The 57671-nt window shown below is 62.7% G+C and carries 38 protein-coding genes, 1 tRNA gene and 2 pseudogenes (2 of these 41 running past the window's edge); 22 read left to right on the top strand and 19 right to left on the bottom strand.

Going from position 1 to position 57671, the window contains the following annotated elements:
• On the bottom strand, positions 1-1976 hold the 5' portion of the coding sequence (locus DEA8626_RS11695) for an extracellular solute-binding protein (protein ID WP_108853228.1). 892 nt of this gene lie to the left of the window's left edge; the window shows 1976 of its 2868 coding nt (coding positions 1-1976); its start codon is at positions 1974-1976; the stop codon falls past the left edge of the window.
• A gap of 626 nt (positions 1977-2602) precedes the next feature.
• Here DEA8626_RS11695 and DEA8626_RS11685 point away from each other — a divergent pair.
• A complete protein-coding gene (locus tag DEA8626_RS11685; protein ID WP_108853226.1) occupies positions 2603-5881 on the top strand; it encodes a glycosyltransferase family 2 protein in 3279 nt (1092 codons plus the stop codon).
• Positions 5874-10691, top strand: a complete 4818-nt coding sequence (locus tag DEA8626_RS11680; RefSeq protein WP_108853225.1) for a glycosyltransferase — start codon at positions 5874-5876, stop codon at positions 10689-10691. The genes DEA8626_RS11685 and DEA8626_RS11680 overlap by 8 nt, the downstream gene beginning before the upstream one ends.
• Positions 10692-11531: 840 nt before the next feature.
• Here DEA8626_RS11680 and DEA8626_RS11675 read toward each other — a convergent pair.
• A complete protein-coding gene (locus DEA8626_RS11675; protein WP_108853224.1) occupies positions 11532-12299 on the bottom strand; it encodes an IclR family transcriptional regulator in 768 nt (255 codons plus the stop codon).
• Between the two features lie 111 nt (positions 12300-12410).
• Between DEA8626_RS11675 and DEA8626_RS11670 the strand changes: the two genes are divergently transcribed.
• The 7 genes from DEA8626_RS11670 to DEA8626_RS11640 all read left to right on the top strand — a co-directional run bounded on the left by DEA8626_RS11670 (position 12411) and on the right by DEA8626_RS11640 (position 21547).
• The gene (locus DEA8626_RS11670; protein WP_108853223.1) at positions 12411-14012 is read left to right on the top strand and encodes a GMC family oxidoreductase; all 1602 of its coding nucleotides are present in this window, start codon (positions 12411-12413) and stop codon (positions 14010-14012) included.
• Positions 14013-14176: 164 nt separating this feature from the next.
• Positions 14177-15271 (top strand): TRAP transporter substrate-binding protein, encoded by a 1095-nt coding sequence (locus tag DEA8626_RS11665; protein ID WP_108853222.1) that lies wholly within the window; start codon positions 14177-14179, stop codon positions 15269-15271.
• 75 nt (positions 15272-15346) lie between these two features.
• Positions 15347-17659, top strand: coding sequence for a TRAP transporter large permease subunit (locus tag DEA8626_RS11660; protein ID WP_108853221.1), 2313 nt, complete (start codon positions 15347-15349; stop codon positions 17657-17659).
• 3 nt (positions 17660-17662) lie between these two features.
• Entirely contained in the window at positions 17663-18712 is a 1050-nt protein-coding gene (locus DEA8626_RS11655) for a DUF475 domain-containing protein (RefSeq protein ID WP_108853220.1), read from the top strand.
• Between the two features lie 69 nt (positions 18713-18781).
• Positions 18782-20089: a histidinol dehydrogenase gene (gene hisD, locus DEA8626_RS11650; protein ID WP_108853219.1), complete on the top strand. Its 1308-nt coding sequence runs from the start codon at positions 18782-18784 to the stop codon at positions 20087-20089.
• 39 nt (positions 20090-20128) lie between these two features.
• Positions 20129-21109 (top strand): zinc-dependent alcohol dehydrogenase, encoded by a 981-nt coding sequence (locus DEA8626_RS11645; RefSeq protein WP_108853218.1) that lies wholly within the window; start codon positions 20129-20131, stop codon positions 21107-21109.
• Positions 21110-21136: 27 nt separating this feature from the next.
• The gene (locus DEA8626_RS11640) at positions 21137-21547 is read left to right on the top strand and encodes a universal stress protein (RefSeq protein WP_108853217.1); all 411 of its coding nucleotides are present in this window, start codon (positions 21137-21139) and stop codon (positions 21545-21547) included.
• 723 nt (positions 21548-22270) lie between these two features.
• Here DEA8626_RS11640 and DEA8626_RS11625 read toward each other — a convergent pair.
• Positions 22271-22579 carry an efflux RND transporter permease subunit gene (locus DEA8626_RS11625; protein WP_108853214.1) on the bottom strand — a complete coding sequence of 103 codons (309 nt, stop codon included), beginning with the start codon at positions 22577-22579 and terminating at the stop codon, positions 22271-22273.
• A gap of 312 nt (positions 22580-22891) precedes the next feature.
• Between DEA8626_RS11625 and DEA8626_RS11620 the strand changes: the two genes are divergently transcribed.
• The 3 genes from DEA8626_RS11620 (at position 22892) to DEA8626_RS11610 (ending at position 28497) form a co-directional block, all read left to right on the top strand.
• Positions 22892-25585, top strand: a complete 2694-nt coding sequence (locus DEA8626_RS11620) for a cation-translocating P-type ATPase (RefSeq protein ID WP_108853213.1) — start codon at positions 22892-22894, stop codon at positions 25583-25585.
• Positions 25586-25677: 92 nt separating this feature from the next.
• A complete protein-coding gene (locus tag DEA8626_RS11615) occupies positions 25678-26865 on the top strand; it encodes a site-2 protease family protein (protein ID WP_245890833.1) in 1188 nt (395 codons plus the stop codon).
• Positions 26866-26940: 75 nt separating this feature from the next.
• On the top strand, positions 26941-28497 hold the full coding sequence (locus DEA8626_RS11610) for a PAS domain S-box protein (protein WP_108853211.1): 1557 nt from the start codon (positions 26941-26943) through the stop codon (positions 28495-28497).
• Here DEA8626_RS11610 and DEA8626_RS11605 read toward each other — a convergent pair.
• Positions 28471-29217: a response regulator gene (locus DEA8626_RS11605; RefSeq protein WP_108853210.1), complete on the bottom strand. Its 747-nt coding sequence runs from the start codon at positions 29215-29217 to the stop codon at positions 28471-28473. The genes DEA8626_RS11610 and DEA8626_RS11605 overlap by 27 nt on opposite strands.
• Positions 29218-29362: 145 nt before the next feature.
• Between DEA8626_RS11605 and DEA8626_RS11600 the strand changes: the two genes are divergently transcribed.
• Positions 29363-30097, top strand: coding sequence for a helix-turn-helix domain-containing protein (locus DEA8626_RS11600; protein WP_108853209.1), 735 nt, complete (start codon positions 29363-29365; stop codon positions 30095-30097).
• A 64-nt stretch (positions 30098-30161) separates the two neighbouring features.
• On the opposite strand, the gene DEA8626_RS11595 is transcribed toward DEA8626_RS11600, so the two are convergent.
• Positions 30162-30404: an acyl carrier protein gene (locus tag DEA8626_RS11595; protein ID WP_108853208.1), complete on the bottom strand. Its 243-nt coding sequence runs from the start codon at positions 30402-30404 to the stop codon at positions 30162-30164.
• A gap of 94 nt (positions 30405-30498) precedes the next feature.
• Complete coding sequence (gene acsA, locus DEA8626_RS11590) at positions 30499-32244, bottom strand: acetate--CoA ligase (protein WP_108853207.1); 1746 nt, start codon at positions 32242-32244, stop codon at positions 30499-30501.
• A gap of 183 nt (positions 32245-32427) precedes the next feature.
• Between acsA and DEA8626_RS11585 the strand changes: the two genes are divergently transcribed.
• On the top strand, positions 32428-33405 hold the full coding sequence (locus tag DEA8626_RS11585) for a ribose-phosphate diphosphokinase (RefSeq protein ID WP_108853205.1): 978 nt from the start codon (positions 32428-32430) through the stop codon (positions 33403-33405).
• Here DEA8626_RS11585 and DEA8626_RS11580 read toward each other — a convergent pair.
• Positions 33320-34489: a hypothetical protein gene (locus DEA8626_RS11580; RefSeq protein ID WP_181366419.1), complete on the bottom strand. Its 1170-nt coding sequence runs from the start codon at positions 34487-34489 to the stop codon at positions 33320-33322. The two genes, DEA8626_RS11585 and DEA8626_RS11580, sit on opposite strands and share 86 nt — an antisense overlap.
• 52 nt (positions 34490-34541) lie before the next feature.
• Between DEA8626_RS11580 and DEA8626_RS11575 the strand changes: the two genes are divergently transcribed.
• Entirely contained in the window at positions 34542-35630 is a 1089-nt protein-coding gene (locus DEA8626_RS11575) for a polyheme membrane-associated cytochrome C (RefSeq protein ID WP_219929188.1), read from the top strand.
• Between the two features lie 78 nt (positions 35631-35708).
• Here the strand turns inward: DEA8626_RS11575 and DEA8626_RS11570 are convergent, their stop codons facing one another.
• The 8 genes from DEA8626_RS11570 to DEA8626_RS11535 all read right to left on the bottom strand — a co-directional run bounded on the left by DEA8626_RS11570 (position 35709) and on the right by DEA8626_RS11535 (position 42922).
• Positions 35709-36194, bottom strand: a complete 486-nt coding sequence (locus tag DEA8626_RS11570) for an Hsp20/alpha crystallin family protein (RefSeq protein ID WP_108853201.1) — start codon at positions 36192-36194, stop codon at positions 35709-35711.
• A gap of 592 nt (positions 36195-36786) precedes the next feature.
• Positions 36787-37752: a hypothetical protein gene (locus DEA8626_RS11565; protein WP_108853199.1), complete on the bottom strand. Its 966-nt coding sequence runs from the start codon at positions 37750-37752 to the stop codon at positions 36787-36789.
• Positions 37753-37763: 11 nt separating this feature from the next.
• Entirely contained in the window at positions 37764-39194 is a 1431-nt protein-coding gene (locus DEA8626_RS11560; protein ID WP_108853196.1) for an MBOAT family O-acyltransferase, read from the bottom strand.
• A 36-nt stretch (positions 39195-39230) separates the two neighbouring features.
• Positions 39231-39794 (bottom strand): hypothetical protein, encoded by a 564-nt coding sequence (locus DEA8626_RS11555; protein ID WP_146188865.1) that lies wholly within the window; start codon positions 39792-39794, stop codon positions 39231-39233.
• A gap of 22 nt (positions 39795-39816) precedes the next feature.
• Positions 39817-40371, bottom strand: coding sequence for a hypothetical protein (locus tag DEA8626_RS11550; RefSeq protein ID WP_108853192.1), 555 nt, complete (start codon positions 40369-40371; stop codon positions 39817-39819).
• 6 nt (positions 40372-40377) lie between these two features.
• Positions 40378-40710 (bottom strand): type II toxin-antitoxin system MqsA family antitoxin, encoded by a 333-nt coding sequence (locus DEA8626_RS11545; protein ID WP_219929187.1) that lies wholly within the window; start codon positions 40708-40710, stop codon positions 40378-40380.
• Positions 40694-41665, bottom strand: a complete 972-nt coding sequence (locus tag DEA8626_RS11540) for an alpha-ketoacid dehydrogenase subunit beta (protein ID WP_108853191.1) — start codon at positions 41663-41665, stop codon at positions 40694-40696. The genes DEA8626_RS11545 and DEA8626_RS11540 overlap by 17 nt, the downstream gene beginning before the upstream one ends.
• A 33-nt stretch (positions 41666-41698) precedes the next feature.
• Positions 41699-42922, bottom strand: coding sequence for a thiamine pyrophosphate-dependent dehydrogenase E1 component subunit alpha (locus DEA8626_RS11535; protein ID WP_108853189.1), 1224 nt, complete (start codon positions 42920-42922; stop codon positions 41699-41701).
• A 459-nt stretch (positions 42923-43381) separates the two neighbouring features.
• Between DEA8626_RS11535 and DEA8626_RS21340 the strand changes: the two are divergent.
• The 5 genes and pseudogenes from DEA8626_RS21340 to DEA8626_RS11505 form a co-directional block, all read left to right on the top strand.
• Positions 43382-43766 (top strand): annotated as a pseudogene (locus DEA8626_RS21340) (IS66 family transposase); the annotation flags it as partial.
• Positions 43767-43968: 202 nt separating this feature from the next.
• The gene (locus DEA8626_RS11520) at positions 43969-47397 is read left to right on the top strand and encodes a DUF7901 domain-containing protein (protein ID WP_146188864.1); all 3429 of its coding nucleotides are present in this window, start codon (positions 43969-43971) and stop codon (positions 47395-47397) included.
• A 696-nt stretch (positions 47398-48093) separates the two neighbouring features.
• Complete coding sequence (locus tag DEA8626_RS11515) at positions 48094-48513, top strand: hypothetical protein (RefSeq protein WP_108853181.1); 420 nt, start codon at positions 48094-48096, stop codon at positions 48511-48513.
• Complete coding sequence (locus DEA8626_RS11510) at positions 48510-48719, top strand: cupredoxin domain-containing protein (RefSeq protein WP_181366417.1); 210 nt, start codon at positions 48510-48512, stop codon at positions 48717-48719. Before DEA8626_RS11515 ends, DEA8626_RS11510 begins: the two co-directional genes overlap by 4 nt.
• Positions 48720-48772: 53 nt before the next feature.
• Positions 48773-49941 (top strand): annotated as a pseudogene (locus tag DEA8626_RS11505) (IS3 family transposase).
• 263 nt (positions 49942-50204) lie between these two features.
• Here the strand turns inward: DEA8626_RS11505 and DEA8626_RS11500 are convergent.
• Positions 50205-52082, bottom strand: a complete 1878-nt coding sequence (locus tag DEA8626_RS11500; RefSeq protein ID WP_108853179.1) for a hypothetical protein — start codon at positions 52080-52082, stop codon at positions 50205-50207.
• 399 nt (positions 52083-52481) lie between these two features.
• Here DEA8626_RS11500 and DEA8626_RS11495 point away from each other — a divergent pair.
• A tRNA-Gly gene (locus DEA8626_RS11495) sits at positions 52482-52555 on the top strand.
• A gap of 63 nt (positions 52556-52618) precedes the next feature.
• Here DEA8626_RS11495 and DEA8626_RS11490 read toward each other — a convergent pair.
• From DEA8626_RS11490 to DEA8626_RS11480, 3 genes are all read right to left on the bottom strand, one after another.
• Entirely contained in the window at positions 52619-53617 is a 999-nt protein-coding gene (locus DEA8626_RS11490; RefSeq protein ID WP_181366416.1) for a right-handed parallel beta-helix repeat-containing protein, read from the bottom strand.
• 182 nt (positions 53618-53799) lie between these two features.
• Positions 53800-55344 carry an alanine/glycine:cation symporter family protein gene (locus DEA8626_RS11485; RefSeq protein ID WP_108853175.1) on the bottom strand — a complete coding sequence of 515 codons (1545 nt, stop codon included), beginning with the start codon at positions 55342-55344 and terminating at the stop codon, positions 53800-53802.
• 27 nt (positions 55345-55371) lie between these two features.
• Entirely contained in the window at positions 55372-55806 is a 435-nt protein-coding gene (locus tag DEA8626_RS11480) for a universal stress protein (RefSeq protein ID WP_108853173.1), read from the bottom strand.
• 283 nt (positions 55807-56089) lie between these two features.
• Here DEA8626_RS11480 and DEA8626_RS11475 point away from each other — a divergent pair, with 283 nt between their 5' ends.
• Positions 56090-57671 carry the 5' portion of an ABC transporter transmembrane domain-containing protein gene (locus DEA8626_RS11475; protein WP_108853171.1) on the top strand. It continues 209 nt past the right edge of the window, so the window shows 1582 of its 1791 coding nt (coding positions 1-1582); its start codon is at positions 56090-56092; its stop codon lies beyond the right edge, outside the window.

The following is a 57671-nucleotide window of genomic DNA, read 5'->3' as shown; positions in this document are numbered from 1 at the left end:
ATCAAGGCCGGCGCACCGTAGATCTGGCCGTCGAACGTGTAGTTCTGAAGCGCACCCGGCCGGAATTCGAGCGCCCACCCATCGGTCATCTCAGCCGTCAGATCGCGGGCGAAACCGGCTTGGCGCAGCGCGTCCAGATGACCGCCGCCCCAGGTGTAGAGGATGTCGGGCGGGTCTTCGGAGCCAAGGATCGCCATGAGCCGCCTCTGGTATTCCTGGCCGGGCTGGAAGCTGAGCGCGATGCGGTAGCCCGGATGACCCGCCTCGAATTCATCGGCGACCTCGCGCCAGTAGTTGTGGACATCGTCGTTTCGGCTGATGGCGATGACGCGAATCGTTTCGGGCGCGGCGCCGGGCCCGCGTGCAGCAGTGGCGGCGACACGGTGGAGTGCGTCGCGCATCTCATCAGGCAGATCGCCGAGGAGAACCGGGCGCGCGTTCTGGCGGACCAGCGCCAGCAACGTTTCAAGATCGAGATAGCCCGATGCGGGCAGCTCCTGCGCCGACTGGAAATCGGTGATCGCGCGCCGTGATTGCTGGCCAACATCCCCGTCGATAGGTCCGCCATAGCTGCCCGCCTGCCTCAGGAGCAACTGAACGGCGGCCAGATGCGGCTTGCCGAAGCCGAACTGCGCCTCGACGACCGAAGGTGAGTCCGGAGTGGCGAGTGGCAGCAGCGGCTGGTCCGCCCCCTCCGGCGTTCCGCCAAGCTCCGCGACGGTTTCCGGGCGGGCGGTATCCTCTGTGCCGAAGCCGGAAACGCCGGCCGCTTCTGTCGCACCGTCACCTGCCGAAGCTCCGAAGTTACCGGTCGCCAGTTCGGCGAGAACCGGCGGTGGGTCGGCGGCCTCCAATGCCTCAATCCGCGCTAGGGCCAATGCTTCGAACGGACTGCCGGGAAAGCGCGTTACGAAGGCCCGGAACACGTCGGGATCGTCGCTCCTCCGGATCGACAGCCAGATGAGGCCCTGCTGCGCGAAAGCCTCGTCCTGCGAAAGCTCGGTATCGTCGGTAAGCGAGGCGCGCTGGATGGTTGCTTCCTCCAGTACCTGGTCGCCATCGACATAGCGATCGTAGAATTCAGCGCCTGCGGCCTGCTCGACAGGGTCGTCGAGCGCCCGGATCGTCTCCAGAAGCGCAAGCTCCACCCGCGCGCTCTCGACGATGCCCGCGAGAGCATTGGGGTCCAGCGGATTGAGGTAGACCTCGCGCAGCAGTGCCTCTTCGACCCAGGGAATCTGGGCGCCTTGCGTCAGATCGAGCACGGTTCCGCGCACCTTGCGGAACATGGTGCCAAGCTCGAGCCCGGGGCGATCGATCCACTGGAGAAGAGCAGTCGTGTACGGGCTGTTGCCATCGATGCCGTCATAAGCCACTGCGCCAGGAGCCGCCGCGAACGCGATGATCATGCCCGCGCTTTCCGGATTCCGCACGAATTCGCGCGGCGACGCGGTACCGCTCGTGAGGCCCGGCGCGGTGCCAAGCACGTCGGTGAGCGGGTTGTTGCGGCAGGCATCGAGGATCAGGATCGCGAGCTTCGGTTGGGCGGAGCGGAATGTTTCGTAGAGCTCCGACGTTCGGATCGCCGCTGACTGAAGATCAGATGGTGTAGTGATCCTAGCGTCGATGGGGAGGATGTAATTCTCGCCGGAAATCTGAAGCCCATGGCCCGCGTAGAAGATGAGCGCGATATCGGCGCCTGCGGCTTCCTGCTTGAAGCGGTCGAGATTGGCGCGGATCCCTTCGAGGTCCGCGTTTAGTGACGAAACGACGGTGAATCCTAGTTCTAGCAGCTTGGTCTGGATCGCCGCCGCGTCATTGCGCGGATTGGGAAGCGCGGAGACATATTCATAGTCGCTATTGCCGACGACAAGCGCGACTCTCCCCTCTGCCATGGCAGCGGTAGTCGCCACGACCGCTAGCCACAGCATGACCGCGACTTTCACGAGAAGAGAATCGAGACTGCGGGCTATCATGCGGCTCTCCGCGAGGCCGAAAAGGCAATTGGGTCAACGAAGCAACCCGAAACATGACAAAGAAACTATCCCGGTGGCTGTATCCAGTGCCGCCCGTCAGAGCGGCCATTGCCCCCAGCCTGACGAGAAATAGCTAGACTGAAAACCCCTCGCGTGTAAACCTTGAAGGCAGGATGGGGGGCATGTTCAATGTCGAATAGCACGAAACTCTCCCTGTTGACGCGATCGCTTATGGTCGGTGTTTCTACGGGCACCATGGCAGTGACACAGGTCGGTTGCGCACCTTTATTCCAAACTCACGAGACTCGCACGGCAAACGTCAGCGCTGAGGAGCAGCGGCTTAGCAGCCGGGCGCTTGAATCCCGCTTGCCCGCCGATGTCGAGGCTTTCGTTCGTGCCTATCCCGAGAGCCCCAAAGTCGCACCCCTGTTGAACACACTGCCGCTTTCGACGCTTTGCGCGGTAGGGGAGGACGCCTTGCAGGGCATTCCGGACAGCACATGGGCGAAGGTGTCCAGCGACCGTCGTAATGCGTTGTGCGGGAACCGGAGAGTGGCGAGCCCGGTCCAGAATGTCTCTTCAAGTGACCGAGACAACGATTACTGACCCTGCGCGCATGATGCGGCGTGCGTGACGTGGCGGAGCTACACACAGCGAATGCGGTTCAGGCTCTGCGCCTGTCCAATGACATCGCCGAGATGATTGACACCAAGGCGCTTGAGCGCGCGCTTGGCGTTGGTGGGAGGTGGCGTGCGGGTTCTGATGATGTTCAGCCAGCGGCGGTGCTGGTTTCGGGCGGGCGCGGAACAGATGACCGCCGGCTGTACGATCTCGCGCGCTCGGGCGGGTTTCCGGTGCTGGAGTTGCGGGAGAGTTGGACCGGGCTTGGGCTTTCGCTGGCCGAGCGGGTCATAGCGACGGAATATCGCGGTGATGTCAGGCCGGGCCGTCTCGTCGCCCTCTACGCAGATGTGTTGACCGAAGATACTCTAAGCGCCGCCGCCGCGTCAGTGACCAGTGAGGGTTCCGAGGAAGAGTCTGGTATTGCCGTTCGAGTCGGGCGGAAGACGGAGTTTCTTTCGTGTTTGGACAAACTCGGTGAGGCGAGTGCCAGCGATGTACCTGCAGCAATAGTCGTGACCGACAACGCCGACGAAGTCTGGTTCGCCCTGGCGCGGGGCGCAGAGGTAGTCACGATCGCAGGCGCTGGGCCGGCAGGGCTCGGCCTGACGCATGATGCGCAGGATCTTGACGAGCTTTCCAGCGCCATTGCGGCGGCCCGGCGTGTCCGTCGAAATCGGCGCGACCGGACGCGAGCGCTTCTGGCGGTTGAACGGCTCTTCAACGTTTTTCCGCCCGATCCCCGCATCATCGCGGCCGCCGTGTCCGACGCCGCCGACGCCCATGCCGTAAGGGCGAGGCCGCGTGTCAGCGTCATAATCACCGCGCATAACTATGGCCGCTATGTCGCCGATGCGATCCGCAGTGCACAGGCACAAAGCGTTGCACCGGATGAGATCATCGTGGTGGATGATGGCTCGACCGATGATACGGCAGAGGTTCTCGCGAGCTTTGACGGGATCAAGGTCATCAGCCAGCCGAACCGGGGCCAGGCAGCCGCCTTTAACGCCGGTTTCGCAAGCTCGACGGGGGATCTAGTTCTGTTCCTCGATGCCGATGACCGGCTTGGCGCGAAAGCCATCGAAACGCTCGGTCAGGCGGATGTTCGAGAAGCGGGCCGGGTGCAGTTTCTTCTTGAAACAATCGATCGAAAGGGGCGGGCGACGGGCCTGCATCCGGCCTGCTTCCGCGCTGCGGCGGGCGATCTTCGGGGTGCGCTTCTGACTGAGGGCATCTTCGGGTTCATGCCTACGAGCGGGAACGCCTTTCCACGGCACATTCTTGAGGCAATCCTGCCGATGCCCGAGCCAGAATTTCGCATTGCCGCCGATCTTTACCTCGTTCTCGCGGCGGCTTTGCGGGGGTCCGTCGTTCATCTTCCGCAGGTGCTGGGGCAGTATCGAATCCACGGCGCGAATGCCTATTTCCACGCCGAGATGGGCACGCCCTACCTGAAGGCGCGGCGGTCGGCTCAGCGGGGGGCCGCGTGGCGCACCTTGCTGGGGCGGCTCGATCCCATCGCTCGGTCCGATGAGCGGGGAGCATACGAGCGCGCGTTCGAAGGATTGTTGCGGCGGAAGGCCGCGCCCGCCGGGGCAGCGTGCAGCGCCGAGAGGCTGGTTTCGTTAGTGGACGAAGCGTCCGCGCCGATATGGCAAAGCGCGGGCAAGGCGACTTGGCCGCCTTTCGACACGAACGTTTCGCGGTTGTTCACCGTCCCCGAGGCGGGGGCGTCACCGCTAGGCGCCGGCTGGTCGGAGTCCGGTCCGCGCGGCGCGGTGCTGCGCGGCGCGACCGGGCGTCTCGCCTTCACCCTTCCGGCGGTGGCCGGGGACTGGCAGCTTTCGATCGACTACAGGCTTTTGGCGAACGAGGTGCTGTCGGACGTACGCTTCCTGCTGAACGGCCATCTCCTAGACGAGCGCCATCTGCTTACAGATGGCACGATCAGACTGCGCTTGCCGGAGATGCTGATGCCGGTCGCCGGCACAGGACGGCGGGACGTCATCTTTTCTATCGAGGTCGGTGCGACACGGAGAGAGAGTCTGGGATTGCAGGCGCTTCGCCTCGACCTTCTTTTCGGCAGCGGGCAGCCCGCGCCCGCGCTGGAGCCGAACCACTGGCACGGGATCGGCACGGGTCTGCGCGCGTCGCAGTGTCTTGGCCGTGGTTGGGACTGGCCGCGAGTGCGGAGCGTGACGCCGGCCGGAACGTCGGTGCAGCTGGCGTTCACATCGATCGAGCGGCGTGGCTCGATGCTGCTTCTCGGCTGGTCCGCTCCGATCGAGCTGCGGGCGCGGTTGGGGAATGCTCAGCTTCCGGTGTTGCACTGGGAGGGCTCCGCATGTTCCGTGATCGAGCTGGCGCACGACTGTATCCAGCCGGACGGGCGGGTCGAGATTAATCTTATTTTCGCGGAGAGCGGCGTTCCGCCGGAGTTGCGCGCCCTGTGCCTCTCCCCCACGGCCAAGGATGCAGTGCCCTTCGCGATGCCCTGTCCATTCGCGGATCTCTTCGCATCGCCTCGAACGGCTGTCTGCGGTATCCGCGTGACGGCAGAAGGCGGTGTGTTGACCTCACGCTTCGCTTTGCTGACCGTTTTGCTGCCGCCGGTGCCAGGGGGGTCAACGCTTATGATTGATTTGCGGCGGAGCGGTAAGCGTGCCGAGCCACTGGCCCTGACGGTGACTACCGAGGGCGCGCAGCACCGGGCGGTGATCGGAGCATGGGCACGACTCGTCTTGCCCATTGGCCCTCGGGGCGTGGCGGAACCGCTGGAAATAGCACTCGTCGCAGATGCCGACCCAAGCGGTCTTGTGCTGACCTCGGCATTCCTCGACTGCGCCCCGCCGAATCAGGTCGCGGCCGATCCGGCGGACTCGCTGCCGGGCGGCGTGGCCCGGCCAGAGCTGCCGTACGCCTGGCAGGCAACGGATGAAGCGGTGCATTGGCTTACCACGAGTTCGGGAAATCTGTTGCTTGCTGGACTTCCGGCCGAAACCTCCGCGCTGCGCGCGCGCACGCTGACTTTGGGTCCGCCATTCGATCAGAGGCTGGCTCTTTCGCTGATCGACAAGCGCGGCCAGCGCCTTTCATCAGCAACGACCGAAGGGGAGGGGACGAGCGTCGTCGATCTGCCTGTGCCCGCGGCATTCAGCGCGCCGTTGCGGCTAGAGGTGATGACCAGTCAACTCGTATCAGGCGATCTCTTGGGCGCAGAGAGCCCGCAGGTTCTGGGCGGCGCGGTTATCTCGGTGACCCCGGTGGAGGGGGCTGATGCGTGATGCGATGCAGCACGGATCTCCGTCAGCCGGGTGCGTCGCTGCGTCGGGCGTCTTGCGGGCGGAGTTCGAACGATACCGCCGGCTGGGAGATCCTACTGTCAGCGTGGTTATCACCTGCCACAATTATGGCCATTTCCTTGCCGACTGCATCGAGAGTGTTCTCGCCCAGACTCGCAGGGCTGAGCAGGTCCTGATCGTCGACGACGGCTCGACCGATCACAGCCCGGGCGTTGCCGAGCATTATCGCGATAGCATCGACTACATCCGCACCGAGAACCGTGGGCAGGGAGCCGCGTTCAACCGTGGATTTGCAGCCGCCACCGGCGATCTGATCCTGTTTCTCGACGCGGACGACCTTTTGAAACCCGAGGCGCTCGAAACCGCGATTTATCATTGGCACGACGATCTTACGGTTCTGACATTCGGTCTAGAGAAGATCGACGATGCGGGTCGTAGTCTCGGCCTGCATGATGCGTCGCTAGCGGCGCGGGCCGGGGACAATCGGCCTGACCTGTTGGCCACCGGAACCTTCGCGTTCCCGCCAACGTCGGGAAACCTTTTTTCCCGGCAAATGCTCGCCCGGGTCATGCCGATGCCGGAAGCGCGCTGGCGCATCAGTGCGGACTGCTTCCTGATCCGCGCCGCCGCCCTTCTCGGTCGAGCGGGACATGTGCCGCGGGTGCTCGGCGAATACCGGGTTCATGGGTCGAACAACTACGCGCGCAGCGCGCCCGGCATTCAGGATCACGCGGTCGAGCGGCAGAATGCCGCAGACATCGCCGATGCTCTTGACGCGCTGGCAACACATGAGGGCGTTTCGGCCGGCACGCCCGAGGAGGCGGAGGATCTGGCCGCAGCGCTCCGGTGGCAGGCCGCGTCGATCCGCACGCGTTCGAGGGGTGCGCGTGTTCTGACCGGCTTTCCCACTCGCAGCTCTTTTCTTGAGCCGCGATGGCCGGCGCATGTTCCGTTTGGCGAGCGGATCGATCTGCTTTCCGAAGTGTCACATCGCGCGGCCATCGTGCAGCAACTCGCCCCGGACGGGCTGGGCGCTGCCTGTCGGCCAAGGGCGCTTTTTTTCGCTGTAGATCCCGCGCGCGAAACGCTGATCGTGCGGGCGGAGCTTCGCCTGCTGGAAGAGATCGAGGAACCGGTCCTCGTGGAGGTCTGGTCGGACGGCACCGCCATCTGGTCCGGGCGGGTGAGCGGCACCGGAGAGATCGCGTTTCCGCTGCAGCGCGATCCGTGGGCGGCCAGGCGGCGCGTGTCCCTAAGGCTCAATGGCGACAACGCGGTCGTATTCGCTGCTTTATCGATTACGCCGGCGGGCGAGCTTGGCGCGGCGCCCCGATTGCCGGAGGGTCGGCTTGCCCGATTGCGATTTGAGGATTGGCCCGGGCTTTCCCCGCTGGAATGGGCCGAGGCCGAAGATCATGTCTTGCTGGCCGGCTCGGAGGGAAAGTTGCGGTTCTCTGCCCACCTCGCCCACGGCGGGCGGTTGCAACTTTCGATCGCAGCGGCGACCGTGCCGGGGTTTCTGCGGATATTGCATAAGGACCGGCCTATCTTCGCGGGCGACGTCACTGGACCAGGCGTCCTGCTGATCGAGATTCCACCTAGTGAGGAAAGGAGCGCGCATGCGCTGAAAGTCGCCTTCTGGCCCGAAGATCATTCGCGCGGGGGCGGGCTCGCGTTGGACGGCATCGGGTTTGCGTCATGGAACGGGGTTGACGGGGCAGAAGACGCGCAGCCGGTAAACCCGTGTGAGATCATCGATTTCAACATCTCGCCCCATGCTGTCCGGCTACTTGCCGGGGGCTGGGTCAAGGGCATAGCAAGCGGGGCGCGGAACGACGCCGCCGAAGCGATGTTGCGTCTTGCTGTTGCGGGTGCGCGTGAGCATTGCCGGCTGAAGCTGTCGCTGTCTCCGCTCTTGCCACCGGTGCCGGGTCGTCGGCATGTGCTGGGCATCAGTATGGGCGGGGCAGTGCTGTCGGCGCTGGTACTGGAGGGGCCAGGCGAGGTGGAATTCGAACTGCCTGCCTTGCCGCCCGACGGTCTTGTCGAACTGGGCTTTCACTCCGTCTTCGTACGCGAGGACGGGGCAGAGGCAGTCGAGCCGGAAACCGCCCCGTTCGAGCTCTCGACGCTTCAGGTCATTGCCAAGCCCGACATTCAGCCAGGACGGCTTCGCTGGGCGCCGCGGCCGAAACGGGTCGTGTTCCGTCAACTCATCGACGATATTTCGGCTGCGCTTGCTGAGATAGACGCAGAAGACGATCCCGATGTGTCAGCCCTGTGCGCGCTCCGCGAGAAGGTGCTCGAGATGTTCTCGCACCACGATCCGGCGGCGCTGATGATGATCGCGGCGAGCCGGAACGGCATTGCCACGCTCGACGCCCTCGGCGCAGCGGGCTCGGCCCTGCGGCCATCCGAGACGGAACGCCGGCTGGAGGAAACAATTGGTGCGCTTGATGCTGGGCAGCCGGGCGTGAGTCTCCGCCAGGCACTTGCCGATCTTGTCACGCGCCCAGCCTATCGCTCGGCTGTCTTCCGCAATCCCGCCGCGCTTCCAGCGCCGCTTTACTGGCGGCCGGACGCCGTCGCCGCCTACATGGCGCGCGCGCCTCTTCTAAACAGCGAGGAGGAACAGGCAAACTATGCGGACTGGCTGCGCGAGGTCTATGACGGCATCTGCGTGGCGCTGGCGACGGAGCAGACGACGAGCGCGATCTTCAAGCTTTGCCATGGCGTTTTATGTGGCCTCCGTTCCGCGCGGGTCATCTTCGGTGCGGGTAACTTGGCACCGCTCATCCGCGCGCGAAGCCGCGCGATCGAGCGCGGGCTGATCGCGTCGGGCGCCGATCTGGCCTACCAGGCGCCGTCGCGGCAGGGCGGGCCAAGAAGGCTTCGTGTGGGTGTTCTTGTCCGCGATATTCGTGCAAATCCCGAAGGTTGGGCGCTTCTTGGCATGTGGGCGGGCGTCGATCGGGCACGGATCGAGCCCCTGCTGATCGCCATGGACCAGACCGCCCAAACGGCGTACCCCGGCGATCGGTTCGAGACGACGTTGGTTCTGTCCGGCCTCACTGTGACCGAGGCAGTGCAGAGGATCCGTGACCTTGATCTCGATCTTCTGATCACCGGTTGCTACGTCTTCGATTGGGAAAAGACGGCGCTCATCCTTGCGCATCGTCTTGCGCGTGTTCAGGTTTGGCACGGCGCGGTCTGCCCGACGACCGGCGGGTTCAGAAGCTTCGACGTCGCGTTGACGCATCGGGCCACCGAGCCGAAGGATGCGCAAGTGCAATACACGGAGACCGTTGCCTGGCTCGGCGGCCCGGTCCAGTGTGCCTACGACCTCCCGGTCGCGCCGCCGGCGGCGGATGTAAGGCGAGACCTAGGGCTGTCCGGCGACGCGGTGATGCTGGTGAGCGGGGCGTTGACTCACAAGATCACCGATACTTTGCTTTCGGCATGGGCCGAAATCCTTGCCCGCGCGCCGAAGGCCGCGCTCGTCCTCTATCCCTTCGCGTCCAACTGGTCGATGGCGTTTGATGAACAGGCGTTCCGCGACCGATGGATCGCTGCGTTGGACCAGAAGGGCGTGGTGGGCGACCGCACCGTCGTGCTGCCGACGCAGACGACCGAACGGGTCCACCAGATCGTCGGCGCGGCGGACGTCTATCTCGACAGCTTTCCCTATACCGGTGCGACCACGGTCTGCGAGGCGTTGTCACAGGGGGTGCCAGTCCTGACCTGTGCAGGCGGTGCGCTTCGGCAGTTGACCGGCGCCTCCTGGGTAAACGCTTATGGCCTGAAAAATCTCGTCGCGCGGTCGCCTCGAAGCTACGTCTCGAAAGCGGTCCGACTGGCGACGGATCCTGATGCGTCGCGTCGGGAACGCGAGACGCTCAGGGCGTTCCTAGACAGTGGCGCGCGGCCGCACTGTGATCCGGAATTCGGGCAGGCTTTGTCGGATGCTCTCTGTGCAATCGCGGAGGTTTGGGGACCTGCAACTCCGCCCTCCGAAACTGCGAGGCAGGCCAGAACCGTCGCGCCCAATGCTGCGGCACGCCGGGTCACCGCGCCGATGGTTCGCTTCGCTATCCTCGCGGAGCCCAGGACAGGCTCGACTCTCCTTTGTAACCTTCTCAACCTAACGCCGGGTGTTCTTTGCCATTTCGAGCTTTTCCACGAAGAGATGATCCAGTTCAGACGGAACACGGTGAAGGAGGTCGAAGCGCTTGCCGAGCGGAATGCCGACCCGGTCGGGTTTCTAAGGCGCGTCTACGCCAAGGCCGATGCCGCAGGCCGTGCGGCGATGGGTTTCAAACATTTCAGCCACCTTTCGTGCGATGTCACTGAGGCGCTGATCCGCGATCCAGATATCCGCCTGATACGGCTCGGGCGTTCGAACCTTCTGGCGCAGTTCTCGTCCGAACGGATTTCGAAAGCGACGGACAAGTGGGCGAGCCTGAAGGGCGAGGCCACCGAACATGTGAGGACGCATTTCGACCCCGCGGAGTTCGAGCGTTGGGAGGCCTATATCCGCAGGAAGGCGCGGGAAGGGACGGAGATGCTTGCCAAGTCGGGGCGCGAGGCGCTCTTTCTCGATTACACGACGATCCTCGATTCCGAAACGCCCGCCCGATTGTCGCGCTTACTGGGTATCCGAATTGCCGAAAGCCGGGAATTCGACATTCAGCGACAAAACCCGGTCAGCATTCTCGATCGATTTACGAACCCGGACGAAGTGAGCCGCTATCTCGCCGACCGCAACCTCTCCCACTGGGCCGAGCGCGGATAAAGGATGTTCTTCCACCGATGACGGGCTCGAAGCTGACAAGACTCAGCTGCCATTTGGGCAGGGCGTCCGTGTCGAGAAAAAGCGAATGCTTCCTTTCCCAAGGCTGATTGGTATCCAGTCCCAACCGGTATCGAACGCGACTCCCTCTCGCATTCCGTGCAGAACTCATCCCGCGTTTCCCGTCTATCAAGGCGCGCGGCAGGTGCCACCGCGCGCCGCGTAGGTACTCGTGCCAGACAATCCAGTAGCTTCGTGTCACCGCGAGATGCGCGAACAGACGAGCGCCCAGCGCATCTACAGCCATGAAGTCATGTAGGATGCCAATACCGACGCCAGCCCGGACCGCCCGCGTAACTCCTCAAGTCCGCTTTCAGCGCCCGTTGCAGCCTTTCAGGGTTTGGCGCAGCATTCTACAAAGGGGCTGAGAGCAGTTATGCGGCGGCGCGGCGTCCGGCCCGCCGCGTCGGTCATTGTGCCCAGTCGTGATCGGCCCAAAGCTGCCACTTATACTAGGGGATTGCGCTGCGGTGTAGTTTGCCCACCGCGGACGTTCATGCACTGCGCAGCGTTCGGTCCGGTCGTAGGTTCGGTGAGTGGACGAATCTGCAGTTCGCTGCACATTCCCCCGCTCGATCAATGACTGCAAAGCCTCGGATGCCGCGGCGTGATCTAATTCGCGCCGGGTTTTTCGAAGGCTCCAGAGCAAGGAAGAATCGGAGCCATGGAAAATGGCAAGAGAGCGATTGGAATTCGCACTTGCTTGGGCCCATTCGCCTGACAGGGACACGACGTCCCCGGGGCTGAAACCGGCACTTTCTGCACCGCAAGCCTGCACTGATATCATTCGTCAGTGAACAAAGCCTTGCGCAACTTTGATGCTGCGTCCTGCAGGATGCCCAATTTGGCGATCACTCCGGCGATGCTAAGCCGTTGGGTCGGGCCGTGAAAGGCCAGCGCCGCGACGAACCGACCGGTACAATCAGTGACAGGTACGGCAATTGCGACCATGCCCTGCAGGAACTCCTGTTCGTCGAGCGAGTAGCCGCGCCGCGCGATGTCGGCCAGATCGGCCAACAATTCGTCCGGATCGGTCCGGGTGGCGGGGGTTAGGCGTTCCAGCGTCAGCGCGGATACCAGCGCGCGCCTGGCCTTGGGCGCAAGGCTTGCCAGAAAGCATTTGCCGCTAGCGGTGCAGTGAAACGGAACATGGGTGCCGATGGGCAGCTGGATCTGGAACGCCCAGTCGGTTTCGACGCGGTCGAGATAGCTCATACCGTCGGCTTCGGGCACGACGAAATTCACTGTCTCGCGCACCTGCCGGGCCACGTCGAGCAGGATCTGCCGCCGGGCGATGTGATGACGCGAGTTATACAGCAGCCCCGCGCCCAAATCACGCAGCCGCCGGGCCGCATGGTAGCGTTTCGAGTTTTCCTGCCGCGCAAGAAATCCGTCGCGCTCCAGCGTGGCGCAGAGCCGGTGAACCGTCTGTTTCGGCAAGCCGAGGCTTTCGCTGATTTCGGTCGCCGTCATCGCCCGGTCGCTTCTGACCAGGGTCTCGAGGATCAGAAGCGTTCTGAGGTTGGTGGGAATGCGCGTGCTCTTGTCCAATGTTTCCGCCGATCCGTCGAAAAGTGCGTTGTGTTAGGCACGAATCACTGTAGCGTGCAAAAAGAGCCGAAATCGAGATAAAAAGTCTCAATTTTTGCTTTTTTGGGGGATATGGAGTTTGATTTTGTCATAATTGGCGCCGGGTCCGCCGGATGCGCGCTTGCCAGCCGGCTGTCCGAGGACGGCCGGTACACCGTAGCGTTGCTCGAGGCCGGACCGCCGGACATGAACCCGTGGATCCACATTCCGGTCGGCTATTTCCGGATGATGGGGAACCCCAGGTCGGACTGGCGCTATCGCACCGAGCCCGACGACGGGATTGCCGGGCGCTCGATTGCGTGGCCGCGTGGGCGGGTACTCGGCGGATCAAGCTCCATCAACGGGCTATTGTACGTGCGCGGGCAGCCGCAGGATTACGACGGCTGGGCGCAGATGGGCTGTACCGGCTGGTCGTGGGACGGCGTTCTGCCTTATTTCAAACGGTCGGAAACCTGGAAGGGGCCGAACGGGACCGAGCTGCGCGGAACGGACGGGCCGCTATCGGTGCAGACCTCGCGCCTGAAGCGCGAGATCGTTGACCGCTGGGTCGATGCCGCTGAAGCAGCGGGTTATCGGCGTACCGAGGATTACAACGACTACGATCAAGAGGGTGTGGGCTATTTCCAGCTAACGATGAATGGCGGGCGGCGCTGTTCGTCGGCGGTGGCCTATCTGAAGCCAGCGAAGCGTCGCGCGAACCTGGAAATCCTGACCGATGCGCAGACCGAGAAGGTGCTGATCGAGGATCGCCGCGCTGTCGGCGTGCAGGCAACGATCAAGGGCGAGACCACCGATATCCGCGCCAGGGCCGAGGTCATTCTGTGCGCCGGTGCCATCGGGTCGCCGCAGATCCTGATGCTTTCGGGCGTGGGTGACCCCTACGATATCCGTCCGCACGGGATCGAGCTAAGGGCCGAGTTGCCGGGTGTAGGAAAAAACCTGCAGGATCATCTGCAGGCGCGGCCCGTCTACAAGACTGATCTCAGCACGATCAATGTCGAGACCGACAACATCTTCAAACAGGCGCTGATCGCAATTCAATACGCGCTGACCCAGCGCGGGCCGATGACCATGGCGGCAAGCCTCGGGACGGCCTTCCTCAAGACCGAGCCACATCTTGAGACGCCGGATATCCAGTTCCACATCCAACCCTTCAGCGCCGACAGCCCGGGCGAGGGCGTACATCCCTTTTCAGCCTTTACTGCGTCGGTGCTCCAGCTTCGCCCCGAAAGCACCGGGCATCTGACGCTGACCTCCGCCGATCCGGCCGCGCATCCGGCGATTCACCCGAACTATCTAGCGACCGACACCGACTGCCGCACCATCGTCAGGGGCATCCAGCTGGCACGGAAGATCGCGCAACACGAGCCACTGAAATCACATATTACGGAAGAATACGCGCCAGGCGTCGACATCGCTTTCGACGACGAAGAAGCGACGCTTGACTGGGCGCGGCGGACGGCGGTGACGATCTATCACCCAACGGGCACCTGCAAAATGGGCACCGACCCGACTTCCGTGGTCGATCCGCGCTTGCGGGTTCGGGGCATCGAGCGGCTGCGTGTCGCCGATGCCTCGATCATGCCCCGGATCGTCAGCGGCAACACAAATGCCCCGGCAATCATGATCGGGGAAAAAGCCAGCGATCTCATAAGGGAGGACGCGCGCGAATGAGGGAGCAGGATGTGCGCGGATGAGAGAAAAGACTGGCAACACAGTCAACGGTGCGGAACGAGGGACTCCTTACCAACAGACTGAGGCGAATTCGCCGGGGGCAGCGCCTTCGTCCTTCGGCGGGCAAAATGAAACAGAGGGCAATGACTTAAGGGAGGAGATACATGTTCAATCTCAAAACCGTAGCGATGGGGACTGCGGCTCTGGCGCTGATGGCTTCGGCGGCGTTGGCCGAGACCGTGATCCGTGTGCAGTCGGTGATCCCGGCGCAAGCGGACGAAGTCCACATGCTGCAGGAATTCGCCAACGACGTCGCCGAACTGACTGATGGCGAGGTCAAGTTCGAAATTCTGCCGGCGGGTGCCGTCGTCGGCGTTCAGGAAACGCTCGACGCGGTCGACAGCGGCCTGATCGAAGGCGGCTTTGCTTGGACGCACTACTGGTCGGGCAAGCACCCCGCCGCGATGCTGTTTGGTTCGCCCGTTGCCGGCGCCGGCGTCGGCATCGACAACATCGCGTTCCTGTCGTGGTTCCAATACGGCGGCGGCAAGGAGCTTTACGATCAGCTTTGGGACGAGATGGGCATGAACGTCAAAGGATTCATGTTGCAGCCGGTCGGCCCCGAGGCGCTTGGCTGGTTCAAGGAACCGATCGCATCGATGGATGACTTCCGAAAATACCGCTTCCGCACACCTCCGGGCATCCCGGGCCAGACCTACAAGGATATCGGCGTGGCCTCGGTCGCGATGGGCGGCGGCGATATCCTGCCAGCACTTGAAAAGGGCACCATCGACGCCGCCGAGTGGTGCTGCCCGAAGCCCGACTCGGTCTTCGGCTTTCAGAAGGTGCTGAAGCACTATTACCTGCAGGGCCTGCACCAGGTCGTGGTGAATGCGGACCTCTATATCAACAAAGACGTCTACGACTCGCTGACCCCCTTGCAGCAGAAGGCGATCGAGGTTGCGGCCAACGCGTCGCTGTCCAAGGCCATGTCCTATCGTATCTACGAAAACGGCAAGGCGCTGAAGGACCTGACCGAAAACCACGGCGTGATTCTCCATGACACGCCGGCTGACTACTTCCCGGCCTACATGGCAGCGGCCAAAACAGCGCTGGAGACCAACGCGGCGGACAACGAGTTTTTCGCCAAGGTCTGGCAGAGCCAGAAGGACTTTGCCGATATCGCCGTGCCGTTCTGGGCCGGTGCACAAGCATCGAACGCCGCGCTGGGCAAGGCTCATGCCGACAGCCTGAAGTAAGCCACGAACCTGGAGGTCTCGGCCGTGCCGCCGGGGCCTCTACACCAAGCAAACAAAACTACGGGGACGGGTGGCATGACCGACGAGGTCGTCGCGGAAGAGCTGGATATCACCGACGAGCTGATTGCCGAGCGGCGTGCGGGCGAGCCGGGCGAGACGCCGGACGACATGACGCCATGGATGCGTCCGATCGTGTATTTCGTCGACCGCCTGAACCTCTGGGCGGGTCGGATCATATGCCTGCTGATGGTCCCCCTGATCCTGGTTATCGTCTTCGAGGTTTTTTCGCGCAACATGTTCGCGATCCTCACCCAGAACGGCATGAACGATGTGGCCATCGCCTGGCGCTTCGGCCCGACGCTTTGGGTCTACGACGTCAGCCGCATGTTGGGTGGCGTACTGTTCATGGCGGCGGCAGGCTATGCGCTGATGCGCGGCGTCCATATCCGCGCCGATTTCCTTTATCGCGGCTGGTCGCACAAGACACAGGCGACCGTCGACGCGACGCTGTACCTCGTCTTCTACATCCCGGCGATGCTGTTCTTTGCCTGGGTGTCGTCGGAATACTGGCTCAAGGCTTTCCTGTCGGGCGAGCAGGCGTCGGATTCCACCTGGGCGCCGCTGCTTTGGCCTGCGCGTCTGGCGATGCCGGTCGGCGCCTTCCTGTTGCTGCTGCAGGGCTTTCCGGAGCTGTTTCGCGCGCTGCACCAGATGGGCGAGGATCGCGCGCGCAAGTTCAGACGCATCCTGCCGGTCTATGCCGTGGTTCTGGCGGTCATCACCGTCGGAGTATTCTTCCCCAACGTCATACCGCTGGGCGACATCTGGGACGGCATCTTCGGCGAAGGTCTGAGCTTTTCCAAGCCCACAATCGGGCTGATCATGCTGGCAGTCATGCTGTTCGCCATCTTTGTTGGCTTCCCGATCTCGTTCACGCTGATCTTCCTTGGTTTTGTGTTCGGTACATGGGGTGCCAATTTCAAGCTGGCGACCTTTCTGATGACACTGCAGACCAATTCGGTGATGCTTTCGGATCAGCTAGTCGCGGTGCCACTGTTCATCTTCATGGGTATCGTGATGGAGCAAGCCGGACTGATGGAGCGGCTGTTCCAGGCGGTCCAGATGATGATGAGCCGGACGCGCGGAGCGCTGTTCATCGCGGTGCTGTTCGTCTCGACGATTTTCGCCGCCGCCACTGGCATCGTCGGCGCATCAGTGACGATCTTGGGTATCATGGCCGCGCGCACGATGAACAAGTCCGGCTATAACGTGCGGCTGGCCGCGGGCACGATCACCGCGGGCGGCACGCTGGGCATACTGATCCCGCCGTCGATCATGCTGATCGTGATGGGTCCGGTGCTGGAAGTGCCAGTCACCGATCTTTTCCGCGCCGCGATCATCCCCGGCGTGATGCTGGCCGGGCTCTACCTGCTTTATGCCCTTGGGCGTTGCTGGCTAGATCCCGACATGGGGCCGATCCTAGCACCAGAGGACCAGCCCGAAACCTCGCGGTTCTACCTTCTCGAGGTGGTGCTGGTCATGGCATCGCTGGTCTTCCTGATCTGGCTGATCACGCGTGGGATCACCGTCGGCTACGGTTTCCTGCTGGGCGCGCTTGTCGTGCCGCTGGCCTGGATCGGGGTGATGTACGGCGTCTACAACTGGCTCAACCGTACCCGACCGGGCGGATTCTACTTCGCCCCGCTGTGGTACGAGTTCTTCATGGGCCTGGTGCCGCCGACGGTGCTGATCGCCTTCGCGCTCGGCTCGATCCTGGCGGGCTGGGCGACACCTGCCGAGGCGTCCGCCTGCGGCGCGTTCGGCGCGGTGCTTTTGTCGCTCCTCTACCGCAAGTTCACCTTCCCCGGTCTTTACGACGCGTTGATCAAGAGCCTTGAGATCACGGTGCTGATCATGTTCCTGGTCGCGGCTTCGAATTTCTTTGGCGCCGTGTTTTCGAACCTGGGGACGCCGAAGATGCTGACCGAGCTGCTTCTTAGCCTCGATATGTCGCCGGTGCTTGTGCTGATGCTGATCATGGCGCTGATCTTCCTCTTGGGTTGGCCGCTGGAATGGGTGCCTATCGTCCTGATTATCGTACCGATCCTCATTCCAACGGTGACGTCGCTGGACCTGGGTTTCGAGAACCAGCAAGACATGCTGATCTGGTTCGCCATCCTCGTGGCGGTGAACCTGCAAACCGCATGGCTCAGTCCGCCCGTGGCGCTATCGGCCTACTTCCTGAAGGGTGTCGTGCCCGAATGGGACCTCAAGGACATCTATCTCGGGATGATGCAGTTCATGGTCATTCAGGTCATCGGGTTGATCCTGATTTTCATGTTCCCGCAGATCGCGCTTTGGCTGCCGAACCTCGTCGGTGGATTGTAGCGCATGGCTCAGCCCCGTAGTGCCATCGGCTATCTGAAATGGCCGCTAGTCGTGACTGCCATCGGTCTTGTGCTGTCCGCCTGGCTGGGCTGGGCGACCGAGCAGACGCTAAACGGTGTCCTGAGCTTTCTACTGGTCGGTTCGGTGCTTGCCGCGCTGGAGATATCGCTTTCTTTCGACAACGCCATAGTCAACGCCAACAAGCTGGACGAGATGACGCCGGTCTGGCGTCAGCGATTCCTGACCTGGGGCATCCTGATCGCCGTCTTCGGGATGCGGATCGTCTTTCCGCTGGCCATCGTGGCCATCTTCGCCTGGGTTAATCCATTCGAGGCGATGCTCCTGGCGCTGGCCGAGCCCGACGAGTACTCGCGAATCATCGGCCATGCCCATGGGCCGATCGCAGCTTTCGGCGGTACCTTTCTGATGATGGTCGCGCTGAAGTTCTTCGTTGACGAGGACAAGTCCATCGACTGGATCGAGGGCCTTGAACGCCGGCTGCGCAAATGCGGCTCAGTACGCGGATTCGAGATCGCCTTCGTGCTGGTGATTGTGGTGATAGTCTCGCAATCGCTGGCCGAACATCAGCGCTCGTCGTTCTTGTTATCGGCGGTGATGGGGCTGCTGGCGTTCACCATGGTCGACGGACTGGGCACCTATCTCGACCACTCGGCCAGCGCGGCAAGCCAGATCGGCGCGCGCGGCGGGTTGGGGGCGTTCTTGTACCTAGAGGTACTGGATGCAAGCTTTTCGTTCGACGGGGTGATAGGGGCCTTCGCGCTGACCACGAACATCCTCTTGATCGCCATCGGACTTGGCGTCGGGGCGATGTATGTGCGCTCGATGACGATCATGCTGGTCGAGAAGGGCACGCTGCATCAGTTCCGCTATCTCGAACATGGTGCCTTTTATTCGATTTTCGCGCTGGCGGTTATCATGTTCATGCAGTCGCTGATGCATATTCCCGAAACGCTTACTGGCCTGATCGGCGTCGCGCTGATCGGCTTTGCCCTGATTTCGTCCATTCGCCACAACAAACGAGAGAAGATTTGAGATGCCAAGGACTGCCGTCTTAGTCTGCCTATCCGCCCTGTCCCGATACCTGACATCGGGGAAGGCGGCATGAGCCGCAGGTACCTGAAAAAGGCCGCGCTGACGTCGAAATCCGACGCAGCGGAGGTCCATGCGACGGTGAAGAACATCCTCGCGGACATTGAAGCCGGTGGCGATGACAGAGCGCGGGAATTTGCTCTGGAGTTTGACCGGTATGATCGCAACATCATTCTGACGCCGGACGAGATCGAGGCCGCCTCCAGCCACGTACCGGAAAAGCTGAAAGACGATATCCGCTTTTCGCATGACAATGTGCGTCGCTTCGCGAGTACGCAAAAAGGCACCGTATCCGACAAGACCCTGGAAATCGTGCCCGGCGTGATCGCGGGCCAAAGGGCAATTCCCGTGAATGCCGCAGGCTGCTACGTCCCGGGCGGGCGCTACAGCCACATTGCCAGCGCCATCATGACGGTCACGACGGCCAAGGTCGCGGGCGTGCGCCATATCACCGCCTGCTCGCCGCCCCGGCCCGATGTAGGCATCGCGCCGGCCATCGTCTACGCCGCTCATATCTGCGGAGCTGACAAGATCATGGCGATGGGCGGTGTGCAGGGGGTCGCTGCAATGGCCTTCGGTCTGTTCGGCTTGCCCAAGGCGAACATCCTGGTAGGTCCCGGCAACCAGTTCGTGGCCGAGGCCAAGCGCATCCTTTTCGGCCGCGTCGGCATCGACATGATCGCGGGGCCGACCGACAGCCTGATCCTCGCCGACAAAACCGCCGACCCGCACCTGGTTGCTACAGACTTGGTGAGCCAGGCCGAGCACGGCTACAACTCGCCGGTCTGGCTGGTGACCGACCACCGTCCGCTGGCCGAAGATGTCCTGGCGCGCGTGCCGGCGCTGATCGACGATCTCCCCAAGGTGAACCGCGACAATGCCGCCGCGGCGTGGCGGGACTATGCCGAGGTTATCCTTTGTGTCGACCGCGAGGATATGGCCGCCTGTTCTGACGAATACGCGCCCGAACATCTGACGGTGCAAGCCAATAACCTCGATTGGTGGCTGGATCGGCTGACCTGCTACGGTTCACTGTTTCTCGGCGAAGAAACGACGGTGTCCTATGGCGACAAGGCAACCGGTACTAATCATGTGCTGCCGACCTCGGGCGCGGCGCGCTACACTGGAGGTCTAAGCGTGCACAAGTTCATGAAGATAGTGACCTGGCAGCGGGCATCGCGCGAAGGCTCGCGCCCCATCGCCGAAGCAACGGCGCGGATATCGCGGCTCGAAGGGATGGAGGGTCACGCAAGGGCAGCGGACGCCCGGCTTGCCAAGTTCTTCCCGGGCGAGAAGTTCGACCTGAAGGCCGATGGGTAGATTCGGAAACCATACCGCCCGAACGCAGCGGGTCGCGACATGAAGGCGCTGGTCTATGAAGGCGCCCGGTCAATGGTCCTGCGCGACGTGCCAAATCCCAGTCCAAGCCTGGGCGATCACCTGATCCGCGTCGAGGCGGTGGGCATTTGCGGGTCCGACATGCATGCCTATCTGGGTCATGACGAACGCCGGCCCGCACCGCTGATCCTGGGCCACGAGGCGGCGGGCGTGATTGTCGGCGGCCCTCGAGATGGCGACTGTGTGACGGTCAACCCGTTGGTGACCTGCGGCACGTGCGCGGCCTGTACGGCGGGGCGTGAGAATCTGTGCCCGGACCGACAGATCATCTCGATGCCCCCGCGCGAAGGCGCATTCGCGCAGTTCGTGACCATTCCCGAGCGCAATCTCGTCGGCGTTCCGGAGGGCGTGCCGCTGCGCATGGCCGCTCTGGCCGAACCTCTGGCGGTGGGCTGGCATGCCGCAAGACTGGCACTGGCAACGCTGCATCCAGGCATGGAGCGCCGTGCGCTGATCCTCGGTGGCGGGGCAATCGGTCTGGCAACGTCCCTGAGCCTGGAGGCGATGGGCTGTCCGCAGATCACGATTTCCGAGCCTGCCGCGTCGCGGCGCGCCTATCTGCAGGACCGTTGCGGGCAGCACGTCACGAATGCGCCCACGGGTCACTGGCCGCTGTTGGTCGATGCAGTGGGCTACGCGACCACCCGGTCCGCTGCCTCAGCGCATGTGGCACCTGGCGGCGTGTTAATGCATGTGGGACTTGGCGACAACGAGGGTGGTCTTGATGTCCGAAGAATGACCCTGCAGGAGATCACCTTCGTCGGAACCTACGCATACAGCGCACAGGATTTCCGCGATACGGCGCAGGCGATCTTCGACGGCCGCCTTGGACCGCTCGACTGGACCGAAACCCGTGCGCTGGAGGAGGGGGCCGATGCCTTTGCGGACCTTCTAGCCCATAAGGTCGCCGCGCCGAAGATCGTGCTGACCCCATGGAACTGACCGTGAAGAACCTCGTTGGAGACCCGCATGTACCATAAGATTCTCGTCGCCATGGCGCTCGACCACGGCGTATCGCCGCAGACTTTGGCCATTGCACGAGCCCTGCGCGCTCCTGGCGGCGAGATCATCGCGCTTCACGTGCTTGAGGAACCCCCCGGTTCGTCCAATGCCGAGCTGTGGGAGGCGCTGCAAGAGGAAATCCACGACCGGGCGCGTGATCTGATGAAGGCAAAAATGGTTGGCGTCAACGATGCAACCGCCAAACTGGTGCGCGGCCACATCCACACCACGATCGTTGAATATGCCGAGAAAAATGGCATCGATTGTATCGTGATGGGCTCGCACAAGCCGGGTCTGACCGACTACCTCATCGGCTCGACTGCGGCGCGGGTCGTACGGCACGCCCCCTGCGCGGTTCATGTTCACAGAACCTCGTAACGGTAGCGCCGATTGCCTCTTTGAAAGCCCCCAGGCCAATGGACTCAACATCAGGACTACCGACGACCTTGTCGCCAACGGCATCTTGTTCGTGACCACATTGCCGTACAGGCAGTTGGCAGGCGTCATCGACGAGGTCGACCGGCGAAGAGCCAACCTGTACCGGTCGCAAGACCTCGCGGGCCAAGGTGGCCGAGGCCTGCGGCGCGACAGCGTAGTCGAGTGAAAAGCCGAGGACACCGGGCGCGTGCTGCGATATGCGCTGGATGGGGCAAGATGACCGTGATCGTCTGCAAATGCGAAAGGGCATCGCCAAACATCCGTTAGTCATCATCGATCCGGCGGTGATCCGCGACCGGTGCATGAAGGCGGTTCACGATTAGGGTGGTCGATCCCTCCGGCAGCGACACCAACTTCTCGGCCGTCCGCGCATGAAGCCTAGCGCACGACCGGGGCTGCGGTGCGATACGGTCGATCCTGCTGAGCAGGTTCCGGACAGCGGAAACAATCCAGTGTCCGCCGCGCTTCGTGAGCATCCCACGGGCCTTGAGGTGGGAGACGGTTGTGCGCAGGTTTGTGTCGCCGGTGTCCCGGCGTGTTGTGATCACCGGCGTCAGTTTCCTTGCGAAACTAGGTGTTCAATCCCTGGCCTTTCGCGGGCCCGCATCTATAACGCGCCGACAAATCTTCAGCGACGATGCGATGGCCTTATCGAAAAACAGCTTATTCGCACCTTGACGCTGTTGTGACCTGACCGATGTGTTTCATCCTCGGCGTGACATCAGGCAGCCATTCGGTAAAGGTGTGCGAATGCCCGCTTCGCCTCGCACTGCGTGAATTCCGTTGATGCCAGGTGTCGAGCGCGCGGCGAATGTCTCCCTCGACGGTCGCGCTGCCCTCGGGGAGGGCGAGGACGGCCTTCGCCACCTTCTGGGCCACCGCGTCCGCCGCCTCGACAGAGGAGCCCTCCGGCAAATCGAGGGTAACCGATAGTTCGGACTTGTTGTCGAAGGGCAGAAGCTTGACCGTCATGTGCTTGGTTTAGAATGCCAGCGGGCTAAAGCGTTTCAACCTGCAACTGGATTGTCAGCTCTGTCGCCGCGCTGCCGCCGGATGTTGACTTCTATAAGGTTCGGGAGAACGTCCCCGGACCGGTCTACCCCGCTTCTTTGACTCGCATCAATGTGGCGTTGAAGCGCGTGGGGCTAATGTGCGCGTGGCGTAGACCCGAGGAGACGAAGCAGAACGGCGGGGTGGGTGCCGACGTGGCCGCCAGACCGGGGCGCAACTGCGTCAGCCTACGCGAGTACCGACCATCAGGCATGCTGTACCAGGGAAAAAATAATGCCAGAGTTGGCGATCGAAAGGCCTTTCGCATTGTCGTCGGAGGACGTGGCCGCTGCGCTAGGCTGCCTGCCGTCCGAAGGCCTTTCGTCCCAAGAAGTGCTTCGAAGGCGGAAGCTTCATGGGCCGAACAGCCTGCGCATGCGCAAGGCCAAAAGCCCGCTCACGATTCTGCTGCACCAGTTCAAAAGCATCATCGTATGGCTGCTGGCCGCGGCGGCGACGCTGGCCTTCCTGTTGGGCGACTTGCCGGAAAGCGCGGCCATTGTCGTCGTTCTCATCCTTAACGGAGGGATCGGCTTTTTCACCGAGCTGCGAGCCGCCCGCTCGATGGAGTCCCTCCTGCGGATCGCTGAGGTCCGCACGGTGGTGCGGCGGGACGGCAAGATCCGACGGATCAACGCCCGCGACGTCGTACCCGGAGACATCGTGGTCCTGGACGCCGGGGACATTGTAACCGCCGACCTGAGACTCGTGGAGGCCTCGAGGATGTTGGCCGATGAATCCGTGCTGACCGGCGAATCCACGCCGGTCGAGAAATCGACTGAGACAAAAGCCGCAGAAGCGGAGATCGGAGACCGTTCGAACATGGTCTTCCGCGGGACCGCCATCACGCAGGGGGCGGGCGCGGGAATCGCGGTGGCCACCGGAATGGCGACGGAGGTTGGCCGGATCAGTGAAATGGCGCAAAGCGCCGAGGGCGAGATGTCGCCTTTGGAAAAGCGACTCGACCGGTTGGGCTACCGGTTGGTCTGGCTGACGCTGGGGCTTGCCGCGCTGACGATCCTGGCAGGCGTGGTTCGCGGACATACGGTCGGCGCGATGATTCAGACCGGCATCGCGCTGGCGGTCGCAGCAGTCCCGGAAGGTCTGCCGGTCGTAGCGACTTTGTGCTTGGCGCGCGGGATGTGGCGTATGGCGGCGCGAAACGCCATCATTACCCGCCTGTCGTCTGTTGAGACGCTGGGGGCGACGACCCTCATCCTCACCGACAAGACAGGGACGTTGACCGAAAACGACATGGCCGTCGCTCGCTATCTGCTGGCCGGCGGCAGCGTGCCCATCGAGCCCGGGGCGATGTCGGTTGCGGAGGACGACTGCTTAATTGCAGCGGTGCGGATCGGAGCGCTTTGCAACAGCGCCGATCCGGGCGACGGAGCGGAGAAAGAGCGAAGGGGCGATCCGATGGAGATAGCTCTGCTTTCTGTCGCCGACGCCACGGGTCAGCCGTGGCGGTCCCTGCAGGAATGCTACCCCCGGGTCGCGGACCATGCATTCGACCCCGCCCTGAAGATGATGGCGACCGTACATGAAGACGGCGAGCAATATCTGTACGCGGTCAAGGGAGCCCCGGAATCTGTAATCGAGGTATGCGAGACGGCGCTTCACGCCGATGGACCGCACGCGCTCGACCCCGTGCAGCGCAAGGAATGGTTGAGGCGGCAATCCGAGGCTGCGAACGACGGATTGAGGCTAATTGCGCTGGCGATGAAGCAGACGGGAACTCCGAATGACGCCCCTTATTCGGGGCTCACGCTTGTGGCGCTCGTCTGCCTTCTCGATCCGCTTCGCGAAGATGTGCCGGCGGCGGTCCGCGCGAGCCTCGATGCGGGCGTGCATATCGTCATGCTGACGGGCGATCACTCTGCAACCGCAGCCGCGATTGCACGCGACGCGGGATTGGGGCGAGGCGCGCTCAGGGTGATCGAAGGCAGAGAGTTGCGCGGTCTTTCGCATGAGACCGAGGACGACTCGCTTCGCGAGCGCATTCTGTCCGCAGACGTCTTCGCGCGAGTCGCGCCGGAGACCAAGCTGATCCTGGTTCGGCTCTTTCAAGACTCGGGCCACGTCGTCGCGATGACGGGGGACGGCGTGAACGACGCGCCGGCGCTTAAGAAAGCCGATATCGGTATCGCCATGGGCCAGCGTGGCACGCAAGTCGCTCAGGAAGCCGCCGAAATGGTTCTGCGGGACGACGCTTTCGCGACGATCATCGCGGCGATGCGTCAAGGGCGCGTCATCTTCGACAGCATCCGTAAGTTCGTCGTTTACCTCATGTCCTGCAACGTCAGCGAGGTTCTGGTCGTCGGAATTGCCGTCTCGGGCGGGTTGCCTCCGCCGCTGCTGCCGTTGCAAATCCTGTTTCTCAACCTTGTTACAGACGTGTTTCCGGCCTTCGCGCTTGGTCTTGGCCGTGGCGATGACGGCATCATGAAGCGGCCCCCTCGAGCGCCGAAGGAGCCGATTGTCGGGCAGCCCGAATGGCTGTCAATCGGGCTGTTGGGCGGCATCATCACGGTCGCTACTTTGGCGGCTTTCGGATTGGCCTTGTTCTGGCTGCAACTCCCCGCCGGCAAAGCCGTCACCGTAGCCTTCGTGACCTTGGCGCTCGCACAGCTTTGGAACGTTTTCAACGTCCGTTCGACGCAGGGCGGCGTCTTTGTCAACGACGTTACGAGCAACGTTTATGTCTGGGCGGCGCTAGCCCTCTGCGTAGGGCTCATCGGGGGCGCGCTTTGGGTGCCGAGTCTGGCGGAGCTTCTCGACCTACCCCATCCTGGGGGCTCCGGGTTGACGCTCGCGGTCGCCGCAAGCTTCGGCCCGCTCATCGCCGGACAGATTCTGATGCTTCTCCGCGTGTATCCACGGCGTAAGGTGGGCGAAAGGGCACAGCGCACGGCTGACAAAGCGTAATTGCGGCGGGTGCAGCCGACGCGGGCCCGGCCATTTGATCCGCGTCAATTCGGCCACCGCCGACCGGAATAATATTCGCTCAGGCGAAGCAGATGCGAGACGCTCCGATGTTCTCAAGAGCGGTGCGATTGGTCGATATCCTCGGATTTCAGATCAAAGTGGATCCGAGTTGGCTTCTGATTGCCGCTTTGGTCGTCTGGACTCTGTCGTCGGGCTACTTTCCTCAACAGGTTCCGGACCTTGGTCGAGGCGATTATCTCGCGCTGGGTATCGTTTCGATGCTGGCGCTCTTTGCCGGTCTGATCCTGCACGAGCTCGCCCACTCGCTCGTCGCGCGCCGGTTCGGGCTCGGAGTGGGAGGCATCACGCTGTTCATCTTCGGAGGGGTAGCAGAGCTCGACGAGGAGCCGTCGAGTCCGCAATCGGAATTCTGGATCGCGATCGCGGGACCGATCATGAGCTTCGCGATCGCAGGGGCGGCGTGGCTCGGGCTTCAGGCGATGCAGGGTGCCGAGCTTTCCGCCGCGTTTCAGGCGGTCTTGCGGTATCTCGCGCTGGTCAACTTCGTACTGGCGGTCCTCAATCTGATGCCGGCCTTCCCGCTCGACGGCGGCAGGGTGCTGCGGGCTGCGCTCTGGCGCGCGTCCGGCGACCTGATCCAGGCGACCCGCCGAGCCAGCGCCACATCTGCGCTTTTCGCCTACGCCCTGATCGCGTTCGGATTTGTCTCGCTCTTCTCGGGGGCGACCATCGGCGGCATTTGGCAGGTGCTGATCGGACTGTTTCTGCTCTCTGCGGCGCATGGCACCTATCAGCAGGTCCTGATCAAGTCCTCCTTGTCCGGCAAGACGGTTCGGGCGCTGATGACCGACCGTGTCCATGTCGCAGGCCCCGACGACACGCTTGCCCATGTCGTGGATACGATCATGCTGCGCCATGCGGTGAGTTTCGTCCCCGTCGCCGAGGGTGATCACCTGCTCGGTTACATCGATGCGGCGCTGCTTCAGAAGATCGACCGGGAGAACTGGGAGAGCACGCATGTCTCGGACATCTACATCGCCGCGAGCGAGGGAAACACGGTGTCGCCCGCCCTGCCGACAGAGACGCTGATGCGCAGAATGTCCATGCAGGAACGACGCAAGTTCCTGGTGGCGGAGAACAGTCGTCTGCTGGGCGTCATCACGCTCGCCGACCTTCTCGCCTACCTGAGCGTATTGCAGGAACTCAGGCCGGTCCGAAGTTCCGGAGGCGCTGGGCCGATCAGGCGCCCGGCCGCCTGAGAAGGCGACGCATGATTGACGCTGGGGCGCCGCTGCGCAACAGTGGCCCCGGGCCTGTTTCAGCAACGAATTCATATGCCTCAGACGGATCCGAGCACAAAACTGCTCGCCACGCTTCTCGATGCGGCCGTCGATGCCGTCATCATCGCGGATGCAGAGGGCCGGATGATCCGCGTCAACCAGGCCGCCTGCGCGCTCTTCGGCTACGAGCGGGACGAGATGGCGGGTGCGAAGCTCGATATGCTCATGCCCGACACCTATGCGATCCGTCACAGCGATGCGGTCAGGCACCATATCAAGACGGGCGAGACGCGGATCATCGGCAAGGGGCGAGACCTGGAGGGGCTTCGCAAGGACGGCAGCATCTTTCCGCTTCACCTGTCGGTGGGGCGAAGCACGATCGATGGCGAACCTATGTTCGTCGGCATCATGCACGATCTAACACGCAGAAAGGCGATGGAGGAAGCGCTGGTGGTCGCCCAGCGGATGGAGGCGCTTGGCCAGCTCACCGGCGGTGTCGCCCACGATTTCAACAACCTTCTCACGGTAATCGTCGGCAATCTAGAGTTGCTCGAAGCATCGCTTGAGGAGGAGCGCGACAGGTCGCTGATTCACGAGGCCCTCGGTGCCGCGGAGCTCGGGTCTTCGCTCATCGGAAAGCTCCTCGCCCTCGGCCGACGCAGCCACCTTAAGCCGGAGCGACTGGACGTGAACGAAGCGGTGCGCTCGACGCTCAGCATCCTCGGCCGCACGCTTGGCCCAAATATCCGCGTCAGCACGTCCCTGGCAGAGGATATATGGATCGTCGAAGCCGACGACGCGCAATTGCAAACCGCACTGATCAATCTTGCGATCAACGCCCAGGACGCGATGCTGGAAGGCGGCAATATCGTCATCCGAACCAGCAATGTCATGATCGACGATAACTTCGTGGCGCACGAGATCGATCTGGCGCGGGGCAACTACGTCCGCATCTCGGTGACGGACAACGGTTCCGGCATGACCGCCGACGTCGTCAGGCGGGCGTTCGAGCCCTTCTTTACGACGAAAGCCGCAGCCAAGGGAACCGGCCTGGGCCTGTCCATGGTTTACGGATTCGCGCGCCAGTCCGGCGGCCATGCGACGCTCTACAGCGAGGCGGGCCTTGGCACGACGGCCAGCCTATATTTTCCCGCCGTAGGCGGATCTTCGAAGGGGTCCGGTTCGCCGGAAGGCGCACAAGGCGATGTCGCTGTCGAACCGGGATCGGGCGAGACCATCCTTGTCGTAGAGGATGATGCCGCGATTCGGCGGCTGTCCGTCGCGCGGCTCGAGGCGATGGGCTACCGCGTGGTCGAGGCAGCGAATGCTGACGAGGCGTTGGCGGTGCTCGTCCGCCATCCGGAAACCGCCGCGCTCTTTGCGGATATCGTGATGCCCGGCGAAATGAACGGCATCGACCTGGCGCGACGGGTGCGGACAGAGCACCCGGAAATCGCGATACTTCTTACGTCGGGCTTTTCAGGCGACCTCATCCATCCGCAGAACGGCTTCACGACGAGTTTTCAGCTTCTGAACAAGCCGTACCGGCAAAGCGAGCTTGCAAACCGGCTGCGCATCCTGCTGTCAGGCCGTGCTGACCTGACGGGGTGAGACCGTCACGTCAGGCGTAAAGATGTAGCCTACGCCCCGCACCGTCTTAATGATCTTCGGATCGCCGGGCTCGCTCTCGATCTTCTTGCGCAGGCGCGCAACCTGGTTGTCGATAGTGCGGTCGAGCGGCGACCAGCCGGGTCCGTTCAGAATGTCCATGATCTGCTCGCGTGACAGCACCCGGCGGGGATGTTCCATGAACACCTTGAGAAGCTTGAAATCCCCGCTGGTGAGTTCAATCGTGTTTCCTTCGCGGTTTTCTAGCTCGAGCTTGTCCGGTATGGCGCGGAAGCCGGCGAACGAGAATTCGCGCACCGCCATTGGCGCGGCGGGTTTCGCTGGCCCCGGCGTTTCCTTGGAACGTCTAAGCACACTGCGGACGCGGGCCAGCACCTCGCGGATGTGGAACGGCTTGGCGATGTAGTCGTCCGCTCCGATCTCGAGCCCGACGACCCGGTCGATCAGATCGCCCTTAGCGGTGATCATGATGATCGGCACGTCCGAGGCCTTACGAATCTGGTGAGCGATGTCGAGGCCGTTCTCGTCCTCGAGGTTCAGATCAAGCGTGATGAGGCTGACAGGAACCCGGTCCAGCGTCGTCTGAACCTCCGTTGCCCTTGCGGCCTCATGCACTTGGAAGCCGTCTGATTCGAGACAGCGCCGCAGAACTTTGCGCACGCCTTCATCGTCATCAACCACGAGAATATTCGTCTCGGTCACAAGCTGCCCCCAGAAATTTGTGCCGCGCCATTCATACTAAACGGAAAATAGTTGTCCGCGCCCGGAGATTAAATGCCGCGGCAAAGATGCGGAACCGATACAAATTGATACACAGTCGCCGATACCACCGATACAAACGCGCGTGATGCTGCTCGGGCCGACAATGGGGGCCGTCATGTATGCAGCAGTCTCACAAGATCTTCGCTCAGCCCGAACAGCGCTTCGAAACAGCCACCCAAAGCCAAATGGGCACGTGCACCGCCTGAACAGGCAACTCGCACCGGGGCAGCATATTTTCTTCGAGTCCGACCCCGCAAGATTTGTTTACAAGGTGCGTTCCGGCGTTCTTCGTCTGACGCGGACCCAGCGGGACGGGCGGCGGCAAGTCATCGCGTTCGGATTTCCCGGAGATATCGTTGGGCTGCCCTGCGCCGGCCGCCACACGACCGAATGCGACGCTATCACTTCTGCCGAGGTGTCGGCCCGGCGCTGCGATCCTCTCGATCATCCAGAGAGCGACCCGAAGCTGCATTCGCTCCTCGTGACGGCCGCGCTGGACGAAATCCGGTTCCTGCAGGACCACTTCCTGATCTTCGGCCGCAGGCGGGCGAGCGAGAAAGTGGCTGCATTTCTCATCCTGCTTCTCGACCGCGTCGGAGAAGCTGCCGACGACCGCCATTTAGTCCGCTTGCCGATGAACCGCTCGGATATCGCGGACTACGTGGGGCTGACACCGGAAACCGTTAGCCGGTCGATCACGCAGCTGCGCGCCGAGAAAATGATAAAGCTCGACGATCCAAACACGATCATCGTGCGCGACCCCGATCGGCTTCGCGCGCTGGCAGAAGGCGCGCAGGAGCTTGTCGCGGATTGGTCATGACCGGCCTCGCCAAGTGCCGCGGCGCCTAGGACCCAATGCCCGCAACATCGCCGGCCGGACCCAGCTAAGAGGCCTCGCGGAGATAAGCGACCAGGTCATCGAAGCTCCGCATCTTCGGGTAGTCCGCCTCAGGCATCGGCATCGACAGCGCCTTGCCGAGCGCAGTTACCAGATTGAGGAAATCAAGCGAGTCGATGTCGCATTCCTCGCGCAAGTCGCCCTTTCGGTCGATATCGTCGACGTCAACATCTGGAGCGATGCGGGCGAGTTCCCTGCGCACAAGGTCTTCAATCTTTTCCGATGTCATGGTGCCTCCGGATTCTGCAAATCGAGAACTGTGGCGCGCAGCAATGGCGCGCCACGATCGCCTTCACTCACGCGACGATTGAAGAACGCAACGGTCATTTCTCGTCGCTTTCGAGCGTGGAGATATCGCCCTCGGGCAGCCCCAACTCACGGGCCTTGAGAAGTCGCCGCATGATCTTTCCAGATCGCGTCTTCGGCAGATTTTGGCGGAACACGATCTCTTTCGGCGCGACTGCAGGACCAAGCCGCTTTCGGGCGTGGCCGAGAAGCACGCGCTCCAGCTCTTCGTCGGGCTCGTAGCCCTTGTGCAGCGTCACATAGGCTTTGACGATCTCGCCTGCCGTCTCGTCGGGGATGCCGATCACGCCGACCTCGGCCACGGCATCATGCTCGATCAGCGCGCTTTCGACCTCGAAGGGTCCGATCAGGTGGCCGGCGCTCTTAATCACGTCATCGGCGCGGCCGACGAACCAGTAATAGCCGTCCTTGTCGCGCATCGCGAGATCACCCGACAAGTACCAGCCGTCGCGGAAGCATTTTTTGTAGCGCGCCTCCTCGTGCAGGTAGGTTCGCATCATCGACGGCCATCCGGGGCGCAGCGCCAATTCGCCGATCGCCTGCGGCTTGGTGAGTTCCCTTACGCCCGCATCCGTCACCTCGACGATCCCCGCCTCGATCCCAGGCAGTGGCTTGCCCATCGAACCGGGCTTCACGTCCATCGCGGCGTAGTTGGCGATCATGATGCCGCCGGTTTCGGTTTGCCACCAGTTGTCGTGGAAGGGCATCCCGAAGACCTCATGCCCCCACAGCACGGCTTCGGGGTTCAGGGGCTCGCCAACGCTCGCCATGAACCGGAGCTTGGGAAATTTGCGCCCGCCTATGAGATCGGCACCGGCGCGCATTAGCATGCGGATCGCGGTAGGCGCGGTGTACCAGACTGTGACGCCTTCGTCGGCGAGGATGCCGTACCAACGATCCGGGTCGAACTCCGCCTCGTCGACGATCATCGTCGAGCCAATGACGAGCGGCGCGATGATGCCGTAGGAAGTGCCAGTCACCCAGCCGGGATCTGCGGTGCACCAGTAGATGTCCTCGGGCCTGAGGTCGAGCGCGAGGCGGGCAGTGACGCGATGCGCGACGACCGCTTCGTGAACGTGTCTGGCACCTTTCGGCAGACCGGTTGTTCCTGAAGTGAAGTGCAGGAGCGACGGGTCTTCCGGCCGTGTCCTCGTCGTCGCGAACTCTTCACTGGCGGCCTCCATCATCGGAGCGAGCGCGGCGCATCCCTCTGCCTCGCCGTCGATCAACAGAACGTGCTCCAAGTCCGGAAGCCGGTCGCGAATAGGTTTGACCTTACGCCGGTAAAGAGCGGCGGACGTCACTAGCACTTTCGCCGAGCCGATCTCCATGCGGGCCTGGATAGGTTCCGGCCCGAACGCAGCGAACATCGGACAGAAGACGGAACCGGCCTTGAGCGTGCCGAGCGCCGCGAAATAGAGCTCGGGCTCGCGCCCGAGAAGCGAATAGACCGTCTCGCCCCGCTTCACGCCGAGCAAGCCGAGCACGTTCGCGAAGCGGTTGGCGGATCTAGCAAGAGAGTCGTAGCTGAAGTTCCGCCGTTGGCCGTCGCGGCCGATCCAACGGAGCGCAATTCGGTCGCCGCGCCCCCGCGCGATCTGCGCATCGAGAGCCTCTTGCGCGATGTTCAGCCCGCCGCCCGGCAAGCCCGCGAGCGCTGCGCGCTCCTGGTCCCAGGAAAACTGCGCACAGGCGGCGGCATAGTCGGGCATGTTGGCCCTTCCGGCCGCTCCCTTGACCTTGCGCAGCATTTCCTCGGTCATCGGTTCACTCCTCCCCTTAAGGTCGGCCGTCCGCCTTCATGGATGTTCCCCTCAAAAGCTACCTACCCACGCCGCTGGCACGTTGATCAAAATCAAAACCGCATGGCATCGACGTGACCTGGATCAGCGACAGCAGCGGGGCGATCGGTCAAGATCGCGCTGTGAAATCGATGGGAACCCTTCATGCTCTTGTTCGCAATGGAAGCGAGCCGCGACTTCGGCCAAGCGGTGGCAGGTCATCTCGGGACAAACCTTGACCCGCACGAAGAGCGGGCATTCGAGGATGGCGAGCACAAGAGCCGGCCGCTCGTGAACGTGCGAGGGCGAGATGCCTACGTGATCCAGGGCCTCCACGGCGATGCGGAGCAGAACACGAACGACAAGCTTGTCCGGCTTCTGATGTTCCTCGCCACTCTCAAGGACGATGGCGCGGCGCGGGTGACGGCGGTCATCCCGTACCTGGCCTATGCGCGGAAGGATCGCCAGACCAAGGCGCGAGATCCGGTCGCGACCCGTACGCTCGCCCGGCTGATCGAGTCGGTAGGAACGGACTCGGTCATGACGCTCGACGTCCACAACCTCGCCGCCTTCCAGAACGCGTTCCGCTGCTGCAACTGGCACCTCGACACGCGTTCGCTGTTCGCACGGCATGTGATCCCGCAGCTTGGCAGCGCGGAGCTGTCCGTGGTGTCGCCCGACGCGGGCGGTGTGAAGCGGGCGCAGCTGTTCCGGGAGATGCTCGAAGGGCTCCTCGGCCGACCGGTCCGCGCGGCCTTCATGGAAAAGCGGCGCAGCGCAGGCGTCGTCAGCGGCTCTCACCTCGTGGGAGACGCCGAGGGCAGGACGGCGATCGTGGTCGACGACATGATCGCGTCGGGCGGCACGATGGTGAGGGCCGCGCAGGCTCTGAAGGAACGCGGTGCCGAGCAGGTGATCGCGTTCGCCGCGCATGGACTGTTCACGAAGGGCGCGGAGCAGGCGCTGGAAGACGCCGCAATCGACCGGTGGATCGTAACGGACACGGTGCCCAGGCGGAGTATCGATCCCGTGCTCTTCGACCGGCGCGTGGAAGTGGTCAGCGCGGCCCCGCTTTTCGCCGAGGCGATCCGGCGGCTCCATCATGACGGTTCGCTCGTGGAGCTCCTGTCGTTTCCAGGATAGCGGCGGCCCTCTCGGCCTCGACCAGGTACCGCCGCGCCAGAGGCCGCCACTTTGCGGGCGTGCGCGGGGTCGGGTCGAGAAGATGGGCCAGCGCCTGCCGCGCGCGCAGCGTGGCACGATGCGCGGTGTAGAACGCGCTGAGTCGCGCATCGGGTCGATCATCCATTCGCTTCGTCGCCTCGCGAAAGAGAAGCTTGCCGACCCAGTCTTCGTCAATAGTCGCGCATTCCATTGCCAACGTTGCGTACTCCTCGAACGGGTCGAGCAGCCGGAGTCCCCGCGCGGCTTCGAGACAGTCAATAATCAGGACAGGAGGGCCAAGCCAGACATGCTCGGGCCGGAGGTCACCATGTCCTTCGACAACGCGCCTGTCGGTGAGTCGGGTCAGCAGCAGACCAGGCTCCATTGCCAGAACGGACGCCAACAGTGCGGTCAAGCGTTCAAACCGAGACGCCTCGTCTGCGAACGATTTCTTAGGCAGGAAGGAGCGCGTCTCCTCCAGATCAGACTGGAAGCGCGAAAGGTATTCATTGGACGACGGCACCTCAGGGGGCAGCGACTGATGGAACCGGGTGAGCCGTCGGGCAATGGCGATGATGTCCGCCTCGGTGACCGCGCCGTTCGCCAAGGCGCGGTCGAGAAAGCGCGCGTCCGGCAGACGGCGCATCCGTACGAGCCATTCGACGGTTTCGCCCTCACCGTCGAGCGAGAGCACGCCACCGAGAGCACGCTTCAACTGCGAAAGGCCGAGATAGACGTCCGGGGCGAGGCGGCGATTGAGACGCAGCTCTTCCGAACAGGCATGCCGCCGTAAATCGGTGGTCGAGAAATCGAATATGCGCCGCCGAATGGGCTTCTTCATCTTGTAGGCCCGGTCGGCCGTCAGAAACACCCAGGCCATGCTCGTCTCTCTGCGCTCCACGGGTGCGTTGGGCCCCAGCGCACGCTCGACCGCGTCGATCTTGGCGGCGGAGGAAGGCGGATTGGAAGGCGCCGCGCAGCTGGTGTTCATACGGTTATTCTTCCTGCAGGGCGGTAAAGAGGCATTGATCCTTATCAACAGAATGCCAAAGCGATCCGGCATGATTAACACTGATCCGGCTGTAGCAGTCCGGGAACGTGGGAGGCTGGGAATTATGATCAGTAGGACTATCGGACTTTTGCTGACTGTTCCGTCCTTTTGGCTCCTCTCCGGCAAGACGGCGTGGGCTCAGGATACGCAGGTTCCACTCGCAGACATCGTTGAGTCCTGGCTTGGTTCGCCGCATGCTGACCAGGAATCGCAATCCTTCCAGCATTGGAACGAAGACGGCGCCGTCGCGCAGGAATGCGCGGCCTGCCATTCCAGCAGCGGGCTGCGCGACTTTCTCGGCGCAGACGGAACCGAGCCCGGTATCGTGGATCGCCCGGCCCTGATCGGGTCGACCGTCGATTGCGCAGCGTGCCACAACCTCACTGCGACGTCGCTCGACGAAGTCGTTTTTCCGAGCGGCGCGGTCGTCGAGAGGCTCGGTAGCTCCGCCATTTGCATGGTGTGCCATCAGGGCCGCCAGTCATCGTCCAGCGTCGAGGCGGCGGTCGCAGGGCTCGAGCCGGACTCGGTTTCGCCTGACCTCGGCTTCATCAACATCCACTATCGCGCGGCGGCGGCGAGCCTTATGGGCGCGGTGGCGCATGGCGCCTACGAATATCCGGGCAAGATCTATGCGGGCCGGTTTGCGCATGTCGCAGGCTTCGACAGCTGCGCGAACTGCCATGATGCGCATACGCTCGAAGTTAGCACTACCGTTTGCGCGAGTTGCCACAACACACAAGACCTTTGGGCGATCCGAACGCGCCCGGATGATGTGGATGCAGACGGTGACGCTTCCGAAGGGGTGGCCGCAGAGATGGCAACGCTGCACGATGCGCTGGGCCGGGCGCTCCTCGCCTACGCCGCCGAGGTCACCGGCGCGCCGATAATCTATGCCCCCGATAACTATCCCTATTTCTTCGCCGATCTGAATGCCAACGGCTTGCCGGACGGAGAGGAGCTCGCCTATCCAAATCGCTATCAGCACTGGACGCCGCGCCTTCTGCAGGCGGCATACAACTACCAGTTCGTCGCGAAGGATCCGGGCATCTACGCTCACAATCCGGCTTACGCGCAGCAGATACTCATCGATAGTCTCGACAGCCTTGGCGAGGCGGTCGAACTAGAGACGCAAGTATGGACGCGGCCCTGACATACCAGCGTGGCAGATGTTCAGGCATAGACGCAGCTGGATCTCTCAGCTGCGTTCTTCCTTCAGTGCGCTTGGTGTTCAGCCCTTGCCGATACTGACTTTGCGGGTCTTCGTGACCGCGCCCTCGGGCTTCGCTATCTTCAGCGTGAGCACGCCGTCTCTAAACGATGCCTGAACTTTGCCGTCATCCGGCGCGAAGCCAAGCGACACAGACCGGCTGAAGCGGCCATAGCGGCGTTCGACGAGATGGTAGTTCTCCTCCCTTTCCTCGTGATCACTTGACTTCTCGCCCTTGATAGTGAGGACGTCGTCGGTGATCGAAACGTCGAGGTCCTGTTCGGCAACGCCCGGCACCTCGGCGGTGATGACGACCTCCTTCTCGGTCTCGGCAACGTCGAGTGCGGGCATCACTGCATCCTCCGCCCGCCCCCAGAGGTCGCGGGCGGACATCGGAAGGCCGCTGCTGAACCGGTCGAACACGCGGTCGATTTCGTCATGCAGCGATCTGAAGAATGGTGTGGTCGTAGAGGACTCCGTTCGGGAAGGAAGACGGTTCTGTCTCATGATCACTCTCCTGAATTGAGGATGCGGAACTCCCCTAAAGGGAGCGGGGCGAATCTAGTTCAGCAAGGGTCGGTGGTCGCTGATCCGGATCAGCTAATTGGTGGCGCCGTCGCCTCGGGGAATCAGGGGATATGATCCGCGAAGCACGACCCGGCGAGACCGACAACGGCGGCGAGCGCGCCTGGTTGTTTGAGCGGACGCAAGGCGCCCGGTACAATCTGCGGTCCCAAGTGCGGAACCCGTCCAGCGAAGCGCACCGCCGATGCCGCTGGCAAGCAGAGATATGTCGAACACAGTCGAACGGCTGAGCGCCTTGTCCTCGGTCAGAAGATCGAACAGCAATGTCGCGAAGCCGGCCCTCTGCAGTTCCCTCGCCATGTAGTTGCTGCACGGACTGAACCTGCTGCTCAGCTACAATGCGCAAAGGCGATGAGCGCACTGGCGTCTTTCGGCCGGCCAAGCACACAATCCAGACTGAACGGATCGACCAAACCTGGAATTAAATCTTTATGGTCAAAGCGTTGGTGCACATCCTCCTCGATAGCCAATCCCCCAGTGGAATGCTTAGACCGAAGTCGACAGGCCCATGCCATCAGCCACCCGCGGCGAGGATTGGCCTGAGGAACTCGTCGTAGAGACGGTCGACGCCTTCGCGATTAAGGTGATCCGTATCGAAATAATAGACCGGATCGTCGAGTATTGCGCTGAAGTCGTGAATCGGTATGCCGAGTGGTGCAAGGCGTGCGCGGAGGGCGGTGTCGAAGGTGGCCTCATCGGGGAGAGCATCGCGAAAGGCCCGAGGCACCGGCATCTTGACGACGGTGACGCTGAGCCCCGCGGAGCGGGCTCTTGCGAACATCGCCTCGAGAACTTGGAAGTAGCGGACTTGCGTCTCTTCGGAAGGCGGTTCGGGATAGAGATATTCGATCCGCGCGGCGGTGGCGTGGCGTGACGGACGGAAGCGGCGCTCGAAGTTCTCGGCCCCGCGCCAGTCGTCCCTCGGGAACCGGTCCGGCGGATTGATCTTCGAAAACGCCGTGGCGAAATCGAGGACCGCACGCGCCGAGAGGTCGGCGGAGATGGTCAAATCCAGCATGGTGCAGAGGGTGGACAGCCGCAGCGGCGTATTGCGCAGCAGCTTGCGGTCCGCGATACGCTCCTTGTTCCAGCGCGCGGAACGGAACGCGAAGGAATCCGCGACATAGAGGAGGCGCTTCGGGTGCAGGTCCTCCAATGCCTGCCGCAACACGAAGTCGCTGTAATACGGTCCCGCGCCCACCTCCGCGAGGACGATCATCGTCTGCCCCGTATCCTCGTGGAGTTGATCGGGGATGCCGCCGTAGTCCAGCGGCAGGGCATGCGACGCCCCCAGTACAACCCAGTCGACCGGTGCGCCTCGCGCCGCGTAGAGCTTCTGCAGGGCCGTGTCCTCTCCGCGCCGGCCCACGCTGAACTCCGCGACCACCGCAGCGGCGACGTAAAGCGCGATGCAGACTCCCAGGAAGGCGGCGATGCGAGCCCAGGGCAATGTAGGCGGTGTGCGGCTGAGGCTGTCCATGGGTCGGCCTTTCAGAACTGCATGTAGACGAAGACTTCGCTGTCCCATCGGCCGAGGACGATCAGCGCGAAGAGGCAGGCAAGCCAGACGAGCCAGCGCAGCGGGCGCGCCGCGGCGGCGAACTGTTCGGCGATGCGGGGGCGTTCCATCAAAGTCTCGATTACGAGAAGCGCGGCAATCAACGCTGCGAGAAAGCCGTGTTCTGCGGTGAAGGGATAGTTCGGCAGAAGCGCGGGCAACGCCGGCAGATCGTCCCAGATGCGGCCGAGAATCAAGGCGGCATCGCCGAGATCACCGGCTCGGAAAAAGACCCAGCTCACGAGGATCAGGTGGAAGACGACAAGGATCGCCGCGAAGGTATGAAGAGACCCGAGCCAACTGGCGCCGAGGCGCTTGCGGAGCCGCCGGCGCAGGGGGTTCAGGGCGCGCTCGCCCCACAAATAGGCGCCGTTCAGTATCCCCCAGGCCACGAAGCCCCAGCCGATTCCGTAACCGAGCCCTGCGTGCCAGATGCCACTCAGGATGAAGACGACCATGAGCCCGGCATACATGCGCCAGGCCTTCCGCTCGGATCCGACGAGCGGGAAGTAGACGTAGTCGCGAAACCAGTCGGCGAGCGAGATGTGCCACCGCCGCGACCAGAACTCGCCGATCGAATGCGCGAAGTAGGAGCGGCGGAAGTTCTCCGAGAGCCGGATACCGAAGAGTTGCGATGTTCCGCGGGCGATGTCGGTGTAGCCCGAGAAATCGCAGTAGATCTGGAAGGCGAAGAAGTAGCTCGCGATGATGAGTTCGACGGGCACGGCATAGGCGGGGATCGCATAGGTGCGGTCGACGAAGGGCGCGAGGTTATCGGCGACGACCACCTTCTTGACGATTCCCCATAGGATCAACTGGCACCCCAAAGCGAATTGCGGCCAGGTAAGTGGCGATTTTTCGGTCAGCTCGGCGATGAACGGCCCGATCCGCTCGATCGGCCCGGCGAGGATCTTCGGGAACCAGGCCAGATAAAGCACTTCCTGCGCGTCACTTGCCCGCGCCGCCGCCGGATCGCGATAGCGGTCGACAATGAGCGCGATCGCGGTGAAGGCGTAGAAGGAAAAGCCCGCGGGCGAGCTGAGACCGAGCGTGGGCAAGCCGTTGATCTCTGCCGCGATCGGATCGTAGTATTTCAGTAGGCCCATCAGCGCGAGGATCACGAAGGTGCCACCCCAGAGCGCCACACGTCGTGTACCCAGCGCATCTGTCCTGAGCATCCGGCCGGCGATCAGAACGATGACGATAACGATCGCGAGATAGATGAGATTCTGAAGTCCAAAGCTGCCATAGAAGATGACGCTCGCCAGCACGAGCCAGGGCAGGCGCAGCCGGACCGGCAGCAGCCAGAAGACGAGAACCGCGACGGGCAGAAAGAGCAGAAAATCGAGCGTGGTGAACAGCATCGGCGAATGCCCTCCGTCGCCCGTTGACCGCGCTCCTCAGTAGGAGGCGCCGCCGGCGCGCAGTTCGGGTGGAATCTGGTCGATCGGGATCCCGGCGTTGATGACGAGGTAATCCGCGAGCGCTTCCCGCTCGGCCGGGGTGGTCGCGATCTCGACATGGCTCGGCCCATTCATCGTCCGCAGCCACGCCTCGCGAGTCCGCTCCTGCGTCACCACCACCGTGATGATGTGGCAGGACTGGCAGAGGGCGAGCGCCATGTCCCTGCCGTCGCGCGGCAGATCCACACCGCTGGCAAGCGGAGCATTGGCCGCCAGATAGTAGGCGAGCGTGTCGGTCTGCCAGGCGTCGAGCGCCTCGAGCGACGGCGCTTCGGCACCGGCGGCCTCAAGCCGCGCGCGCCACGCCTCGGCGTCGCCGCCTTGCGAGCCGATGCCGCCTTCCAGGTCTGCCGGCATCCCCTCGGCCCGCAGGTTCTCCAGCAGCGTACGGCCACCAACGGGAATGAAGTCGAAGACATCTTCCTGAGCGAGCCCGATCACTGCCGTTCCCAGCAGTGCGGCAATCACCGCCATGAGTTTGTGAAATGCAGGACGTCTCATGCGTTCAGCCCCTCTTCCTGTGTCAGAACCTCAGTTCTGGCGGCACATCCTCGAATTTCAGCGGCATGTTGATCGCCGAGTAATGGGCAAAGGTGTCGCGCTCGACTTCGCTCATCGGGATCTCGGCATGGAACGGCGCCTTGAACGTGCCTTTCCAACTGGTTTCGCCGCGGTCCTGCATGAGGTAGCCCGTAAACAGCGAGTGACAGAATTGGCACTGCGCGATGGCAAGCTCTTTCCCGTCGCGCGGCAAGAGCGCCACATCGCCACGTTCGGCGAGCGCCCCGGCGACATCATCCGTTACGGGGAAGTTGAGCGCAGCATAGCCCGCGAAAGTTTCAACCGCGGCCTGGGAGAGATCGGGATTCTGCTGCCGCGCCCATTCGGCCCATTCCTCGACGCGGGCCTTGCGTGCGGCGGCCTCTGCGAGGCCCGCCGCATCGCCGGGCAGGAGCGCTTCCACGAAGATCGACTTCCCGCCCGGCGGCATGAAGGCGAAGTCATCGCCTTGCGCCAATCCAGAACTCGCGCCGAAACCGGCGAGGATGGCGATACCTATGACGCGATTTCCGTTCACGAGCCCTCAACCTTCGGAGTTGCGCGGCGTGCTGAACTTGAACACGGGCACCACCATCTCGCGCGCCGCGCTGCCTGTGGGGAAACCGCCACCACGCAGCATGTCGAGCCGCATCGCCGTCTCGTCCTCGTAAAACTGCTCGCCGCAATGGGTGCAAACGAGCGCCGGGACATCCTCGACAACGACGAGCCGCTCGCCCGACCAGAGTGCTGTGCGCACGTTATCCAGCGCCAGCCTGCCAGTTCCGCAGGACTCACAGCGGGGCGCTTCGGCGGCGGGCACTTTCGGCTCCGCCGCCTGCGGCTTCGCCCGGCGATCCGCCTCAGCCGACGATGGCACGAGCCGCTCCCGCGATGCCTTCGGCGCTCGGCCGCATCCAGAGGAACATCTCGGGCGAGGCCGGTGGCGGCGCGTCCGGGAAGGCCACCCGCTTGAACCGCGCACCGTCAACGTTCTCGGCGCAGCGTGCGACGACCTCGGCGCCTGGCCCGAGCGTGTAGTAGGACTGGTCCACCGTCAGCAGTCGCTTGGTCTTGGCGACCGAATTGACGAGCGTTTCGGTGTCCATCTCCTTGAGCACGCGCAGGTCGATGACTTCGACACCCATGCCCTCGCCCTTCAGCGTCTCAGCCGCCTCCAGCACGCCCGGCATCCCGCCGCCCGAACTGACGATAGTGAGGTCGCTGCCCTCCATCCGCACCGCGGCTTTGTCGAGCGGCACCTCGTATTGCTCGTCCGGCACCTCTTCGGTCAGGGTCCGCAAGCCCGCCGGATAGAGATAGACGACCGGGTCGGGCGAGCGGAGCGCGGAGACCATCATCCCCTTCGCGTCGTAGGGCGTCGACGGAATGACCGTCCGCACGCCGGGGATGTGCATGTAGAAGCTGTCTTCCTCGTAACAGGAGTGCTGCCCGGCGAAGCCCGGCGTTTGGCCGGTCATCTCGATGATCCAGACAACGGGCATCGAGGCCTTGCCGCCGGTCATGTGGCGAAGTTTGCCAGCGTAGTTCTGGATCAGCTCGAACGGCATCAGAGCGCCCTGATAAGGAATGTAGGTCGCCGAGCGCGACCCGGCGAGGCCCGCGCCCAGCACCATGGCCGCCATCCAGTATTCGTCAATGCCGGCATTGACCACGCGCTTGCGGCCGAACTCCGTCTCCAGGTTGATCACCGGCATGCCGGGGTTGGAGGCCACCGGCGGGGTGAGCTCGAAAATCCAGGTCATCGCCGGATCCTCGCGCATTTCGTGTTGCACGGCCTCAAGGACCGCATACATCCAGCTTTTCTCAGTCATCGTCGTTTCCTTTCATACGCGAAGGCCGTCGGCTCAACCGAACTGGCGTGGCAGAACCGTACCCTCGGCAAAAACGTGCTTGAGACCATCCTCAGGCGTGCAAAGCGGCTGAGCGAGACCCCATTCGAAGGCTGCCGTGATCTCAGTTTTGACCTCGTCCTCGATCTCGGTGGCGCGCGCCTCGTCAACGACACCCCAGTCCACGAGGATATTCCGCGCGATATCCACCGGATCACGCTGCATCCAGGCGCGGACTTCGCGCTCCGGTCGGAACGACGTGATGGCGAGGGGGTCGTAGCCGAACGCGCCGAGTTCGCCTTCCTTGGCGCCGGGGGCGCCCCAATGGTTGTAATAGCGGTAGGTCTTGGCCTCGATGAACCCCGGGCCGCCACCTGCGCGGGCGCGGTCCACCGCCTCCTTCGCAGCATTGTAGACCTGCATCACGTCCTGGCCATCCACCACCCGCGCCGGGATGCCGTAGGCCGTGGCCGCGTCGGCGATGTCCCTGTGGGGGCACGAGTACGTGTAGTGCGCGTACTGGTGATAAAGGTTGTTTTCCAGCACGTAGATGAAGGGCAGATCTAGGAGCTTGGCGTTGTTCAGCGCCGAGTGGAACTGCGGTGTGGCGTAGGTGCCATCGCCGCCGAAGACGACCGAAACCTGGTCAGATCCGCGAGCCCGGAAGGCGAAGGCGGAGCCGGTCGCGGTTACGTGGCCCGGCCCGATCATCCCGTCGGCGCCGACGAAGCCAACCGAGGGGTCGGAAATGTGCATCTCGGCCGCGTAGCCACCGTTCATGCCGGTCGCGCGGAAGTCCATCTCGGCGACCATCGTCGGGATGTCTACACCTTTAGCGATGGCGTGGCCCGAGGGCCGGTGCGTCGAGTAGACGAGGTCGATCTGCTCAAATGGTCCATCGTTGCGCAGAGCCGCGCAAACGCCGGTCGCGACCGCTTCCTGCCCGGCATAGAAGTGGTTGTAGCCCCGGTAGTCGGGGTTGCCGAGCATCTGGTCCGCCTGGGTCCGTTCGTGCCAGCGGATCTTCAGGATCGTCCGGTACATGTCGATCAGCTTGTCATCCGGCAGATCCTTCGCGTGGAACGCGGTGTCGCCGTTTGCAAGGGCGCGCCGCGTCGAGAGCGTCGCCACCGCTCCGCTGAGCGCGGCTAGCTTCAGAAAACCGCGGCGGCTTTCAGATTGAGGTGCCTGCTCTTCCTCGTCAGAACAGAATACGAGGTTCCCGTCATTGTCTGTCATGTCGTCCTCCCAACAGCCAACCTGACGCGGTCGCGTCTGCGATCTATGCGCCATGATCACGCGTGAGGATGGCGCTCCGATGCGGGTGCTGTCATTGACGCGCGTCAGTCGACGGGCGCGAACGTTTCGATACGGCTGAGTGCCGATGTAAGGGTGCTCACAATGCTGGCGGTGGCGCTGACTACGTGGCAGCCTGTAGAGTGGTGCCAGCGCTACGGTCGCGCCGGGTAGATGGTCACGGATTGCCTTCCGTACAAACGTGCAGCGCTGAGCAATCTAAGAATCGACGATCGCCTCATGACCGTCCGGTGATGGCGTGGTCCTCTCGCCGGATAAGGTGCAGCGCTACTGTCCTGGCAGAGACTGGCTCGCAGTCGCCTGATACCTCCGCCACTTGGCCTCGCGAATGCGTTCTCCCGACCCGGCTGCGGCCGGACTCTTCCGTTTTGCAGCGCGACCGGTCGCCCGGGTCCGGGGCTGCTGGCCCATATGCTGGTCAGCAAATATTCCGATCACTTGCCACTCTATCGTCAGATCCAGATCTTCGATCTTGAAGGTCTCGACCTCGATCGCTCTAAACTGGCCGACTGGGCCGGCAAGACCACCGCTCTGCTGGAACCCCTGGCAGATGCCATCGGTCGCCATGCCTCTCCGCCCAGGCGATCTTCGCGGACGATACGCCGGTGCGGATGCTGATGCCAGGCACCGGCATGACTCAGTCGGCGCGTCTTTGGTCCTATGCCCGCGACGAGCGGCCTGGGGCGGCGATGTCCCGCCCGCCGTCTGGTATCGCTTCTCCGGCGACCGCAAGGGCCAGCACCCCAAGCACCATCCCGCTCGCTTCGCTTGGATAAATTGCGCGCGGCCTGATTCAAATCACTGGGTGCGGTGGATTTCGAGGCACTATCGCGCAGTGTTGTAGGCGCCACATACGAGGTAACACTGTGGTCCATCGAACTTTCGTTTCTGCATCGATGGTTCTCGTTTCGCTCTCGGCACTTCATGCTGCCATTCCGGCACACGCGCAGACACCCGAGGGCATAGTCGTGGCGTCTGCTGCGACCATATCGATTTTGGATCATGAGGGCCGCCATCCGATTCATGGCGTTCGTGGTGGAATGCCATCGGACCTTCCCTCTGGAAGCCGACTGGCTGTCGGCGACATAGACGGCGATCTGCGAGATGAGATCGTCCTCGCCGATCCGTCGGGTGCGATCACGATCCGGAACCAATTCGGTGTGGTGACGGCGAGATTTCAGGCTGCGATCACGCCCTCTCTGCAGCCGGTCGGGCCGCTCCTTGAGCCGAATTTCGACCTTGCCACGGCAGACGTCGACGGCAACGGCTCCGACGAAATCGTAGTGGTCGAGAGTCTTTGCCATCCGAGCGAGACGACCGGCTGTACGCAGAGCGCCGCGGTGTCTGTCTACGAGGCATCGGGAACGGAAATCGCCCGATTTCAGGACTCATTCGTTTCGCCAGTATCCTACGATCCAGGCGACGGGCTTGCGTCCGGCGATGTCGATGGGAACGGCGTCGACGAGATCATCATCGCTCACAGTGTAAACGTGAGCCCTGGCGGCGCGAGTGGACCGCAGAGCGCGATTGTCGCTATCTATGCCGCCTCGGGAGTCCGCACTGGCGTGTTCGCCGACACTGCTGCAAGCGCGGTGCCCTTCGATCCCGGCGACGCAGTGGCAGTTGGCGACGTCGATGGCAATGGCCATGAAGAAATCATCATTGCTCACAGCATTAACATCAGTCATGGCGGCGCGAGCGGTTCGCAGAGCGCGGGCATCGGTATCTACACCGTTTCAGGCACCCGGATCGGCTGGTTCGCGGATAGCCCTTCCACGCCGGTCCCCTTCGATCCTGGCGACGGTCTGGCCGTCGGCGACATTGACGGTGGCGGGGCCGCCGAGATTGTCATCGCCCACAGCCTGGCACCGACGGCAAGCGTCCCGAGTGCGAATGTCCAGGTCTACAAGGGCTCGGGCGTCCGTATCGCCGCGTTCTCCCACACTCCATCGGCACGAGTGGTTTTCGATCCCGGAGACAGCATTGCCGTCGGTATTGAAATTGGTGACCGTGACGGCGACAGCCTCCTCGATGCGTGGGAAACACTCGGGATCGACTACGACAGCGACGGCACCGTGGATCTAGATCTTCCCGTACTTGGCGCGTCGGCCGACCACAAAGACATCTTCGTCGAGATGGACGCATTCGATTGCCGCGTGACGGGCAGTGATTGCGGACCGTCCGGCCCGGCTATTCACAACCATATCCCGCCTCTTCCGGCGCGCCGACGCGTAGCGTTGGCCTTCGCGAGCGCGCCCGTCGCCAATCCGGACGGCCGTCCCGGTATTAACCTCCACCTCCAGCTGGATGAGACTCTGCCGCACGCAAATGAATGCGATCTCGACTGTCTCAGCGATACTAAACGCCTGCGTTTCGGTACGTCGGCAGAGCGGGCGAACTCTGCTGCGATCAGTGCCAAGCGTCTGGTCTATCACTACAGTCTTTGGGCCCACAGCCATGATGGAGGCGGTAGTTCGGGCATAGCGGAGCTGAACGGAGACGATTTCATCGTTTCGCTGGGCGACAGCGTTGTGACTTGGCCCCTAGCCGATTACCGGAACTGGGCGACGGGAACGCTGATGCACGAGCTCGGACACAATCTGGGGCTCCGTCACGGTGGAGATGACGCGATCAACTGCAAACCGAACTACCTGTCAGTGATGAATTACGCCTTCCAGCGGGAGGGCTTGCTGCCGACGTCACTTTGGGACTACTCCCGCGCGGCTCTGCCGGCCGCCAAGAACGGCGTTCTTGACGAAGGCGCCTTGGACGAGTCCGTAGGCATCGGCGACGGTCCCCTGCAAACGCGGTTTGCACCGGCGCCCGGTGCGACACGCGCCATCGGCGCAGGCAGTGGCCCGATCAACTGGGACCACGACGCGCATCCTGCCGAGACACTCGCAGAGGCCGACATCAACAACCTTGGGGCTCATGATTGCGGCCCCTCTCCGTGGCAGAAGCTGCGCGGCTTCGATGATTGGAGCAACCTCAACCTCAATTTCCGGGCGAACGCGGCCTCGTTGGATGGGGCACATCCAACGCTGGTCGCGGATGAGATGACGAACCAGACGGCCGAGCAACTGAGGTTGTCGCTTCCACCGCGCCAGCGCGTGCCGGTCTGGCAGCACGGGCCCGGCGATACTCTCATGGGCTTCGCGGCGCCCTCCAATGTCGGTGCCAACCGTTCCCTCGGCCGACTGACGACGGCGTTCCTTGACCTTCAGTCTCTTGCTCTCGGAGACATTACAGAACAGCAGGAACGGGTGCCCGCCGGAACGGTGTGCGAACAAACCTCGCCTTCGGTCGCAGCTCTAAGGTTCAGCGGGACACGGCTCGTTGTCGACGACGCGCAAAATCCTACCGTTAAGGGATGCACCGACGTACCGCCACTGCATGGACGCGTCTTCGGACTATTTAGTGGCTCGGTGAGCATGGATCTCTCGCAATTCGCAGGACGTGGCAACCGGGTTGTTGGTGTGTCGGCACTAATGAACAATTGCGGAGGTACCGCCACCTTCAGCGTCAACGAGCGCGCCGCCGGAACCCCTTCGGCGCAACTGGACGTGCCGAAAAGCGAGTCATCGGTCGTGCAGTCTCTGGGCGGGACCGATATCGTCGGTGTCCGTTTCGAAGGACAGGAACTTTCGGTCGGCAGTATCGGCATTCAGGTACGATGCGCCCGGGTTCCAGGGCCGAATACGGTCGTTGCAGACGACTTCATCGCGGATGGCAACGCCATCAAGTCCGTGCGATTCTGGGGCGCCTTTCTGGACGAAGACTTCGTTCCGCCAGCCCTGGGTGGGCCGCAGGGCGATGGCAAAGATATCGATGGATGGCTGATCGGGTTTCATACCGAGCAACCAGCGCCGGCAAGCACACCGGGCGCCCACGGCCAGCCAGGCACCGATTTAGGGCAATTTTTCTGCCCGCCCGCCGAGATCGGTCTGCGTGACGTAGGCTTGACGGAGTGCGGCCCGAACGGGCGGCGCGTCATCGAACACATGGTTGATCTAGAGAACTGCTGGGCGGCGGTTGCCGCGAAGCCCGACCCGCGCGACCTCGGCAGTGTCGCTGTGCAGCCGCCGGTGCTGGCCAACGCATTCATCGGAACTCCGGGGCGTCGATACTGGCTGTCGATCCAGGCTGTCGCGGGATTCGGCTATGATCTTGAGACGGGCCGGCGCGTCACAACCATCAACGGGGCGCAGGATCATTTCTGGGGTTGGTTCACGCATCCCGACATCGCCGCGGATCGCTCCGTCTCTGGCACGAGCGGACTCGGAACGGACGGCGACGCCGGCTGGAGCTATGGCGACTGGCAGCCTATCGATGGCGGCCTCTGCCCTGCTGGTGATCAGACACTCGAACTTTTCACAACCACCCTTCCCGAGAACTGACGCACGCGCAGCCGTTGCTGCCGCGCATCGTGGTAATGAAGCCGGCGACTGCGCGCAATGCAACTCGATCCGGCGCAGCAGCGCAGGTCGATCAAAGATTATGCAACATATCGTCCGGGGCCCGACGAACGGAACAGTAAGCCTCGCAAGTGGTAGGCGGAAGGCGCGATGGAACTACAATCGAACGAATGGCTGCATGATCTGCGCAGTCTGGACCTGCCGTAGCCTGCGATGTCTTAGTTTCGACGGGTCGCAGCGCAGACTCGAGATATGCCGACGAACGGCGGGATTGGGCCGTGAGCAACGGAGGCTTTGCCCGCAGTTCGGGCGGGAGGTTCCTGCTGGCGACGTCGGCAGCCCTGACGACAGCTGATCGCAGCGACCGGCCCCTAGTTGCCGTTCATCAATCACGCAGCGGATGACAGTTCCGGGCCACCTGCGCTTAGGTTTTGGAAAGTGGTTGTCCGTGGCAGACCCGATCACCAACAACGAAACGCGTTCCGTTCTCACGGCGAGTTTCTGAAGCGGTCGATCTTCGACGAACGCTCTGTTCCGCCATTCTACCCCGACACGACACGATTGCCGGACGTTTCTTGCCCGAAAAATTCTCGTTGACGGGGAACCTTTCCTGACCCGCTGCATCCAATGGATCAGGTGGCCCAGATCGTTGCTGCCATGATCAGGAAAGGACGAGACATGAAGAAACTTCTGCCGCTGACCGCCGCGATGCTTGCCGCGACCACGGGCGTTTCGGTCGCGCATGGTGAAACGGCGCTGGAAAAGTCGCCTCCGGGCGAACCCTACGGTCAGGTCAGTGACGTACTGCCGATTCCGGAGTTTGTTCCGGGCCTCGGGACGCTCTTCGTGTATCCCACGATCCTGCCTGCCGGCCCCTTCCTCGCCTACGATCACGATGGCAAACTCTCAGCGACCGTCTACATGACGCCGTTGGAAGATCTTCAGAAAGGGACTGCCTATGACGGTCTCGGCGTCGGGTCGCACACGGTTTCCGACGTGGAGATCTACTACAATGCGGGTTATCCCGGCGTTGAGAAACCGCATGCGCGTATCGTGCTCTATCACGATGACGAGGCCAAGGGGCGGCTTGCGGAATGAGACCGTCCCGACGCATGGTTCTGACCCTCGGGAGTAGCGCGCTCGCCACCCTCACATTGACTAAGCGGGCCACGGCCGCGCCGTCCGAGATTATCGAGATGCGCGGCACGTCGCGTGGCGAGCGCATCTGGTTCTCGCCGCGCGGCCTTGCTGTCGCCCCCGGCACGACCATCCGGTTCGTGAACCGCGACCCGTTGTCCAGCTGATCCTCCCCCACTGAAGTGTTCCGCCATTATGTTTAGGAAAACGGAGGACCAGAATGGCTACGAAGCGGCACAAGCCGGAAGAAATTGTTACAAAGCTGCGGCAGGTTAAGGTTCATGTCGGCCTGGGGATGGCGCGGGTGGATGCGATCCGCGAGGTGCCCATCACCGAGCAGACCTACTATCGCTGGCGCAAGCAGTATAGCGGGATGGGAACCGACCAACTGAGGGAGCTCAATCGGCTGCAGAAGGAGAACGAGCGGCTGAGTAAGGCCGTATCGGACCTGACGCTGGACAAGATGATCCTGACGGAAGCTGCAAGGGGAAACTTCTGGGCCCCGCCCGTCGTCGTGCCTGTATCGACATTGTCCGCGAAGAACTGGGTGTGTCGGAACGTCGGGCTTGCCGGATGCTGCGTCAGCATCGCTCGACGCAGCACAAGCTACCGAGGGGCCGGGCCGATGAAGACTGGCTTGTTGCCGACATGGTCGAGATGGCCCGCCAGTATGGCTGCTATGGCTATCGCCGGATCGCGGTGCCGCTGAGGGACGCGGGTTGGCAGGCCAACGACAAGCGCGTCGAACGGCTGTGGCGGCGGGAGGGGCTGAAAGTGCCATCGAGACAACCAACGAAGGGACGGCTCTGGCTGAACGACGGGTCCTGCGTGCGGCTGCGGCCGGAGCATCGCGATCATGTCTGGAGCTATGACTTCGTGCATTGCCGCGCCGATGACGGGAAGGCGTACCGGCGCTGAACATCCTCGATCATTGCTCGGCAGGCGATTGCGCAGCAATCGGCCGAGAGGGGAGTTCAGCCGCGAATGCCTGGCCATCAAGGTCGAGCGGCGGCTCAACGCCAACAGCGTCATCGACGCGCTGAGTGATCTGTTCATGCCTCACGCGATGTCCCGTCGTTCATCCGGTCGGACAACGGCCCGGAATTCGTCGCCCAAGCGGTTCGGGACTGGATCGCTGCCGTCGGTGCTAAGACAACCTACATTGAGCCAGGATCACCTTGGGAGAACGGCCACTGCGAGAGCGTCAACGCCCGGTTCCGCAATGAGCTGCTCAACGGCGAGATCTTCTACAGCCTCAGAGAGGCGCAAATCCTGATCGAACGATGGAGGCGGAACTACAACACGAAGCGACCGCCCAGTGCTCTGGGCTTCCGCCCGCCGGCCCCGGAAACCATCGTCCCGATGGACGACAGACCAGTCATGCACTAACACTCAAACCGGACTGCTCAGGTGGGGCTAGTTAGAAGGCCTTCGTGCATACGTTTCCCGTTCGCAGCCGCATTTGTGTATGCAGCGAACGTCCCCTGGAAAGGGCCGCATTGCAGCATCGGACGCCTTATTCGAAGGTCAGCAACGGGCCGCTCGATTCCGAAGGTCTCTACCAGGCACCGAGCATCGCGAAGCTCGAACCGGCGGCATGTACACTCGACCACAAGGCCCGCTCACCGCTACCGACCCGCTGAAGGCGTTTGCTACTTCGGCCATTGCGGCGGGGTAAACGGGCCACCGTCCAGGTTCGATAAATCGGGCAGGCAGCCCGCATCCGACTTGAGCAGGATGCACATGCTGTAGCGGGTGGGCGATCCACTGATCGCAATCAGGGGCTTGCCACTCTGTGTGCATCGGGAGAGGCTCAGCTGCCGGGAGCCATCTGCATTGACCGAGACCGCCGCGGGATGCTCGTCCAAAGACATGCTTAGCGAGGCGGTGCCGTCCAGGATCACCCTAGCGTCAATGCGCAGACCAATGTCGGATCTGACATAGTAACAGTCGTCGTCGCCCGCGGCGTCGATTGTCAGGTCACCGGTGAAATCGCAGCCGTCATAGAACCGGGCGGCGCTGGCGGGGGTGTCGTTGTCCTCATACTGATCTGCGGGAAGAGTGCCGATCCCGACAAATACGTGAAGACCATAGCTAAGCATCAACAGGTCCGTCGACTGTACCTCAAGGCGATAGGTCCCCTTGCTGATTCCGCGCATCTCTATGCGCGATCCGTAGGGCATCTGTTTGGGCACGCCCGCATAAGGGCCACTGACGCTGGTTATGCGGCTAGCGGGCCTGCTCGCGCTGGGGTCGAAGTAGAGGTCGACCACCAGGTCAGAGTTATCGGCCGGGATGCTGATCGCGTACCAGTCGATATCGTTCGGCGTATCGATGGTCAGGTCCGGATGATATCCCGGCGCCACCGCGGCGGCGGTGAAGACGGTGTCATTCGTCTCGAAGGCATCCGGTGCTAGGGCAATCGACTCGAGGTGTTTCTCAAGCACCGCCGCCACCAGCTTTATGGCCGCGTCCAGCCCCCGCTCCATCACCGCCTTGCGGTCCATGATGCTGTAGTGCTGCCAGTACCCTTTTCCGTCGGGCAGTAACGCCGCCCCGCTGTCGGTGTCGATGGCGATCTGGCGCGCTGCAATCCCGAGTTGCTCGACCGAGAGGCTCGAGCTTACGAATTCATCAACCACGGGGAAAACATAGGCGCCCTTGGTGCAAAGCCCGCACGGCGAATACTTGTAGCCAGCCGAGAGCGCCAGGATCGGAAGATGATCGAAGTCGCCGTTCTCAATCTTGGTGTGAACATCATTCTCATAGGCGCTGTGCGTATCGGTCGCTTGATTGTTGGCATGGTAGGGCACGGTCAGATCCTCGACCAGGTGGATCGCCCAGCCCAGATATCTGAGGGAAACCTCGGACTCCTCCCTGGCGATCTTGCCTTTGGCATCGATTGCCGCCCATAGCGGCCATTTGGGGCATTCATGGATCGAAATGACAGACGAGCCCAATGTCAGGTGGGCGTGCTTCTCGCAAAACGCCTGGCCGCCAACGTAGGTGTTCCCAAGATCGGTGACGCTGGTGACGAGAAAACTCGCCCGAATGTAGCCCGCATCGCGATAAGGCAGCAATGACAGATCCGGCGCCGGCCCCCCGGGCCAGAACCTGACCGCCTGATCGAAGAGAACCTGCCCGTAGAAAGGCCCCGCAAATCCGCCTGTATTCGCTGCAACCGTCTTGGGCGATCCGGTTTTCCAAGCGACGATGTCGCCGATGTGCCCATAATGGTGGATCGCGTCGCAATTCTCCTCGCGAAATCCGGTCCAGATGCATTTCACCTCGGTATTGTCCGCATACCAGGCGCCCCAATAGAGATGCGGGAGGTATGACTGCACGGGAAAACGCCCGATCCGGGCCCGGCCGCGCGATCGAAGCAGGTCTATCGCCCGATCGATGATCCACTGATGCGTCCTCGGCGTTAACAGGCCAGCCGTGTAATCGCCCTCCCGATAGGCGGAGGCAGGACTGACCTCGGCGAACAGTGCCAACAGCAGAATGAACATGCGTAGTGAAATCTGCATCTCTGTACCTCGAAGTCGAGAAGCCGATAGACCGACAAACTTTACGTGCGAAATCAATTATGGGCTTATGGCGAGCGGCGGATTTGATTCTGATCAGGACACGTTGCAGCCGACCGGAATACTTACGCGCTGCGCACCGTCCGAAACTCAGACTCTTATGCCTTCGACAAATGTCCGAAATGCGAAAGCTGCACTGCAGCGACCGACAGTTTGGTAGATGGCTCCATTGGGCCGAAAGCCTCCTTACGCCGTCATGGTGGGATCAGGACGATGGTCGAAATGATAAGCGATGATCAGCTGGTAGACTAAGCTGGCATGCATTTAAGGTGCATGTTCACGCGGTAGTGGACTTCCTGCTTGACCACGAAAGACCCATGAAATATTGACCGTTCAGCCTGAGCGGGCGTTGTGTAGTGGTAAGACCTCAGCCTTCCAAGCTGATGACGCGGGTTCGATTCCCGCCGCCCGCTCCAGCCCCTTGAGATACCTGCAATTGCGCGTCGTTGTGCACCATGACCAGTACGGCTCGCGCCGCGTCAGTAGCTGACGGCATAGTTCGGCTCGCTGTTCCCGCCGACGACGGCTTCACGTTGCAGGTTGAAATTCTCCGCCTCATTGTCAGTCACGACTACGCGGCCCGAACATCTTTGCACCCAGATCCACGGATGCTTGCCGCGCTTTCCGTCGACGTTCCGCACGCGGTTACCCGTAACCTCGAGCCCGCGCACCGCGTTCAATCGGATACCGTTTGGGGTCGAACAGGCGATAGAATTGTCGCGCATCACGACGTTTGCGTAGGGCCCGTTGTGCAGTCCGATTCCCTGCATCTTAGCGCGGAGTGGGTTGTCTGGTCGCACGGTCCATTCGATCAGCACGTTGTCCTTCACGACGAGCCCGTTGAGCAAACCCTTGGGCTTGAAGGCCTGCAGTCCGTCCGAATGGTTCCTGTCGATCTGCATGGCGTCTGTGACGCGGTTTCCGATGACGACGCAGTTGTCCTCGGTCACTCTGAGACCGTCGCCCGAAAAGCCAAAGACTCGGTTCTCGAAGATTTCCGAACTCCGCCCGCTGACGCCAAAGCCAAAATAGACGCCGACGGCCGCGCAATTGCGAATCACGCTCCGCGGTCCGCGCAGAAGCACGGCGCCGACCTTGAATTGCCGCCAATCGGTGAGCGACCACGTGGAGAAGTCGTCGCTGTCCACGCGGCCGCGGAAGATACAGTTCGCCACTTCGATCGCCGACGTATTTGGATAAGCCGTGATGAGATACCGGTTCCCCCGGCTCGGCGGAATAGGCGCGTTTGGCCAGAATCTGAGGCCCTCGAAGGTCAGGTTCGCACAATTGCTGAGCACGATGCTCTCGAAATGGGCCGCACCGGGCTTGGCGGCGCGGATCGTGACGCCGCCCTCTGGGCGGACACCCTTGAGGCCGACGGCCCCGAACTCTCCGGTCACGAGGATCGTATCGCGCGCTCCGGAATTGCGGAGCGCCTGCTGCAGTTCCTTGGGGTTTTTTGCTTTCAGCGTGGCCACGGCATTTCTCCACTGACGATCGAGCGCTGCCACGAGCCGCCGTAGGATCGGTCCGCACACATGTTCGGCCCTCAGCCTAGCGGTTCCGTGCCCGCGCGTGCAACCGCCTCTGCGGTCGGATGCGCGAACATACGAAACCGGGCGGTTTCCCGCCCGGTCTCTTGCCGATGTCTATGCTGTCCTCAGGCGAACTTGCGGATCTCGCCCGTCTTTAGTCGCGACAGATAACTTTCGACCTCGCGCTTCACGATCGGCATCAGGACGTACAGTCCGATGATGTTCACGACCGCCATGGCGAAGATCGCGGCGTCCGAGAAGTCGATGACCGGCCCGAGGCTCGCCGCAGCGCCGACGATCACGAAGAAGCAAAAGAGAAGCTTGAAGATCAGCTCCTGCATCTTTCCCTCGCCGAAGAGGTAGGTCCAGGCCTTCAGTCCGTAATAGGACCACGAAATCATCGTCGAGAAGGCAAACAGCACGACAGCCACCACCAAGAGATACGGGAACCATGACAGCGCCGAGCCGAAGGCCGCCGACGTGAGCCCCACGCCGGAATTGCCGTCGATGGTTGCGATGCGCCCCGTCGCCTCGTCCATAACGTAAAGCCCGGTTTCCGGATCGACGATCAGCTGCTGCGTGAAGATGATCACGAGCGCCGTCATCGTGCAGATCACCACTGTGTCGATGAAGGGCTCCAGAAGCGAGACGAAACCCTCGGTTATCGGCTCTTTCGTCCTGACCGCCGAGTGGGCAATCGCGGCCGAGCCCACGCCCGCTTCGTTCGAGAACGCGGCTCGGCGGAAGCCTTGAATCAGCGCGCCGACAGCGCCGCCAGTGATGCCCATGTCGGTGAACGCGCCAGCAAAGATCTGGCCGAAGGCCCAACCGATATTGCCGATGTTCATCGCGATGATGACGATCGCGCAGCTGACATAGAGGATCGCCATGAAGGGTACGACCTTCTCGGTCACGCGGGCGATAGACTTGATGCCGCCCACGATGACGATGAAGACGATTGCTGCGAAGACCAGACCGGTGATCCAACCCGGATACTCGCCGAGCACGCCGGAAAGCTGCTGATGCGCCTGGTTGGCCTGGAACATGTTGCCGCCACCGAAGGCCCCAAGGATGCAGAAGATCGAGAACATGACCGCGAGCACCTTGCCTCCCGGCACGCCACGCTCGGCAAAGCCCTTGGTCAGATAGTACATCGGCCCGCCCGAGACGTGACCATCGGGAAACTCGTTGCGGTATTTCACGCCAAGCGTGCATTCTGTGAATTTCGATGCCATGCCGAGAAGTCCGGCGAGGATCATCCAGAAGGTCGCGCCAGGTCCGCCGATGCCCACGGCCACGGCGACGCCGGCGATGTTGCCAAGGCCCACCGTGCCGGAAAGCGCAGTCGCCAGTGCCTGGAAATGGCTGACCTCGCCCGCGTCATTGGGGTCGGCATAGTCGCCTTTGACCAGCGCGATCGAATGGCCGAGAACCCGGAACTGGATGAAGCCAAAGTAGATGGTGAAGACCGAGGCCGCGACGACCAGCCAGCCCACGATCCAGGGGAACGACGTTCCCGGGAAGTTGGAGAAGATGAAATTGACGAACCAGCCTGTCGCGCTTGCGAAGGCCTGGTTGATGCTGTCGTCGACCGACTGCGCCTGGGCGGCGCTCGCAACGACCGCCAACAAGGCCGCGCCGATCAAGCTGCGCGTTTCTATTCTATGCATGATGTCACTATCCCTGATCTGATCCCGTTACGGCACGATGGTGCAGGGCACCGGCGCGATCTGCGCCAACGACGCGGCAACCGAGCCGAAAAGCCGCTCGACAATGGTCGAATGGCCGGTGCGACCGATGAAAATCTGGCTGGCGCCATGCGCCTTAGCGATGTCGCAGAGAGTTTCGGCGACGTGGCCATACTTGATCTCGGTGATGAGCGTCACACCGGAACCGGCCAAATCTGCCGCGAGTGGTCCGACGACCGCGCTTTCTGCACGCTTGAGTTCCTCGCCGCGACGCTGGTGCCGTTCCTCGATTTCCTCCGGCGTCAGGAAGGAATACGGGGACCATTCAAGCACATGCGCCACGACAACCGACGCGCCTGCGGCCTTCGCCTGGGCGACGGCATAATCGACGGCCCGCCTGCCGGCAGGACTGCCGTCATAGGCGGCAACGAATGTGTCTGCCATCACGTTCTCCTTTGTTGCGCCCGACTCCGTTGGGCAATTCAGTGTCACCCGAGTGCTGCGGCAATCTGTCCCTCATTTTCATCGCGACGCAATTTTCTGCGGAAATCGTGCTTGATATGGTCTAATTTGTCGAAGATTATTGCGTCATGTGCGATTTTCCGCTGGTTAATTGCGCGTACCATGGATGCTGATCCATCCGTCCGCCGGAGCGTCAGCCACCCCGCCACCGCTTGCCCCGCGCGCCGCACCCGCCTAAACCCTCTGGGATTGGAGCGGAGGTTGCATGGCACGACAGCCCAAAACGACCGGGGAGGAGCGCGCGGCATCCAAGCGCGTCGGTGCGCTCGCCGCGCTCTGGCCGTTCCTGACCCCGTATAGGGTGCTCTTGGCGCTGGCGGGCATGGCGCTTGTGCTAACGGCCTCGGTCTCGCTTCTCTTGCCCGTGGCTGTCCGACGCGTGATCGACGGTTTCGGCGAGGGCGCCGAGCTGCTCGACAGCTACTTCGCGGGCGCGATGGGCATCGCCGCGGTGCTCGCGCTGGGCACCGGTGCACGTTACTACTTCGTCTCGCGGCTTGGCGAGCGGGTTGTGGCCGACATCCGCCGTGCCGTCTTCGACCGCGTCATAGGGATGAGCCCGGTCTTTTACGAGCAGTTGATGACCGGCGAGGTCGTCAGCCGCATCACCACCGACACGACGCTGATCCTCTCGGTCATTGGATCGTCCGTCTCCGTCGCGCTGAGGAATTGCCTGATCCTCATCGGCGGCGTCATCCTGATGCTGATCACCTCGGCCAAGCTCACCGGGCTTGTCCTCTTGATTGTGCCGCTCGTCCTCGTCCCCATCATCACGCAGGGCAGGCGACTGAGGCGGCTCAGCCGTGACAACCAGGACTGGATCGCGGCCTCATCCGGCGCCGCGGCCGAAGCGCTTTCGGCAGTGCAGACCGTGCAGGCCTTTACGCAGGAGACGGGCGCGCAAGCCGAGTTCGGGCGGGTGACCGAAGAATCTTTCCGTACGGCCAAGGCACGCATCCAGACCCGTGCTGTGATGACAGTGATCGTCATCTTCCTCGTTTTTGCCGGCGTCGTTGGCGTTCTCTGGATCGGCGCGCGCGACGTGCGCGCGGGTTTGATGACGCCGGGTGAACTCGTTCAATTCGTCATCTACGCCGTGATGGCGGCGGGATCGGTCGCCGCCTTGTCGGAGATCTGGGGCGAGTTGCAGCGAGCCGCTGGCGCAACCGAGAGGCTCGTCGAGCTTCTCAGCGCTACTGATACGGTGCGCGACCCCGAAAGCCCCGTTGCCTTGCCGCGACCGGCGCGGGGTGAGATCACCTTCGAGGGCGTGACCTTCCACTATCCGTCGCGCCCTGAGCAATCCGCCCTCGACGGCGTCGAACTGCACGTGCGCCCCGGTGAGAGCGTGGCGCTCGTCGGCCCGTCCGGCGCGGGCAAGACGACGGTAATCCAGCTTCTACTGCGCTTCTACGACCCCGACCAGGGCCGCATCACGATCGACGGCGTGAACCTATCCGACATGGCACGCTCGGATTTCCGCCGCGCTATCGCTCTCGTGCCGCAGGACCCGGTAATCTTCGCGGCCTCGGCGCGTGAGAACATCCGCTTCGGCCGGCCGGAAGCGACGGATGCCGAGGTCGAGGCCGCCGCCCGCTCCGCCGCAGCGCACGATTTCATCGCGGCGCTGCCCGAGGGCTACGATAGCTTCCTCGGTGAACGCGGCGTGATGCTGTCGGGCGGACAGAAGCAGCGAATCGCAATCGCCCGCGCGATCCTGCGCGACGCGCCGGTCCTTCTTCTCGACGAGGCCACCTCGGCGCTTGACGCCGAAAGTGAACGGGCCG

Source organism: Defluviimonas aquaemixtae, from assembly GCF_900302475.1.
Classification (GTDB): Bacteria; Pseudomonadota; Alphaproteobacteria; order Rhodobacterales; family Rhodobacteraceae; genus Albidovulum; species Albidovulum aquaemixtae.
Note: the sequence above shows the minus strand (reverse complement) of the source record. Positions and strands in the feature narration are given on the sequence as shown.

Coding starts and splice junctions, on each gene's coding strand:
- DEA8626_RS11585 (WP_108853205.1), top strand. CDS start 32,428: ATGCTCTTGTTCGCAATGGAAGCGAGCCGCGACTTCGGCCAAGCGGTG.
- acsA (WP_108853207.1), bottom strand. CDS start 32,244: ATGACCGAGGAAATGCTGCGCAAGGTCAAGGGAGCGGCCGGAAGGGCC.
- DEA8626_RS11580 (WP_181366419.1), bottom strand. CDS start 34,489: ATGCCGGATCGCTTTGGCATTCTGTTGATAAGGATCAATGCCTCTTTA.
- DEA8626_RS11595 (WP_108853208.1), bottom strand. CDS start 30,404: ATGACATCGGAAAAGATTGAAGACCTTGTGCGCAGGGAACTCGCCCGC.
- hisD (WP_108853219.1), top strand. CDS start 18,782: ATGAGCCGCAGGTACCTGAAAAAGGCCGCGCTGACGTCGAAATCCGAC.
- DEA8626_RS11645 (WP_108853218.1), top strand. CDS start 20,129: ATGAAGGCGCTGGTCTATGAAGGCGCCCGGTCAATGGTCCTGCGCGAC.
- DEA8626_RS11570 (WP_108853201.1), bottom strand. CDS start 36,194: ATGAGACAGAACCGTCTTCCTTCCCGAACGGAGTCCTCTACGACCACA.
- DEA8626_RS11510 (WP_181366417.1), top strand. CDS start 48,510: ATGAGACCGTCCCGACGCATGGTTCTGACCCTCGGGAGTAGCGCGCTC.
- DEA8626_RS11560 (WP_108853196.1), bottom strand. CDS start 39,194: ATGCTGTTCACCACGCTCGATTTTCTGCTCTTTCTGCCCGTCGCGGTT.
- DEA8626_RS11660 (WP_108853221.1), top strand. CDS start 15,347: ATGACCGACGAGGTCGTCGCGGAAGAGCTGGATATCACCGACGAGCTG.
- DEA8626_RS11615 (WP_245890833.1), top strand. CDS start 25,678: ATGCGAGACGCTCCGATGTTCTCAAGAGCGGTGCGATTGGTCGATATC.
- DEA8626_RS11625 (WP_108853214.1), bottom strand. CDS start 22,579: ATGACGGTCAAGCTTCTGCCCTTCGACAACAAGTCCGAACTATCGGTT.
- DEA8626_RS11680 (WP_108853225.1), top strand. CDS start 5,874: ATGCGTGATGCGATGCAGCACGGATCTCCGTCAGCCGGGTGCGTCGCT.
- DEA8626_RS11535 (WP_108853189.1), bottom strand. CDS start 42,922: ATGACAGACAATGACGGGAACCTCGTATTCTGTTCTGACGAGGAAGAG.
- DEA8626_RS11575 (WP_219929188.1), top strand. CDS start 34,542: ATGATCAGTAGGACTATCGGACTTTTGCTGACTGTTCCGTCCTTTTGG.
- DEA8626_RS11480 (WP_108853173.1), bottom strand. CDS start 55,806: ATGGCAGACACATTCGTTGCCGCCTATGACGGCAGTCCTGCCGGCAGG.
- DEA8626_RS11640 (WP_108853217.1), top strand. CDS start 21,137: ATGTACCATAAGATTCTCGTCGCCATGGCGCTCGACCACGGCGTATCG.
- DEA8626_RS11620 (WP_108853213.1), top strand. CDS start 22,892: ATGCCAGAGTTGGCGATCGAAAGGCCTTTCGCATTGTCGTCGGAGGAC.
- DEA8626_RS11610 (WP_108853211.1), top strand. CDS start 26,941: ATGCCTCAGACGGATCCGAGCACAAAACTGCTCGCCACGCTTCTCGAT.
- DEA8626_RS11600 (WP_108853209.1), top strand. CDS start 29,363: ATGCTGCTCGGGCCGACAATGGGGGCCGTCATGTATGCAGCAGTCTCA.
- DEA8626_RS11500 (WP_108853179.1), bottom strand. CDS start 52,082: ATGCAGATTTCACTACGCATGTTCATTCTGCTGTTGGCACTGTTCGCC.
- DEA8626_RS11655 (WP_108853220.1), top strand. CDS start 17,663: ATGGCTCAGCCCCGTAGTGCCATCGGCTATCTGAAATGGCCGCTAGTC.
- DEA8626_RS11670 (WP_108853223.1), top strand. CDS start 12,411: ATGGAGTTTGATTTTGTCATAATTGGCGCCGGGTCCGCCGGATGCGCG.
- DEA8626_RS11555 (WP_146188865.1), bottom strand. CDS start 39,794: ATGAGACGTCCTGCATTTCACAAACTCATGGCGGTGATTGCCGCACTG.
- DEA8626_RS11565 (WP_108853199.1), bottom strand. CDS start 37,752: ATGGACAGCCTCAGCCGCACACCGCCTACATTGCCCTGGGCTCGCATC.
- DEA8626_RS11540 (WP_108853191.1), bottom strand. CDS start 41,665: ATGACTGAGAAAAGCTGGATGTATGCGGTCCTTGAGGCCGTGCAACAC.
- DEA8626_RS11485 (WP_108853175.1), bottom strand. CDS start 55,344: ATGCATAGAATAGAAACGCGCAGCTTGATCGGCGCGGCCTTGTTGGCG.
- DEA8626_RS11665 (WP_108853222.1), top strand. CDS start 14,177: ATGTTCAATCTCAAAACCGTAGCGATGGGGACTGCGGCTCTGGCGCTG.
- DEA8626_RS11515 (WP_108853181.1), top strand. CDS start 48,094: ATGAAGAAACTTCTGCCGCTGACCGCCGCGATGCTTGCCGCGACCACG.